Origin of the sequence: Oryzomonas rubra, assembly GCF_008369015.1 — a bacterium.
GTDB classification, from domain to species: Bacteria; Desulfobacterota; Desulfuromonadia; order Geobacterales; family Pseudopelobacteraceae; genus Oryzomonas; species Oryzomonas japonica.
In genome coordinates, this window is sequence record NZ_SRSD01000008.1 from 56644 (window position 1) to 113550 (window position 56907).

General features: G+C 60.0%; 61 protein-coding genes and 2 riboswitches (2 of these 63 cut by a window edge). Of the genes, 50 read left to right on the plus strand and 11 right to left on the minus strand.

Annotated features, from left to right (window positions below):
• The 50 genes from ET418_RS13155 to ET418_RS13400 form a co-directional block, all read left to right on the plus strand.
• On the plus strand, window positions 1–1149 hold the 3' portion of the coding sequence (locus tag ET418_RS13155; protein WP_149308231.1) for a ribonuclease D. Its footprint begins 6 nt before the window's first position; 1149 of the gene's 1155 nt are visible here — the last part of the coding sequence; its start codon lies off the left edge, out of view; the stop codon is at window positions 1147–1149.
• Entirely contained in the window at window positions 1139–2095 is a 957-nt protein-coding gene (locus ET418_RS13160; protein ID WP_149308233.1) for a glycosyltransferase, read from the plus strand. The genes ET418_RS13155 and ET418_RS13160 overlap by 11 nt, the downstream gene beginning before the upstream one ends.
• 161 nt (window positions 2096–2256) lie before the next feature.
• A complete protein-coding gene (locus ET418_RS13165; RefSeq protein ID WP_246153069.1) occupies window positions 2257–3159 on the plus strand; it encodes a formyltransferase in 903 nt (300 codons plus the stop codon).
• Between the two features lie 156 nt (window positions 3160–3315).
• On the plus strand, window positions 3316–4356 hold the full coding sequence (locus tag ET418_RS13170) for a bifunctional UDP-4-keto-pentose/UDP-xylose synthase (protein ID WP_149308237.1): 1041 nt from the start codon (window positions 3316–3318) through the stop codon (window positions 4354–4356).
• A gap of 156 nt (window positions 4357–4512) precedes the next feature.
• Window positions 4513–5016, plus strand: coding sequence for a pilus assembly FimT family protein (locus ET418_RS13175; RefSeq protein WP_188055554.1), 504 nt, complete (start codon window positions 4513–4515; stop codon window positions 5014–5016).
• A complete protein-coding gene (locus ET418_RS13180) occupies window positions 5013–5354 on the plus strand; it encodes a prepilin-type N-terminal cleavage/methylation domain-containing protein (protein WP_149308241.1) in 342 nt (113 codons plus the stop codon). The genes ET418_RS13175 and ET418_RS13180 overlap by 4 nt, the downstream gene beginning before the upstream one ends.
• Window positions 5332–5964 carry a type II secretion system protein GspJ gene (locus ET418_RS13185; protein ID WP_149308243.1) on the plus strand — a complete coding sequence of 211 codons (633 nt, stop codon included), beginning with the start codon at window positions 5332–5334 and terminating at the stop codon, window positions 5962–5964. Before ET418_RS13180 ends, ET418_RS13185 begins: the two co-directional genes overlap by 23 nt.
• On the plus strand, window positions 5961–6878 hold the full coding sequence (gene gspK, locus ET418_RS13190) for a type II secretion system minor pseudopilin GspK (RefSeq protein ID WP_188055556.1): 918 nt from the start codon (window positions 5961–5963) through the stop codon (window positions 6876–6878). Before ET418_RS13185 ends, gspK begins: the two co-directional genes overlap by 4 nt.
• Window positions 6879–7004: 126 nt before the next feature.
• Window positions 7005–9254 carry a flagellar hook-length control protein FliK gene (gene fliK / locus ET418_RS13195; RefSeq protein WP_149308246.1) on the plus strand — a complete coding sequence of 750 codons (2250 nt, stop codon included), beginning with the start codon at window positions 7005–7007 and terminating at the stop codon, window positions 9252–9254.
• Window positions 9241–9513 carry an EscU/YscU/HrcU family type III secretion system export apparatus switch protein gene (locus ET418_RS13200; protein WP_149308248.1) on the plus strand — a complete coding sequence of 91 codons (273 nt, stop codon included), beginning with the start codon at window positions 9241–9243 and terminating at the stop codon, window positions 9511–9513. Before fliK ends, ET418_RS13200 begins: the two co-directional genes overlap by 14 nt.
• Before the next feature lie 165 nt (window positions 9514–9678).
• Window positions 9679–11088, plus strand: coding sequence for a phosphoglucomutase/phosphomannomutase family protein (locus ET418_RS13205; protein WP_149308250.1), 1410 nt, complete (start codon window positions 9679–9681; stop codon window positions 11086–11088).
• A gap of 95 nt (window positions 11089–11183) precedes the next feature.
• Window positions 11184–11264: riboswitch (cyclic di-GMP riboswitch) on the plus strand.
• Between the two features lie 211 nt (window positions 11265–11475).
• Window positions 11476–11841, plus strand: a complete 366-nt coding sequence (locus ET418_RS13210; protein ID WP_149308252.1) for a response regulator — start codon at window positions 11476–11478, stop codon at window positions 11839–11841.
• Window positions 11838–12344, plus strand: a complete 507-nt coding sequence (locus ET418_RS13215; protein ID WP_149308254.1) for a chemotaxis protein CheX — start codon at window positions 11838–11840, stop codon at window positions 12342–12344. The genes ET418_RS13210 and ET418_RS13215 overlap by 4 nt, the downstream gene beginning before the upstream one ends.
• A 70-nt stretch (window positions 12345–12414) precedes the next feature.
• A complete protein-coding gene (locus ET418_RS13220; protein WP_149308256.1) occupies window positions 12415–13512 on the plus strand; it encodes a response regulator in 1098 nt (365 codons plus the stop codon).
• Between the two features lie 71 nt (window positions 13513–13583).
• The gene (locus tag ET418_RS13225) at window positions 13584–15665 is read left to right on the plus strand and encodes a tetratricopeptide repeat protein (RefSeq protein ID WP_188055558.1); all 2082 of its coding nucleotides are present in this window, start codon (window positions 13584–13586) and stop codon (window positions 15663–15665) included.
• Between the two features lie 201 nt (window positions 15666–15866).
• Window positions 15867–16289, plus strand: coding sequence for a flagellar basal body rod protein FlgB (gene flgB, locus ET418_RS13230; RefSeq protein ID WP_149308260.1), 423 nt, complete (start codon window positions 15867–15869; stop codon window positions 16287–16289).
• Window positions 16289–16726 (plus strand): flagellar basal body rod protein FlgC, encoded by a 438-nt coding sequence (flgC, locus tag ET418_RS13235; RefSeq protein WP_149308262.1) that lies wholly within the window; start codon window positions 16289–16291, stop codon window positions 16724–16726. The genes flgB and flgC overlap by 1 nt, the downstream gene beginning before the upstream one ends.
• Window positions 16727–16790: 64 nt before the next feature.
• Entirely contained in the window at window positions 16791–17093 is a 303-nt protein-coding gene (fliE, locus tag ET418_RS13240; protein WP_149308264.1) for a flagellar hook-basal body complex protein FliE, read from the plus strand.
• Window positions 17094–17182: 89 nt separating this feature from the next.
• Entirely contained in the window at window positions 17183–18772 is a 1590-nt protein-coding gene (fliF, locus tag ET418_RS13245) for a flagellar basal-body MS-ring/collar protein FliF (RefSeq protein ID WP_149308266.1), read from the plus strand.
• A gap of 43 nt (window positions 18773–18815) precedes the next feature.
• Window positions 18816–19808 carry a flagellar motor switch protein FliG gene (gene fliG, locus ET418_RS13250; protein ID WP_149308268.1) on the plus strand — a complete coding sequence of 331 codons (993 nt, stop codon included), beginning with the start codon at window positions 18816–18818 and terminating at the stop codon, window positions 19806–19808.
• Complete coding sequence (locus tag ET418_RS13255) at window positions 19795–20535, plus strand: FliH/SctL family protein (RefSeq protein WP_188055560.1); 741 nt, start codon at window positions 19795–19797, stop codon at window positions 20533–20535. The genes fliG and ET418_RS13255 overlap by 14 nt, the downstream gene beginning before the upstream one ends.
• 13 nt (window positions 20536–20548) lie before the next feature.
• On the plus strand, window positions 20549–21862 hold the full coding sequence (locus ET418_RS13260; protein WP_149308271.1) for a FliI/YscN family ATPase: 1314 nt from the start codon (window positions 20549–20551) through the stop codon (window positions 21860–21862).
• A 23-nt stretch (window positions 21863–21885) separates the two neighbouring features.
• Window positions 21886–22329, plus strand: coding sequence for a flagellar export protein FliJ (gene fliJ, locus ET418_RS13265; protein ID WP_246153071.1), 444 nt, complete (start codon window positions 21886–21888; stop codon window positions 22327–22329).
• A 38-nt stretch (window positions 22330–22367) separates the two neighbouring features.
• On the plus strand, window positions 22368–22898 hold the full coding sequence (locus ET418_RS13270) for a hypothetical protein (protein WP_188055562.1): 531 nt from the start codon (window positions 22368–22370) through the stop codon (window positions 22896–22898).
• A gap of 72 nt (window positions 22899–22970) precedes the next feature.
• Window positions 22971–24968 (plus strand): flagellar hook-length control protein FliK, encoded by a 1998-nt coding sequence (locus ET418_RS13275; RefSeq protein ID WP_149308275.1) that lies wholly within the window; start codon window positions 22971–22973, stop codon window positions 24966–24968.
• 17 nt (window positions 24969–24985) lie between these two features.
• On the plus strand, window positions 24986–25648 hold the full coding sequence (locus ET418_RS13280) for a flagellar hook assembly protein FlgD (protein WP_149308278.1): 663 nt from the start codon (window positions 24986–24988) through the stop codon (window positions 25646–25648).
• Window positions 25649–25656: 8 nt separating this feature from the next.
• The gene (locus tag ET418_RS13285) at window positions 25657–26043 is read left to right on the plus strand and encodes a TIGR02530 family flagellar biosynthesis protein (protein ID WP_149308279.1); all 387 of its coding nucleotides are present in this window, start codon (window positions 25657–25659) and stop codon (window positions 26041–26043) included.
• Between the two features lie 95 nt (window positions 26044–26138).
• Complete coding sequence (locus ET418_RS13290; protein WP_149308281.1) at window positions 26139–27023, plus strand: flagellar hook-basal body protein; 885 nt, start codon at window positions 26139–26141, stop codon at window positions 27021–27023.
• 153 nt (window positions 27024–27176) lie between these two features.
• A complete protein-coding gene (locus ET418_RS13295; protein WP_149308283.1) occupies window positions 27177–27719 on the plus strand; it encodes a flagellar basal body-associated FliL family protein in 543 nt (180 codons plus the stop codon).
• 16 nt (window positions 27720–27735) lie between these two features.
• Window positions 27736–28716: a flagellar motor switch protein FliM gene (fliM, locus tag ET418_RS13300; RefSeq protein WP_149308285.1), complete on the plus strand. Its 981-nt coding sequence runs from the start codon at window positions 27736–27738 to the stop codon at window positions 28714–28716.
• Window positions 28709–29008, plus strand: coding sequence for a flagellar motor switch protein FliN (gene fliN / locus ET418_RS13305; RefSeq protein WP_149308287.1), 300 nt, complete (start codon window positions 28709–28711; stop codon window positions 29006–29008). Before fliM ends, fliN begins: the two co-directional genes overlap by 8 nt.
• A complete protein-coding gene (locus ET418_RS13310; RefSeq protein ID WP_149308289.1) occupies window positions 29005–29418 on the plus strand; it encodes a FliO/MopB family protein in 414 nt (137 codons plus the stop codon). Before fliN ends, ET418_RS13310 begins: the two co-directional genes overlap by 4 nt.
• Window positions 29415–30185, plus strand: a complete 771-nt coding sequence (gene fliP, locus ET418_RS13315; protein ID WP_246153073.1) for a flagellar type III secretion system pore protein FliP — start codon at window positions 29415–29417, stop codon at window positions 30183–30185. Before ET418_RS13310 ends, fliP begins: the two co-directional genes overlap by 4 nt.
• Before the next feature lie 72 nt (window positions 30186–30257).
• Window positions 30258–30527: a flagellar biosynthesis protein FliQ gene (gene fliQ, locus ET418_RS13320; protein WP_149308291.1), complete on the plus strand. Its 270-nt coding sequence runs from the start codon at window positions 30258–30260 to the stop codon at window positions 30525–30527.
• A 94-nt stretch (window positions 30528–30621) separates the two neighbouring features.
• The gene (gene fliR / locus ET418_RS13325) at window positions 30622–31416 is read left to right on the plus strand and encodes a flagellar biosynthetic protein FliR (protein ID WP_149308293.1); all 795 of its coding nucleotides are present in this window, start codon (window positions 30622–30624) and stop codon (window positions 31414–31416) included.
• Window positions 31417–31419: 3 nt separating this feature from the next.
• Window positions 31420–32493, plus strand: coding sequence for a flagellar biosynthesis protein FlhB (gene flhB / locus ET418_RS13330; RefSeq protein WP_149308295.1), 1074 nt, complete (start codon window positions 31420–31422; stop codon window positions 32491–32493).
• Window positions 32494–32705: 212 nt separating this feature from the next.
• Window positions 32706–34793 carry a flagellar biosynthesis protein FlhA gene (flhA, locus tag ET418_RS13335; protein ID WP_149308297.1) on the plus strand — a complete coding sequence of 696 codons (2088 nt, stop codon included), beginning with the start codon at window positions 32706–32708 and terminating at the stop codon, window positions 34791–34793.
• Window positions 34794–34812: 19 nt separating this feature from the next.
• Window positions 34813–36120 carry a flagellar biosynthesis GTPase FlhF gene (gene flhF, locus ET418_RS13340; protein WP_338045087.1) on the plus strand — a complete coding sequence of 436 codons (1308 nt, stop codon included), beginning with the start codon at window positions 34813–34815 and terminating at the stop codon, window positions 36118–36120.
• A complete protein-coding gene (locus ET418_RS13345) occupies window positions 36117–37043 on the plus strand; it encodes a MinD/ParA family protein (protein ID WP_149308301.1) in 927 nt (308 codons plus the stop codon). Before flhF ends, ET418_RS13345 begins: the two co-directional genes overlap by 4 nt.
• Window positions 37044–37046: 3 nt before the next feature.
• Entirely contained in the window at window positions 37047–37796 is a 750-nt protein-coding gene (locus ET418_RS13350) for a sigma-70 family RNA polymerase sigma factor (protein WP_149308302.1), read from the plus strand.
• A gap of 12 nt (window positions 37797–37808) precedes the next feature.
• The gene (gene flgF / locus ET418_RS13355; protein ID WP_149308304.1) at window positions 37809–38546 is read left to right on the plus strand and encodes a flagellar basal-body rod protein FlgF; all 738 of its coding nucleotides are present in this window, start codon (window positions 37809–37811) and stop codon (window positions 38544–38546) included.
• A 41-nt stretch (window positions 38547–38587) separates the two neighbouring features.
• Entirely contained in the window at window positions 38588–39376 is a 789-nt protein-coding gene (gene flgG, locus ET418_RS13360; RefSeq protein WP_149308306.1) for a flagellar basal-body rod protein FlgG, read from the plus strand.
• A 70-nt stretch (window positions 39377–39446) separates the two neighbouring features.
• Entirely contained in the window at window positions 39447–40169 is a 723-nt protein-coding gene (gene flgA, locus ET418_RS13365; RefSeq protein WP_149308308.1) for a flagellar basal body P-ring formation chaperone FlgA, read from the plus strand.
• A 24-nt stretch (window positions 40170–40193) separates the two neighbouring features.
• Window positions 40194–40868: a flagellar basal body L-ring protein FlgH gene (locus ET418_RS13370; protein WP_149308310.1), complete on the plus strand. Its 675-nt coding sequence runs from the start codon at window positions 40194–40196 to the stop codon at window positions 40866–40868.
• Window positions 40869–40894: 26 nt separating this feature from the next.
• Window positions 40895–41989: a flagellar basal body P-ring protein FlgI gene (locus ET418_RS13375; protein WP_149308312.1), complete on the plus strand. Its 1095-nt coding sequence runs from the start codon at window positions 40895–40897 to the stop codon at window positions 41987–41989.
• Window positions 41990–42204: 215 nt separating this feature from the next.
• Window positions 42205–42579, plus strand: a complete 375-nt coding sequence (locus ET418_RS13380; RefSeq protein WP_149308314.1) for a rod-binding protein — start codon at window positions 42205–42207, stop codon at window positions 42577–42579.
• Window positions 42580–42603: 24 nt separating this feature from the next.
• Window positions 42604–43083, plus strand: coding sequence for a flagellar export chaperone FlgN (gene flgN, locus ET418_RS13385; RefSeq protein WP_149308316.1), 480 nt, complete (start codon window positions 42604–42606; stop codon window positions 43081–43083).
• Window position 43084: 1 nt separating this feature from the next.
• Window positions 43085–44482 (plus strand): flagellar hook-associated protein FlgK, encoded by a 1398-nt coding sequence (gene flgK, locus ET418_RS13390; protein WP_149308318.1) that lies wholly within the window; start codon window positions 43085–43087, stop codon window positions 44480–44482.
• A gap of 22 nt (window positions 44483–44504) precedes the next feature.
• Window positions 44505–45419: a flagellar hook-associated protein FlgL gene (gene flgL / locus ET418_RS13395; protein WP_149308320.1), complete on the plus strand. Its 915-nt coding sequence runs from the start codon at window positions 44505–44507 to the stop codon at window positions 45417–45419.
• Between the two features lie 104 nt (window positions 45420–45523).
• Window positions 45524–46876 carry an MATE family efflux transporter gene (locus ET418_RS13400; RefSeq protein WP_149308322.1) on the plus strand — a complete coding sequence of 451 codons (1353 nt, stop codon included), beginning with the start codon at window positions 45524–45526 and terminating at the stop codon, window positions 46874–46876.
• A gap of 48 nt (window positions 46877–46924) precedes the next feature.
• On the opposite strand, the gene ET418_RS13405 is transcribed toward ET418_RS13400, so the two are convergent.
• The 11 genes from ET418_RS13405 to ET418_RS13455 form a co-directional block, all read right to left on the minus strand.
• A complete protein-coding gene (locus tag ET418_RS13405; protein ID WP_149308324.1) occupies window positions 46925–47272 on the minus strand; it encodes a DUF190 domain-containing protein in 348 nt (115 codons plus the stop codon).
• Window positions 47272–47661: a fluoride efflux transporter CrcB gene (gene crcB, locus ET418_RS13410; RefSeq protein ID WP_149308326.1), complete on the minus strand. Its 390-nt coding sequence runs from the start codon at window positions 47659–47661 to the stop codon at window positions 47272–47274. Before crcB ends, ET418_RS13405 begins: the two co-directional genes overlap by 1 nt.
• A gap of 115 nt (window positions 47662–47776) precedes the next feature.
• Window positions 47777–47838, minus strand: a riboswitch (Fluoride riboswitch).
• Between the two features lie 65 nt (window positions 47839–47903).
• Window positions 47904–49742, minus strand: a complete 1839-nt coding sequence (locus ET418_RS13415; protein ID WP_149308328.1) for a TIGR04442 family protein — start codon at window positions 49740–49742, stop codon at window positions 47904–47906.
• Window positions 49743–49799: 57 nt separating this feature from the next.
• On the minus strand, window positions 49800–50558 hold the full coding sequence (locus ET418_RS13420) for a GPMC system MBL fold metallohydrolase (protein ID WP_149308330.1): 759 nt from the start codon (window positions 50556–50558) through the stop codon (window positions 49800–49802).
• A gap of 118 nt (window positions 50559–50676) precedes the next feature.
• Complete coding sequence (locus ET418_RS13425) at window positions 50677–51582, minus strand: universal stress protein (RefSeq protein ID WP_149308331.1); 906 nt, start codon at window positions 51580–51582, stop codon at window positions 50677–50679.
• A 4-nt stretch (window positions 51583–51586) separates the two neighbouring features.
• Window positions 51587–52888: an Nramp family divalent metal transporter gene (locus ET418_RS13430; protein WP_149308333.1), complete on the minus strand. Its 1302-nt coding sequence runs from the start codon at window positions 52886–52888 to the stop codon at window positions 51587–51589.
• 22 nt (window positions 52889–52910) lie between these two features.
• Window positions 52911–53834, minus strand: a complete 924-nt coding sequence (rarD, locus tag ET418_RS13435) for an EamA family transporter RarD (RefSeq protein ID WP_149308335.1) — start codon at window positions 53832–53834, stop codon at window positions 52911–52913.
• Between the two features lie 14 nt (window positions 53835–53848).
• Window positions 53849–54331, minus strand: coding sequence for a YbaK/EbsC family protein (locus tag ET418_RS13440; protein ID WP_149308337.1), 483 nt, complete (start codon window positions 54329–54331; stop codon window positions 53849–53851).
• A 28-nt stretch (window positions 54332–54359) separates the two neighbouring features.
• Complete coding sequence (locus tag ET418_RS13445; protein WP_149308339.1) at window positions 54360–55244, minus strand: DMT family transporter; 885 nt, start codon at window positions 55242–55244, stop codon at window positions 54360–54362.
• Entirely contained in the window at window positions 55244–55771 is a 528-nt protein-coding gene (locus ET418_RS13450; RefSeq protein ID WP_149308341.1) for a gamma carbonic anhydrase family protein, read from the minus strand. Before ET418_RS13450 ends, ET418_RS13445 begins: the two co-directional genes overlap by 1 nt.
• Before the next feature lie 100 nt (window positions 55772–55871).
• Window positions 55872–56907: the 3' portion of a sigma 54-interacting transcriptional regulator gene (locus ET418_RS13455; RefSeq protein ID WP_149308343.1), read on the minus strand. Its footprint extends 485 nt past the window's final position; 1036 of the gene's 1521 nt are visible here — the last part of the coding sequence; the start codon falls outside the window, past its right edge; the stop codon is at window positions 55872–55874.

Sequence of the window (56907 nt, forward strand, 5' to 3'; positions counted from 1 at the left end):
CATCTAACCCGGCAGGCCGGAACGTGCGAAATCGTCACTACCGCAGCACGCCTGAAAGAACTGGCAGAGCACCTCTGCCGGCACCATGAATTGGCCGTGGACCTGGAGATGGATTCGCTCCATCACTATCGGGAGAAGGTCTGCCTGATCCAGGTCTCGACCCGCAGCGAAAGCTGGCTGATAGACCCGCTGGCCCTGGAGGACCTGTCACCTTTGGCCGCGCCGTTGGGTAACCCCGCGATCCTGATCGTGATGCATGGCTCGGATTATGATATCCGCTCCCTGCATCGAGACTTCGGCATCGAGGTGAAAAATCTCTTCGACACCATGCTGGCGGCCCGCTTTCTGGGTGTTGCCGAGTTCGGCCTCGCCGCGCTGCTCAGGGCGCGCTTCGGCATCGAACTGGACAAGAAATACCAGAAGGCCGACTGGAGCAAGCGTCCGCTCAGCCCGGAGATGTGCGCCTATGCATCGGCCGACACCTCCGATCTGCTCCCCCTGTATGACCAGTTGCACGGCGAACTGGCCGGGAAAGGCCGCCTTGCCTGGCAGGAGGAGGAGTGCGCTCTGGTGTGCCAGGCGCGGGTGAGCGAAAAGGAGGGGCCGCTGTTTCTCTCCTGCAAGGGGGCGGGTAAACTCAAGGGGCGCAGCCTGGCTGCCCTGGAAGAGTTACTGCGCTACCGCGACCGTCAGGCGCAACAGGTGGATCGGCCTCCCTTCAAGGTCATGTCGGCCGAGACGCTCCTGGAGGCGGCGGAGAAGAAGCCCCGCTCGTTGAGCGAGTTGGCGGGCATCAAGGGGATGACACCCAAGCAGCTCAACCGCCATGGGTCTGCCCTGCTGGCGGCTGTTACAACCGCCCTGGAACTGCCCGAGGAGAGGCTGCCGCGGTTTCCGCGCACCCGGAGGGAAGACCCGTCCGAGGGGGCCAAGGAACGGCTCAAGCGGCTCAAGTCGTGGCGTGAGAAATCGAGTGCGGCCCTGGGGCTGGAGCCGGGTGTGATCGCTCCCAACTGGCTTCTGGAGGCTGCGGCGGATATGAACCCACCCACACGTGCCGGACTGGACGGAATCGCCGGGATGCGGGAGTGGCAAAAAGGGCTCTACGGAACAGAGCTGATCGAGGTGCTTGAAGCTGATGGACAATGATACAATACGCACGGAACAACCCTACCTGAGCATCGTCGTACCGGTCTACAACGAGGAGGGCAACCTCGGCCCCCTGATGGAACGGCTCTATCCGGCCGTGCAGGGCATCGGCAGGCCGTTCGAGATCCTCTTCACCAACGACGGTTCCCGCGACCGCTCCCTGGAGATCCTGCGCCGGATGGTGCAGCAGTATCCGGGGGTCAAGGTGATCGAGTTCAACGGCAACTTCGGCCAGCACATGGCCATCCTTGCGGCCTTCGAGATGTCCCGGGGGGAGATCGTCATCACCCTGGACGCCGACCTGCAGAATCCCCCCGAGGAGATCCCGCGCCTGGTGGCGGAGATCGAAAAGGGGCACGACGTGGTCGGTACCATCCGCCAGAAACGCCAGGACTCCTTCTTCAGAAAGTTCGCTTCGCGTATCGTGAACATCACCACCAACCGGATCACCGGCATGCAGATGCAGGACTACGGCTGCATGCTGCGGGCCTACCACCGGTACGTGGTGGACAATATCAACCGCTGTCGGGAATCCACCACCTTTATCCCGGCCCTGGCCCAGACCTTTGCCTCCAATCCCACGGAGATCCAGGTGGGGCACGCCGAGCGGGTGGAAGGGGAGAGCAAGTATTCGTTCTATAGCCTGATCCGGCTCAATTTCGACCTGATGACCGGCTTTTCGGTGGTGCCGCTGCAGATCTTTGCCCTGTTCGGCATCAGCACCGCCCTCTTTTCCCTGGTCTTCGCCCTGTTCCTGCTGGTGCGGCGCTTCATCGTCGGGGCGGAGGTGGAGGGGGTCTTCACCCTGTTCGCTATCCTGTTTTTCTTCGTCGGCATCATCATCTTCGGCATCGGCATCGTCGGTGAATACGTGGGCAGGATCTACCAGGAGGTGCGCAAACGGCCCCGGTATGTGGTGCGGCAAACCTACGGCTTTGAAGAATAACAGGTTGTTGAAAAACAGCCATCAGGCCTTCATCCTCGAAAGGCCCTTCGTGCGGCGTAGGCCTGCTACGCCTCCTCGGGTCTTCCTGCGGGTGCGACGATCTGACTATTTTTGAACAACCTGAGCGGATAGTTGAAAATAACCATTCCATGGGAATAACCTTGCAATCTGACAAACTGATCGTCTGCGCCTACCATAATGTAGGCTATCGCTGCATAGAGGAACTGCTGCGCCAGGGGGCGGATATCGCCTTGATCTTCACCCACGAGGATTCCCCCACGGAGGAGATCTGGTTCAAATCGGTGCGGGAGCTGGCGGACCGCCACGGCATTCCGTACCTGACCACGGACATCTCCCTCCCGGAGAACGTGGACCGGGTGCGGGCCATTGCGCCGGCTTTCCTCTTCTCCTTCTATTACCGTAACATGATCAAGCCGGCGGTGCTGGAGATCCCGAAACAAGGCGCGTTCAACCTGCACGGCTCGTACCTGCCCAAGTACCGCGGCCGGGTGCCGGTCAACTGGGCGGTGATCAACGGCGAGAGCGAAACCGGGGCGACCCTGCACCACATGGTGGAGAAACCCGACGCCGGGGCCATCGTGGACCAAGAGCGGGTGGATATCGCCTTTACCGACACGGCGTTCGATGTCTTCAACAAGATTACCGATGCGGCGGTGGCGGTCATGGCCCGCGCCTGGCCGCAACTCAGGGAGGGGAGGGCGGCGTGCATCCCCATGAACCTGGCCGAAGGCGCCTACTTTGGCGGCCGCAAGCCCGCCGACGGCAAAATCGACTGGCAGCAAAGCGCCCTACGGATCTATAACCTGGTCCGGGGCGTAACCCACCCCTACCCCGGCGCGTTCAGCCACCTGGATGGCAGAAAGGTCGTCATCTGGTCCGCCTGGCCGGTTGAGGGGAGCGGAGAGCCGGGGCGCATCGTGTCGCACCGTCCGCTTCTGGTCGGTACCGGAGAAGGATTGCTGGAGGTCCGGTCGCTCCAGGCCGAGGGTGGTGACGAGGTCACCGCCGCGGATTTTATGACCATTGACGAGCAGTTTACTTAACAGACTGTTGAAAAACTCAGGTTGTTCAAAAATAGTCAGATCGTCGCACCCGCAGAATGCCCTGAGGAGGCGTAGCAGCGCTACGCCGCACGAAAGGACCTTCGAGGATGGCGGCGAGATGGCTGTTTTTCAACAACCTCTCAAGGAGAAAAAAGCATGAAAGTACTGATCCTCGGCGTTAACGGCTTTATTGGCAACGCACTGACCCACCGCATTCTCACCACCACCGACTGGGAGGTCCATGGCCTGGACATGGCCTGCGACAAGCTTGAACGCTCCCTGGGCGACCCCCGTTTCCATTTCCTGGAGGGGGATATCACCATCAACAAGGAGTGGATCGAGTACAATATCAAGAAATGCGACGTCGTGTTGCCGCTGGTTGCCATCGCCACGCCGGTGACCTACGTCAAGGACCCGCTGCGGGTCTTTGAACTTGATTTCGAAGAAAACCTCAAGATCATCAGGCTGTGCCACAAGTACAAGAAACGGGTCATCTTCCCCTCCACCTCCGAGGTGTACGGCATGTCGCCCGACCGGGAATTCGACGAGGACAACTCGCCCCTCATGCTGGGGCCGATCGCCAAGGAGCGCTGGATCTACTCCTGCGCCAAGCAGATGCTCGACCGGGTGATCTACGCCTACGGCATGCACGAGGGGCTCCGGTTCACCCTGTTCCGCCCCTTCAACTGGATCGGTCCCAAGCTGGACAGCATCCATACCGCCAAAGAGGGGAGCTCCCGGGTCCTGACCCAGTTCCTGTACGACATCCTGGCCGAAGAACCGATCCAGTTGGTGGATGGCGGCAACCAGCGCCGCTCCTTTACCTTTGTCGAAGACGGCATCGACGCCCTGATGCGGATCATCGAGAACCGGGACGGTTGCGCCGACGGCAAGATCTTCAACATCGGCAATCCGGCCAACGATCTGTCCGTCAAGGAATTGGCCCACAAGCTGCGCGACATGGTGGCCGAATTCCCGCTTTACCGGGAAAAGGCCGAGAAATGCCGGATCGTGGAGACCTCCTCCGACCAGTTCTACGGCAAGGGATACCAGGATATGCTGACCCGCGTCCCCTCGATCAAGCGCGCCAAGGAATGCCTGGGATGGGAGCCGGTAACGAGCGCCGACGAAGCCCTGCGCAAGACCCTGGAGTTTTATCTGGTGGACGAGCGGGAGAAACTTTCGGAATTTCTGTAAATCACAGCAGAGCCACAGAGACGCGGAGACAAAACAAAAGTATGTCGGGTCATCTGGAATACAACAGGGAACATCGTGCTTTGCGCATCGTTCATTCTGAAATGAACACCGCGATGTCTCCGTGTCTCTGCGCCGCTGTGGCGGGTGTGCAGCAAGGTGTCTGACCGCCGGGGCTTCACGCTCATAGAGCTGGTGGTGGTGCTGGTGATCATCGGCATGGTGATGACGCTGGTCATCCCCCGCCTGCCCAGCTCCGAGGCTGAGGACCTGAAGACCTCGGCACGGACCCTGGCCTCGACCCTGCGCTACCTGCAGGACCGGGCGGCCACCACCGGGACGGTTTACTACCTGCGCATGGAGCCGGGCACGGACACCGTCAAGGTCTTGCAGGCGGCGGGCGACGGGACCGAAAAGGAGCCGGAAGACCCCTTCCTGCAACAACGGCCGACCAAGGAAGGGGTCCAGGTGGCGGATGTGGTCATCCCCCGCCTGGGCAAGCTGAGCGACGGACAGGTGCGGCTCGACATCGGCGCCGGCGGCCTGCGGGATTTCGTCGCCATCCACCTGCGCTCGGCGGGCGGCGCGTTCTGGACGGTGATGGCGTTCCCGTCCAGCGGCAAGGTCAAGATTTACCAAGGGTATCAGGAAGACGCACTATGAGAGGTTTCAGCCTGCTTGAGGTGATGGTGGCCCTGGCCATCATGGCGAGCGTCATCCTGACGGTGCTGGGGGCGGTCAACTACCACCTGACGATCATCACCAACGAACGGGACAGCACCGCCCTGACGCTTCTGGCACGGGCCAAGATGTCGGAATTGATGCAACTGACGGCGATTCCCGAGAAGAGCGAGGGCACCCTGGCCCCGGCCCACCCGGAACTCTCCTGGCAGGCCGATATTTCCGCCACGGACCTGACCGTTCTCAAGAAACTGGTGGTGCGGGTGTGGCGGACCGGCGACAAACGGGAGGTGGCGCTTGAGCGCTATCTCACGCAATAAGGGGTTTACCCTCCTGGAAGTGCTGATCGCCGTGGTCCTTCTGGCAATCCTGACCGCCGCCCTGTACGGGAGCTACTTCACGGTATTGAAGGCTCGGGAGCGGTCGGCGGAGGGGATGGAGGCGCGGCGCGAACTGGGAACCACCCTCGACCTCCTGCGGCGGGAGATCGGCTCGGCCCTCTATACCCCCACCGACAAACGGCTCAAATTCATCGTCGAGGACCGGGACAGCTTCGGCCGGCCGGCCTCCAACCTGGAACTGACGACCCTGGCGCCGCCGTCTACCCTGAGCGACACCCGTAAGGAGTCCGGCACCATAGACGTCCAGTACCGCATGGTTGAGAAGGAAAAGCAGCAACTGCTCCTGACCCGCACGGAACAGGATCTCCTGTTGGACTCGACCACCGTGCCCGCCTATCCGCAGATGGAGCAGATCAACTCCTTTCTGGTGGAATGCAGCAACGACGGCACGACGTGGGTCAAAACCTGGGATACGGCCCTGAACGGCAACAAACTGCCGAAGCTGGTGCGTATCACGGTGCAGGTGGAGGAGGAGGGGACGCCGGTGACGTTTACCGTCTATGCGGCCCCCAGGGTGATGGGCTCGTGAGAGGCGAAAAGGGCTTTGCCCTGGTCCTGACCCTGGTGGTCACCGCCCTGATGGTGGCGGCAGCGGTGGAGTTAATCCACCAAGTGTACGTGGATATGTCCCTCAACCGCAACTTCCGCGATGGCCAGCAGGCCTCGCTGCTGGCGGAATCGGGGGCCGAAGGGGGTAAAAAACTGCTCCAGACGCTGCTTGCGGCGCAAAGCTACACGTCGCTCTCGGACAAGTGGGCCGCCCCGTTCAAGATGGACGACGAGATCGGGCGCATCGAGATCACGACCACCGAGGAGAGCGGCAAGATCAACCTCAACGCGCTGGTACAGCAAAACGATGAGATAAACACCGATACCCAGGCGATCCTGAAGCGCCTGGGCACGCAATTGCAAATTCCGGAAAGCGTATGGAACGCCCTGGCGGACTGGATCGACACCAACGACCTGCCACTCTCCGGTGGCGCCGAAAACTCCTATTACAAATCCCTGAACCCGCCTTACTCGGCCCGCAACGGCAGACTGACGACGGTGAACGAACTGTCCCTGGTCAAGGGCTTTACGGCGGACATGGTCAACAAGCTCAAGCCGTTCGTGACCGTCTACCCCAACAAGGCCGGTGGCCTCGGCGCCACCGTGGCCGTCAACGTGAACACCGCCCCCAAAGAGGTGCTCATGGCCCTGGACAGCCGGATCAGCGGAAGCATAGCGGACCGGATCATCGAGGAGCGGCGCTTGGCGCCGTTCAAGTCCATCGGTGAACTGGCTCGGGCTGACACGATACTTACCACGATCAAAGGCATGACAATTCAAGGCAAGATCTTCCGGATCACGGCCCGGGGGTTCGTCAAGGAAGCGGCCCGCACCGTCGAGGCGGTGGTCAATATGGACGGCACGGGAGAGTTCCTCTCGTGGCAGGAATTTTGATGGTAGCCCGCCGCCCCGCCATGCCTGTTGTATCCTGCACCCCAGCCCCACACCCGTTGTCGGTGGTGATGCCGTTTTCCCCCAGTATCGTCAACCCGAGTACGGCGATTGCCGCTCCAGGAACCCATGGCCATACCGACTGACATCCAGAGCCAGGTGTACAACCTGCTCTCCCAGGCGTCCAACCTCTCGTTCGTAAGCGCCGAGCAGGAGGCGGGGGCGCGGGTCAGCTTTGTCCCGGGCCAGCAGGTGAGCGCCTCGGTGCTGACGACGCTGCCGAACAACCTGACCCAGGTGCAGATCGGCACGGAGCGCTTCAACCTGGCGTTGCCCATGGCGGTCCGTCCGGGGCAGACCCTGGAAATGACCTTTGTTGCGGGGGAGCCGCGTTCGACCTTCGCCGTAGCCCGCCAGGGCGTCGCCGCCCCGCCGGTCAGCCTCTCGGATGCGTCCCGGCTCCTGAGTCTCCTGGTCGGCAGCGAAGAGATCGTCGACCCGAACCTGCGGACCTCGCTCTTGAGTATCAGCGACATGCTGCGGCGTTCCCCGGGAGAGGCGGGTGTCCTTGCCAACCTGATGGACGAGGCGCTCACCTACGGGGTGCCCGGCGAAGGGGGAACAGCGCCAACCCTGCTGCCGGATGTCCCCCTCCAGCAGGGGCGTGCCGGACAGGAAGGGACGCTACCGGCGGCCGGCCAAGGTGCCGTCCCCGAACAGCCCCGTCTGTCGTCCTTCGAGGCCAATGCGGCGCAGATCCTCCAGAATATCGCCCGTAATTCCCGTTTTGACCTGACCGAGGCGGCCAACCAGCCGGTAACGCCGCTTCCCCTCATGCCGGGGGAAGAGGTTGACGCCGCGGTGCTCGGTACCCTGCCGGGCGGCAAGGTGTTCGTCCAACTTGCGGGGACGTCGTTGGAACTGCTTATCCCCCGGCCGGTCCAGGCCGGGGACATCCTCCGCCTCACCTTCATCACGTCGGACCCCCGGCCGCTGTTTGCGCTGCAACGGGCCGCCGCCGGCGTTCCCAGCTCGCTCAGTGAGGCAGGCCGGTGGCTGAGCGCCTTGGAACACAGTGAAGGGGGGGGATCGACACAACAGACGTACGTGCTGGAGCGTCTGAACACGGTGTTGAAAAGCCTGCCGCCGGACTCGCCGGCCTTTACCGCCATCCAGGACGAGGCCATCACCTACCAGACGGTCATGCGCGGCCGCCAGCCCGTTGATCAACTGCCAGCCCAACCGGGGGTGGCGACGTTCCAGGCGGGCGCGGCCGCCGTGCAGAACCCGCAGGCCACCTTGCAGCCCGGCACCGGCATCGTCCTCAGCGACGATATGGCCAAACTGCTCCAGGCACTGATCAGGGGTAACCGCTTGGCGCTCCTTGAGGCCATCAACCAGGAGGCCTCCGGGGGCGCTTTTTTGCCGGGTCAGCAGGTAAGGGGCGAGATCATGTCCTCCCTGGGCGGGGGGCGCTTCATGGTGCAGGTGGCCGGCCAGGCCATGGAATTCATGCTGCCCAAAGGGATCAAGCGGGGGGACATGGTTACGCTCTTCTTCGTCACCGACGAGCCGCAACCCACCTTCCTGATGACCCGTTTCGGCAAGCCCGGCGATGCGCGGGTCAGCGAAACCGGCCGATGGTTGAGCGGATTTCTCGGCGCTGCCGGTGAGCAGATACCGGCCCGGGAGGCCCTGGGAATCTTGAAGACCCTGCTCTCCGAGCCGCCGACCGATGCCTCCCAGGTAAGCGGGCTTCTGCAGCGGGGGCTGCGGGAAGGCGGCCTGTTTTACGAATCCCACCTGGCGCGCTGGTTTGGCGGCGACTATCCTCTGGAGGATCTTTTGCGGGAGCCCCAGGGACGGTTGTCCCCGCTCCACCGTCCGCCCGGACAGGAGACGGCCAACTTGGCGCAGGACATGGGGGTGGCCGGTTTAAAGGGGGGCGCCATGGAGGCTATGGAGGCTGCTCTCAGGAAGGCCGGTACCGCCATGGCCCATGAGGGGATCGTGGACCAGCAGGCCTTGCCGGTTGTCAAGGAACAATTGGCGGCGTTGCAAAGCGGGCAGGTCCTCTTTCGCGGAGACCTGGTGCCGGGCCAGCACTTGGAGTGGTCGGTGCGGGAGCGAGAAGCGCACCGCAACGAGTCCGGTGAACAGACGCGCTCCTGGGAGACGTCGCTCACCCTGGATATGCCGAAGTTGGGGAATGTCACGGCCAGTCTGAAACTCGACGGCAGCAGGGTGGGCATCGAGCTGAACGCCGCACAGCCTGACTCGGCGGAACTTCTGAAGGCCGGCCTGCCTCGCCTTGCCGAACAGCTTGAGGCGTCCGGGCTGGTGCCGTCGGAGATCGGCGTAACCCATGAAATCCCGTAAGGATGAAGAGCGCCGCGCGGCGGCCCTTACCTACAAACAGGGCTTTTACGCTCCGGTGGTCGTTGCCAGGGGCAAGGGGGTGATGGCCGAGGCGATCATCGCCTGCGCGCGCGAAGCGGGAGTCTATGTCCACGAATCGCCGGAACTGGTCAATCTGCTGATGCAGGTGGATACCGATGCGTTCATCCCGCCGGAATTGTACCGCGCCGTGGCCGAGGTACTGGTCTGGCTGTACGGGATCGAGCAGGAACGGCAGTGAAAGGCGGTTAGAAGGTTGTTGAAAAACAGCCATCTCGCCGCCGTCCTCGAAAGCCCTTTTGTGCGGCGTAGCGCTGCTACGCCTCCGCAGGGCCTTCTGCGGGTGCGACGATCTGACTATTTTTGAACAACCTGAGTTTTTTAGCAGCCTGTTAGAGGAGGATGCATGCAGATCAAATTCGGAACCGATGGCTGGCGGGGGGTCATAGCCCGCGATTTCACCTTCGACAACCTTTCCCTGGTGGCCCAGGCCACGATGGATTACTTGAACCGCGATGGCTCGGGCAACAAAGGGCTGGTGATCGGTTATGACCGGCGTTTCCTGTCCCGCGATTTTGCCCGGCGCGTGGCCGAGGTGGCGGCCGGCAACGGCATACGGGTCCGCCTGACCGACGGCTATGCGCCCACGCCGGCCGTATCGTGGGCGGTTCGCGAGTCGGGAGCCGGGGCGGGGATCATGATCACGGCAAGCCACAACCCGCCGGAATACAATGGATTCAAGGTCAAGGAGGCTTTTGGCGGTTCGGCCCGCCCCTCCACCACAAAGGTGTTGGAGGAGATCGTCGCCTTCAATATGGCCAACGACCGCCGCGTGGTGGCCACCCCCTTCGAGGAGGCCCTGGGGAAGGGGATGATCGAGATCTTCGACCCCTGTGAGGGGTATTTCCGCCAGATCGGCCGCTATGTGGATCTGGAACTGATCGCCAGGGCCGGCATCCCGGTTGTCGTTGACCCGATGTACGGTGCCGGCTCGGGTTTTCTGCCCCGCCTGCTGGCCGGGGTTCACGAGATCCACAACAGTGAGAACCCCTCATTCGGGGGACAGCCACCCGAGCCTATCGGCGAACATCTCGCAGAACTCTCTGCGCTCCTCAAGGGGGGCGCCTACCGGGTAGGGCTGGCTTTGGACGGGGACGCCGACCGGATCGGGGCGGTGGACGAGAATGGCGATTTCTTCTCGTCCCACTGCATCTTCACCGTCATCCTGCGGCACCTTATCGAACACAAGCATCTGCGGGGCGGTGTGGTCAAGACCGTCTCCACGACCCGCATGGTGGACCTGCTGGCCCGGAAATACGACCTGCCGCTGTTCGAGACCCCCATCGGCTTCAAACATATCTGCGAATTGATGCTGACGGAGGATATCCTCATGGGGGGCGAGGAATCGGGGGGGCTGGGTGTCAAGGGGCACATCCCGGAACGGGACGGTATCCTGCTCGGGTTGCTGCTCCTGGAGGCTATGGCGGTCAGCGGGAAAGGCCTCCGCCGGCTCCTCGACGAAACCATGGACGAGATCGGGCATTTCTCCTATCGCCGTATCGACCGGCGTATCGGGGGCGACGCCAAGGAACAACTCATTGCGCGTCTGAAATCGGCCCCTCCGGCAGAGATCGACGGCCGGCGGGTGGCTGCCACCAACTTCAGCGACGGCTTCAAGTTTATCTTCGAGAACGGCGACTGGCTTTTGATCCGCCCCTCGGGCACCGAACCGGTCCTGCGGCTGTACAGCGAGGCTGGAACCCCGGACCAGGTGGACCGTCTGCTGCGCGCTGCGGAAGTCTTGGCAGCACGGTAACGACCCGGACGTGCCGCTAAAAATATGCGGTATGAAATTAATAACTTGACATATCCTCAAATTATTTTTTATATCAATGATCTAAGTGTAATTCGGCCATCAGAGGGCAAAGCATGGGCAACCGTGTGACGCAAAGCCACCTGTCCAATGCTGTTTTGGAAAGAGGGGTTGTAAGATCGGTTCAGGATAAAGCCTACTGCGGTTATCTGGGTAGGCTTTCTTTATGGTGCATGCCCTACCGATGCGGAATACCGCAACCCCATTCCCTGATTGGTAAAAAGATAAAAAGTGGATGAATTTTATTGTTTTTGTGATATTAAGTTCCCACGTGCACATTCACGTAATTACTAAGCCCAATGGCATGTTTGAAAGAGGAGGATTACTGGCATGGCGAATATTCTCATCGTTGACGATTCTTCCACAATGCGCAAGATCATTTCACGCTCACTTCGGCAGGCCGGCCTGGCTGTTGATGAAATATACGAGGCCGGCGACGGCATTGAAGGGCTGAGCGTGCTTGCCTCCGGCAAGCCGGTTACGCTGATCCTCTCCGATATCAACATGCCCAACATGGACGGCCTGGAATTCATCAAACAGGTCAGGGCCAACGGCAATACCGTCCCGATTGTCATGATCACCACAGAGGGTGGTGAAGAGATACTCAAGGAAGCCATCGCGAGCGGGGCCAGCGACAGCATCAAAAAGCCCTTCACGCCCGACCAGTTGCAGGAAAAACTGGGAGGGCTGATATGAGCCTTAACGCTGACATCGCCGGCACTGCCAGGTTTACGGAAGAGCAGCTTGCCCGGTACGTCATTGATGCCACCAAAGATGTTTTCTCCACCATGGTCATGATGGACCCGGCGGACGATTATCCCCTCAAGGACCCGATTCATCGCTTTCAATGCAGCATCACCGGCATGGTGGGATTCGCGGGCATCTATTCGGGAGTGATTTCCATCCACTGTCCGGTTGCCCTGGCCCTTCAGATCACCTCAAGCATGCTGGGCATGGAATGCGAAGAGGTCAACGAGGACTTGAACGACGCCATCGGCGAAATAGCCAATATGCTGGGCGGGAGCGTAAAACAGGTGCTTTCCAAGGGAGGTATGGACGTCAAGCTCTCGATTCCAACGGTTATCTCCGGCGAAGATTATACCGTCAACTCGCTCTCCGACATCGACTGTGTCGTCATCCCGTTCAGCGTCAACGACAACAGGTTTCTCGTCGGACTCACCCTTAAGAAAGAAGACTGACAACGCTCTGTGGACGCGGGCGTAATCGCCGCAGCCCATGGCTTGACCCAGAACCGGAAGACAATCCCTGATGGATGGATATACCACGTTACATGAGATGTTGGCCTCTGCCCTGAAGCAGGCTGGCGAGGAAAGCGGCATGCTTTTGGGGCAGGAGCTCGCCATTGCCCTTTCGGATTCTCTTACCACCAGTAAAACATCCTATTTCGGTGGCCTTGAGGACGCCTGCTTCGTGATCGGCGTCGAGTCACGGGAGGCTTACACCGGCCAGTTTTATCTGGTGTTCTCCCTGCGTGACGCCATCGTCATGAGCAGTATCCTGCTGGGTATCCCCCCGGCCCGCATCCAGGAAAAAAAGCGTCTCAGCATCATCGAAAGCGATGACATCGATGCCTTTGCCGAGATTGCCAATATGATCAACGGGGCATTCAACACCGTTTTTCAGGGCAGCCTCCCCAACAAGGTGCATCTGAAGTTACTTTCGCCCAAAAAGTTTATTCCCGAAGTCGATGAATTGAGCGAAAGCGAGCCGCTTCCCGAAGGCGACTACCTCATGTTCCGCTCGAAACTGGAGATGCCGGACCAGGAGTTGAACTATCTGGACGTGCTCATACCGGTTGGGCTGGGCAACCAGTTTGATCCCCCCAGCGAGGAACCGCCGGAGCCTCCCGCCGAGGACGAGGAGGCCCCCGCGCCTGCCGAGGCCGGGGATGCCGCGGCGCAGCCGCAACCCGAGGCCGACGAAGGGGCCGCGCCCTCCCCTGGGGAGGAAGCCGGTTCGGCAGAGGCCGGGATTGACAGCGTCGTGGTGCTGGAGGACGATAACGAGGAACGCCGCCAGATGGTGACCGTGGCCGCTTTGACCGGTTATCAGGTGGTGGAGGGAACGCTGAATGCCGACATCAAGGAGCTCTTCACCGGCCGCAACGTGCGGTTGGTGCTGGTCGGTTCGCAGGATGCGAGTGACCACGAGTTGGCGGTTTGCATCAAGGTCAATGCCATCCGCCAGAACTCGCCGCCCCCGATTATCATGAGTGCTCAGCGCTGGACCCGGACGGCCGTTTTGAAGGCATTGAAATACGGGGCCCGGGAGATTATCATCAAGCCTTGCAGCGAAGAGGAACTGATTGCCAAGGTGCGCAGGTTCTGCAAACCGCCGGTGCAGTGACGGCCCGTGACGGTCGGGGGGATGTCATTATGTTGTTTTATCGGTGTGGCATAGGTGCGTTGACGCGCAACGTGATACTCGCGAAAGCCATGCTGCTGGTACTGTCGGCCGTTTTTGCCGTTGCAGCGCTCTTCCCGACGCCTGCCCAGGCCTCCATCCCTAACCGGGTCTTTCGGGTCGATATCCGCCCCAAGCAGGGGTATACCCGCATAATCCTCCGTCTCCAGGAAAACCCGCAGTTTACCGTCGCATCGCTGCCCGGCAACCGCTTGCGGCTGACGCTTCAGGATACGGACGGGCCCCTTTTCCACAAATACCGCCGCTATTCGGATGCCAGCATCGGTGGTTTGCTGTTTTCCCGGTGCGGGTCGAATCTTCAGGTCACGTTCCAGGCGGCTTCCGGGACAGGGTGGCGCGACGCCACGGTCGGCGGCACCTGCGCCATTGCCCTCGATGTGGGGACAAAGTTCGCCCCGGCTCCTCCCCGGCTGTACATTGCCGGGCGTGAACGGATTTGGAACGGCGTTGAGAAACTGGTGCGGGATTTTGATCCGCCGTTGAAAACAGATATCCCCTTTGTGCCGACTGATCGGCAGATTTTGAAGAATATCCTTAATGACAGCGATCAACAGGCCTTCATGGCGGCAGAAGCGGCACTCTACAAAGGGTCCCTGACCGAGGCCGAGGAAGCCTTCACCCAGTTTGCCTCACGGCTGAGCGCGGTGAGACCGCTGGCCCTCTACCGGCTTGGCGAAACGTGGTATAAGCTGCAAAAATATCCCCAGGCCCTGGCCGCGTTTCGTGAAGCCGAAAAAATCTGGCCGGCATTTCTTACCTTCAACCCGAGTGTCACGTTTTATTACGGGGACAGTATCGCCCGGAGCGGAGATCTTGCCGGTGCCCGGGTGCTCCTTGCCCGCCTGATTGCCCGGCTTGCCGACAAGAAGTACGCCCCTACCCTGCTGGTGCGCCTGGCCGACATCCTGACGCGCCAGGGACATGACCGGGAGGCCCTGGCCATCTACCGCACGGTAGCCGATAATTTTCCGGACAACAAGGCCAACCAGATGGCGCAATTGCGTCTGGCCGACCGCGATTTTCTTCGCGCCACCCCGTGGGATTACCAGCGCCTGAGCGACCTTTATCTGAATATCTCGCGCCAGAACAGCGATGTGGATATGCGCGAGGAGGCCCTGTTCAAGCATGTCCTGCTCCATGCCATCCATGGCGACGCATCCGACGCCTTGCAGCAGGTCGTTTCGTTTCAGAAGCGGTTTCCGCGCGGGGTCTATGTCACCGTGTGCCGAACCATCCGGGAGGTTCTGGTTGCCCAGGTGTACCATGAAAGTAGCTGGCGCAAGGATGCCCCGGGGCTGATCAGGTTTGTCGAGGAGCATCAGGACTACCTGGCGGCCTGCATGGACGCGCCCGATTTTCTCCCGGATGTTGTCAAGGCCTACGATGAGGCGGGCCGGCCCATCGAACTGATCAAATTTTTCAGCACCCTCCTGGATCACCAATGGGTGGGCACCAATGGGCCCTATCTCTATGAGGAGATCGCTTCCAATGCGGACCTCTTGGGCGATAGCGCACTGGCCGAGAAGACCCTGCGCGCCTTTTTGCGCAAATATCCCACTCACCCCCGGGCGCGGCTCATGCTGGAACGCCTGGGCGGGGTCTATTTCATGGGGGGCAAGTATCAGGAAGCCCGGGATACCCTGCTGTGGCTGCTCAACAAGAAGGAGCGCGCCCAGAGGAGCGAGAGCTACTACTATCTCGGCCGTTCGTTGTGGGAACAGAAGGGGGCCGCCCAAGCCGGCAAGGCCATGGACCTCTATATTGCCACGGCCGGCCGGGATGCGAAGGACACCCATCTCCTGCCCGACGCCTACTACGTGGCCGCCTCGGCGCGCCTGGCGACGGGCGATCGCAAGGGCGCTTTGCGCATACTTGACGCCGGCATAAAGCTGCCCGACAACGAGCGGAATGAAGAGTTCCTCTACAAGGCGGGCGAGATCACCGCCCTCGAGGGCAAGAAGCTGGTCGCCCGGGCCTATTTCGAGCAGGTGATCAAAAAAGGCAAGGACGATGACTGGAAAAAGTTGGCGCAACAGGCCATCGAGTCATTGGACGTGGGGCCAGCCAAGCGGTAGGCCTTGGGGGCTGTCAAGAATCAGACCCAGTCAAAAAACCGACACAAAATGTGACAAAAATGTGCATGGTATGTTTTGCCTGGCGGTGGTATAAATGAGAGCATTCTTCCCAGGCAGGGCGGCCTTTTGCTGTAGGTTGTAAAGCAGGTATGTTTTTTGCAGAACAGTTCCAGTTGTTCTTTATTGTCAGGGAGGTTCAGCATGCCGGTTAATGGAATCTTTGGCACGACGATTGACGTGCTGGGTAAAAGTATCGATCTGCGGACCAAAAGCCAAAACCTGATTTCATCAAACATCGCCAATGCGGAAACCCCCAATTACATTCCCAAATCGCTGGACTTCGAGCAGGAGTTGCAGAGTGCGGTGAAAAGCGGCAGCAAGGGAACGCCGGCAATCACCCATCCGCGGCATCTGCCGTTGAAAGGTAGCGGGGCGGGGTTCCAGTCCGTGACCGGCCAGGTCGTGGAAGCCCCGGCCAAGACCCCCGGCAACGACGGCAATGCGGTGGAGCTGGAGAATGAGATGGGCAAGCTGCTGGAAAATCAGATCATGTTCAACGCCTCGGTCCAGATGCTCTCCAAGAAGTTCAGTGATTTGAGTGTGGCGATCAAGGGAGGTAACTAATGGATTTTTTCAGTTCAATGAATATCAGCTCCTCGGCCCTTACGGCTGAGCGAACCAGGATGAACCTGATCTCCAGCAATCTGGCCAATGCCGGTTCAACCCGGACATCCGAGGGGGGACCCTACAAGCGTAAGGATGCGGTCTTTTCCGCGACCCCCCTGGAGAGCGGCTTCAACCGGGCCTTGAACAGCGCTGTCGGCCAACAGACCCGCCAGGTGGAGGTCACCGAGATCGTAGAGGACCAGAATCCCCCACGCATGCAGTACGATCCCGGCCATCCCGACGCTAACGCCCAGGGGTATGTGGCCATGCCCAATGTCAATGTGGTCGAAGAGATGGCCGACATGATCAGCGCAAGTCGCAGTTATGAAGCCAATGTGACGGCTGTCCAGGCGGCCAAGAGCATGGCCCTGAAAACGCTTGAAATCGGCAAGTAGTTTCCCAGTCTCGCCTCTGCGCGCTTTCGCGTGCGTGGCGGGCTGAACCTTCGGGAGGTTTAGTGTGGATGTAAAAGGTATAGAAAGCGGCCTCGGCCTCGGCGCGGTATTCCCTGGGGTCAGCGAGGCAAAATCCGCGTCTGCGCCCGAGGGTGCCGGCAAGTTTTTCAGCGAACTCGTCTCCAAGGTGAATGACCTGCAGACCCAGTCCGATCAGGCTATCCAAGGCCTTGCCACGGGAGAAAACAAGAATCTCCATGAAGTTATGATCTCCATGGAAAAGGCGAGCATCTCCTTCCAATTCCTGGCCCAGGTGCGCAATAAGGCTGTCGAGGCATATCAGGAAGTGATGCGCATGCAGGTGTAGGACGTGTAGTCCGTAAGCCCCCCTGATTCTCGGCAGTTGCAAAGAAATCCCGTTTTCCACCCGTATCTGAAAGGATGTTAGCGTTCTACATGCCCGAAGGATTCCAAAGAGTTATAGAGCCTTTCATGGCGTTGTCCCCCGGCAAACGCATGCTCATCGCCGGCATCGCGCTGTTGTCGGCGATGGCCTTCGCGGTGCTGATCTTTGTCGTAAATCGTACCGACTATAAGCCGCTTTTTACCAATCTTTCCGCTGAGGATGCGGGGGAAATCGTAAAAAAGCTGAAGGATGCCAAGACCCCTTACCAGATCACGGCAGACGGCAAGGGGATCCTCGTCCCATCCGACAAGGTGTATGAGATGCGGCTCTCCTTGGCTTCGGAGGGGTTGCCCCAGGGCGGCGGCGTCGGTTTCGAGATCTTTGACCGCAAAAATTTCGGCATGACGGAGTTCGTCCAGAAACTCAACTACCAGCGCGCCCTCCAGGGGGAGCTTTCCCGCACCATTTCCCAGATAAATGGCGTCGAGCAGGCGCGCGTTCATCTCGTGATGCCGGAAAAATCGCTCTTCAAGGAGAGTGAAAAGCCTGCCACCGCTTCAATTGTGCTCAAGATGAAATCGAACCGCTCCCTGAGCGATGGCGAGGTCCAGGGTGTGGTGCATCTGGTCGCTTCTTCCATTGAGGGAATGGACCCCGAGCATGTCACCGTCCTGGACAGCCGCGGCAAGATCCTCAGCAAGGGGGGCAGCAGCGACCCGGCGGCCCGCATGACCGCGTCCATGCAGGATACACAGCGCGCCTACGAAAAGAACGTTGAAGAACGCATCCAGTCGCTCCTGGACCGCATTGTCGGTTCGGGTAAATCGGTGGCGCGGGCAACAGCGACCTTTGACTTCAAACAGGTGGAGCGGGTCGACGAGAAGTTCGACCCGGAAACCATCGCCGTCAGAAGCGAGCAGCGCACCGAGGAGAAGGGGGCGTCCACCACCGCGATCGCCGGTGTCCCGGGCGTGCAGACCAACCTGGGCAAGACCGCTCCCAAGCCGAATTCGGCGTCCGGCGGCGGCTCCAAAAACGATGAAACCCTCAATTACGAAGTGAGCCGATCGACCTCCAAGACGGTTGAGCCGGTGGGGACCTTGAGCAAGATCTCCGTGGCCGTCCTTGTGGACGGCAAGTACGAGATGCCGGCAGCCGTCAAGGATGGGCAGGTCGGCAAGGCCAAATATGTTCCCCGCTCCCCCGACGAGTTGCAGAAGATCGACGCCCTCGTCAAGAGCGCCATTGGTTTCGACGCCAATCGGGGGGACCAGTTGAGCGTACAGAACATCCCGTTCCAGGATCTGGGCGATACGGGCACGGACGAGACGCCCTCCTGGTGGAGCAGCCCCTTCTTCATGGCGCTCTACAAAAACCTGCTGATCGGCCTGGGCTTCCTGGCGATGGTCCTCTTCATTATCAGGCCGCTCCTCAAATCGCTCAAGGTGATAAAGCAGCAACCGGTATTTGAAACGTTTGAACCGCTCGGCGAGGCGCCCGAAAAACTCTCTTCCGCCGAAAAGGCTCAAATAGCCGTGCAGGTGGCTGAACAACAGAGTCTTATCGAAACGGCTAAAAAGGACCCCTACCAGGTTGCCCAGATACTTCAGAACTGGTTGGGCGAAGAGAACAACAACTAAAAAATATTCATAGCGATGAACGGGTGTATTCATGACAGGGTCCATGACGGGGTCTGAAAAAGCTGCCATCCTGCTGCTTTACCTTGGCAACGAGGTTACCAGCAAGGTGTTCGAGCATTTGGATGACGACGAGATAAAGAAGATCAGCAAGAGCATGGCCCACTTGGGCCATGTTCCGCGCAGCACCATCATGGAAGTGGTGGAGGATTTCACCGGCGTTATCAACCCCGAGGCGGGAATTTTCTCCCAGGGTGAAGAGTTCGTCCGCAAGATTCTGGAAAAGGCGCTTGGCCCTGCTAAAGCGGATATGCTCATGGAGGAGTTGCAGGCCTCCAGTTACGGCGATCTGGTGGATATCCTGGGCAATATGGATTCCAAGAGTATCGCCAACTTCCTGTCCCAGGAGCATCCTCAGACCGTTGCGGTCATCCTGGCCAAGCTGAAATCCAAGCAGACCAGCGAGATCATCAGCCTTCTCCCCCAGGAACTTCAGGCCGAAGTCGTATTGCGGATTGCCGATGTCGAGCAGGTGTCGCCGGATATCCTCCAGGAAATCGACGACGTCATCCGGCGGGAAATCAAGTCCATGGGTGGCGTCCAGCGCTACAAGGTGGGCGGTGTCGAGAAGGTTGTGGACATGTTCAACCATTTCGACCGCAGCAAGGAAAAGCAGATCCTCGACAAACTGGACGTACTCAGCCCCCCCCTTGCCGAGATCATCCGCAAGCATCTGTTTACCTTCGAAGACATCTTCAAGCTGGATGACCGCAGTATTCAGGCCATCATGCGCGAGGTCTCCAACGACACCCTGACCCTGGCCATGAAGACGTCGCCGGACGAGGTCAAGGACAAGATCTTCAAGAACATCTCCAGCCGTGCGGCGGAAATGATCAAGGAAGACCTGGAGGTCATGGGGCCGGTGCGGCTCTCGGATGTGGACAAGGCCCAGTCGGAAATCATCAAGGTTGTGCGCAAGATGGAAGAGGAAGGCAAGATCGTACTGGCCGGCCGTGGGGGAGACGATGTCCTCGTCTAAGATCTTCAAAGCGGCGCAAACGGAAGGGATCGTCGTCACCGACTACGCCTTCGGCCAGGTCGGCCAGGCGCACGGCGACACCCATGAGACCGGCTTTGTGCCCATGGGGCTTTTCGACTCATCGGAGATCAACGCGGCACCGGTTGCCCCGTCTCCCGAAGCGGCCCCGGAGGTTGTGGAGCCCGCCGGGGTGGCCATGACCGAGGAGGAACTGGACCAACAACTCCGCGATGCCTTCAACAGCGGCCTCCAGGAGGGTAAAAACCTGGCCGAACGCGGCCTGGTGAACGTCTTCAGATCGCTCAGAACCGCGGCCGAAGGGATTCGCGACCTGCGGGAGAAGGTCCTGCGGGAGTCGGAGGAGGAACTCCTCAAGCTCGTCATCATGGTCGCCCGCAAGGTGATTCTGCGGGAAGTCAAGATGGATCGCTCCATCCTCGAGGATGTGGTCCAATCGGCCATTGGGGGGCTCTCTGAACGTGACATGGTAACGGTACGCCTGCACCCTGACGATTATGCGCTGATTACCAGCGGCCATGGGGGCTACTTCCAGCAGGAGTTGAAGAGCGACCGGATGAACTTCAAAGCCGATGCGGCCGTTTTACCGGGTAATTGCCAGATAGACGCCGAGATGGGTACCATTGATGCCAGCGTTGATGGCCAGCTCGACGAGATCTATCGGCGCCTTCTCGAAGAGCGGAGCCGGGCCTCGGCTCCCGACGCCTGAGGCCGGGGAGAGCATGTCGCACCTCAACCTGAAGAAATACCGGACAGCGCTGGAATCAGCCAAGCCGGTAAAATTGCACGGCAAGGTCACCCAGGTCGTCGGGTTGGTGATCGAGGGGTATTGCCCGGATACGTCGGTTGGGGCCATTTGCGAGATCAAACCCCAGACCGGGGACCCGATTCCGGCGGAGGTGGTCGGCTTCCGCAACAACAAGACCCTCCTGATGCCGTTGGGAGAGTTGCGGGGCGTAGGATTGGACAGCCTGATCTCCGTCCGGCGGGAAAACGCCACATTGGGTGTGGGGCCGCTGATGCTGGGCCGGGTGATTGACGGCCTCGGCAACCCCATAGACGATAAGGGACCGATCAGGGTGGAGGAGGAGTACCCGATCTACGCAACGCCGGTCAACCCCATGACACGGCCTCCCATCAGAAAGCCGCTCGACCTGGGTATCCGCAGTATCAACGGGCTTCTGACCTGCGGCCAGGGGCAGCGGGTCGGCATTATGGCCGGTTCCGGCGTCGGAAAATCGACACTCCTGGGGATGATCGCCCGCTATACCGAGGCGGACGTCAACGTGATCGCCCTGATCGGTGAGCGGGGGCGCGAACTGCGGGAGTTCATCGAGAAGGACCTCCAGGAGCAGGGGCTCAAGAAAACGGTGGTGGTTGTCGCCACCTCGGACCAGCCGCCGCTTGTCCGTATGCGGGGCGCCTATATCGCCACCACCATTGCCGAATATTTTCAGAAACAGGGCAAGAAGGTGCTGCTGATGATGGACTCGGCCACCCGTTTTGCCATGGCCATGCGCGAAGTCGGTTTGGCTATCGGGGAGCCGCCGACCACCAAGGGATACACGCCATCGGTCTTTGCCGCCCTGCCCAAGCTGCTGGAGCGCACCGGCAATTTCCCCCACGGGAGCATCACCGGCCTGTACACCGTGCTGGTCGAAGGGGACGATTTCAACGAACCGATATCGGACGCCATGCGCAGCATCCTGGACGGTCATATCGTCCTCTCCCGAAGCCTGGCGGCGCGCAACATCTATCCGCCCATCGATGTGCTGGCCAGCGCCAGCAGGGTCATGGCGGATGTGGCCACCCGCGAGCACCTGGACCTGGCCGGCAAATTCAAGGAAGCACTGGCAACGCACCGCCAGTCCGAGGATCTTATCAATATCGGGGCCTACAAGGCGGGCAGCAATCCCGGTATAGATTATGCTGTAGCACGCTATGACGGCATGGTGACCTATCTCAAGCAGGCCGTCCAGGACCCGGTGTCCATGTTCGATGCCGTCCAGGGCCTCAAGAAGCTCTTTGAGGCCTGAGCAGCAGACCGAGGTGAGCGTTCGTGAAAGGCAATGGTTTCAAACTGGAGCAGGTGCTCAACTACCGCTGCGAGATCGAAAAGATGCGCAAGCTGGAGTTTGCCTCGGCCAAGCGTGATTTCGAGCATGCGGGTGACCGGCTCAAACGGGAAAAAGAGCGCGTGGCAAATCTTGCCGAGGAGTTCAGCCACCGCCAGGGCGAACTGGAAAGCATCCAGGAGATGCGCATGTATGCCGACTTTTTTGCCCGCAAGCGTGAAGATATCAAGCAGCAAAAGGAACGGCTCGATCAACTCGGTACCATCATGAATGATCGGCGAGATTTTTTACTGGATGCGTCCAAGGACAAAAAAGTGTTGGAATCGCTTAAAGAACAGAAGGCGAAAGAGTTCAAACGGATGATGGACCATAAGGAACAGGCGTTTTTGGACGAAATATCCATCCAGAAAAAGGGTAACAAACCGTGATGTTCCGTCCAGCCAGATTATTGACAAGGGTTTCGGTAATGACCGGTTTGGTTATGGGGATGGTGGCCCTGGTGGCCCCCCGGACCGGGGCCGAGAGCGGGAGTCCCGCCAGGAAGGGAACAGGGGGGGGGAAAGATGCTGCGCAAGATCAGACGTTCAGCGCCTCCCGTGCCGCCCGCGAGGAAAAAGCCATCCAGGATGCGCGCCGCCAGCAACTGGTGACGAAAGAAGCCGCGCTGGCCGCCAAGGAGCAGGAGCTGAAAAAACTCAGCGCCAAGCTCGAAGCCCAGGTCAAGGCCCTGGAGGAGAGCAAAAAGAGGGTCGATGAGAGCATGAAGGTGCGCTCCACGGCCCAGAAAAAAACGCAGGACGAAAAGATGCAAAAGATGGTCAAACTGTTCAAGACCCTGCGTGGCGAACAGGCTGGCCAATTCATTGACAGCTTGCACGAAGACCTGGCCCTGGCGTTGCTGAGTCGGCTGGACACGAAAACGGTGGCGAAACTGGCCCCCTTCATCAACCAGCCGCGGGTCGTCAAGTGGATAAGTGAAAATCTTCGGGGAAGATAAGGAATCGGCTTTTATGGGCACGTAACTGTCCCTGCCTATAAAAAATCTCATGGGAAGGGAGGTGAAACGAAAATGGATACAGGACAGATGAGTATGATGCCGGCGAGTGCCGGCGTGGCAACGCTGGCAGCTACGCAGCTAGCTTCTCCCCCAGCCGGGTTAGCGGAGGCGGGAGAACAAGCCGGCGGCAATTTCGTCGGGGTGCTGCAAGGGATGACGGCCCAGAAGGTGCCCCAGGGGGCGGGGGCCGTTTCCGCCGGCAAAGGCGCTCCGGCGTCGGCGCCGCCGGAGAAGGACGGCGGGACCGATGCAGCGATGGTCGTGCAGGATGGTATGACCGGGCTGATGGCGGGATTGCTCAATGCGCTCGATATGAGCGCCAAACCGCTTGCAACAACGGACGCGGAGCCCACTACCGATGTGCCGCCGGCGGGCACTTCGGCCGCAAAGCCACAGGATGTGGCGCTGAATGCAGACGGGATACAGTCGGCCCTGCTGGTTCAGATGAATGGCAGCAGAATGCTGCAAGCCGATGGCACGGTTATTCAGCAGAATGCTGCGGCGCCGGCGTCGGAGGTGAGCACAACAACAGGCGGGACCCAGCCGGCCCTGCCGATTCGGACGAACGGCAGCAGAATGCTGCGGGCCGATGGCACGGCTGCCCAGCCGAATACTGCAGCGCTGGTGCCGGAAACTGCCGTTGCAACCGATGACGGCGCCATGGCTACCCCGGCGGCGTTGGCCGCAGGAATTGACGGCGGGCAGAAGCCGGCCGGAGATGCGGGCTTGCCAACGGCCGCCCAGACGGCTCCGGCGAAGGAGAGCCCGTTGCCGGGTGCATCTCAGGGGCCGGCGGCAGCACAGCCGGTTATGGCCGCAGCAGAGCAGAACGCTCTGATGACGAACGTTGGCAACCTTTCCACAGAACGTGGCACGGCGTCGAACGGCCGGACAGGAAGTGCCGGTGACGCGACACTCTCCCGTGCCGACTCGAACATGCCGGGCTCTGCAGGGGGCAAAACGGCACCACCAGCACAAGTGAATGTGGAACAGCAACAGGCAGTGATCCTGCCACGTTCAGCCGCCCTTGAGGCTGCGCTGGCGGGAGGCCCCACCCAGAAGGACGGCAGCACGACGGAGCCGGCCAAAACAGTTCCATCGGCACCAACGGCGCAGAATGCGCAGGCACCGGAAACTCTCCTGGCTACCGCAGGAAAGGTGTCACCGGATGCGCAGCTGCCGAACCAAGCGGCGGCAACCGCCGATACCCGTACCAGCAGCACGGGTGACGGAACACGGGCGGCCTCTACTGGCGTTGTGCCCGAGGCCGGGAAAAAGGGTGCGGAGCTTGGAGGAGAGACCGCCCAGACGCGTGTCGAGCGCGGGGCGGTGGCAAAGGCCGTGGCAAGCGCCTCGGTTGACGTGGCACAATCCCCCGGCGATGCGCCAACCGGCGGTGAGTTCAGCAGTGGCGGCGAGAAAGGTGCGGCGGACCAGTTTACAAACGGTCAGTTTCAGACCACCGCGGTGCACCAGCAGGGGAAGATCGAAGGCGCAAGCGTAGCGAGCAACATTGCTGCTCCGGTCCAAAACAGCGGGCAGCGGCCCGAGCTTTCCGAGCAGATCATGCAGCAGGTCAAGGACCGTCTCGTGAACCACGAGGTCAAAACGGGCACCGACCAGATCGTGCTGAAGCTTTCGCCGGAAAACCTCGGCGACTTGCGGGTGAACATGAGTATGGACGGGCAACGCCTGAAGGTTGAGATCGTGGCGGAAAACCGTATGGTGCGTGACGCCCTGCTGCAAAATACCGACTCGCTCAAGGAGTCGCTGGCGCGGCAGAACATCAGCATGGAGTCCTTTGACGTGACGACCGCCGGTCGCGGCGGAGCGGGCAACCCCGGCCAGGGGCAACAGCAGAATGCCTGGCGCGAGTTTGCCGAGCAGAAACAGCAAAGCGCCTGGCTGTCGTCGGGTGGTTACCGTCTGCCGGATACAGCAACGGCGGTTTCAAGCCAACTGGCATATCAAACGCCATCCCAGCACACGATGGTCGATCTTCATTTTTGAAAGAGAGGTGATTTCCAATGGTAAGTAGCGTCACTTCAACAACCAATACATCGTCGGCCTCGGTCCAAATGCAAAAAGACCTGGGTTTTACCGGCCAGGACTTCCTGAAACTTTTCGTCGCCCAGCTGCAGAACCAGGACCCCTTGTCCCCCCAGGATTCCTCGGCATTTTTGGGACAACTGGCCCAGATGTCCCAAGTGGAACAGGCCTATAATACGAACACGAATTTGACGAGTCTGCTAACGGCCCAGAATAACGCCACCAGCATGAATAGCGTGTCGTTTATCGGCAAAACGGTCAAGGCGAACGGCAACAGCGTAGCGTTCGACGGCACATCGGCGGCAACACTCCAGTACAACCTCGCCGGCGCTTCGACATCCTCCACCGTCACGATCACCGATGCATCGGGGAAAACGGTCAGGACCGCCACCGTCGCGGCACAGTCCGCGGGGGATAACACCTTTACCTGGGATGGGCGTGACAGCAGCGGGACCCTGCTCCCGGCCGGGGCCTACACCTTTGCCGTATCGAGCACGTCGGCCAGCGGTTCTGCCGTAACGGCAACCCCCTACACCACCGGGACGGTTAACGGCGTGGCATTTGTCAACGGTGTCCCGACCCTCACCATCGGCTCCGTGTCCGTGGCGTTGTCCGATGTCCTCAGCGTGAAGGGGGTGTAACCAGAAAAATGGTAGACCAGATTTTTTTCCCAAACCCCGTCCAGCCGGGAAGGCAAGAACGCCCCCAGCCGCAGAAACCGACGAGCGGACAGGTTTCGGATTCTTCGTTTGCCCGCGTACTGGATGAAAAACTCCCGAGCCAGGGGGTAAAGTTCTCGCAACACGCCCAGGAGAGGCTCAGATCGCGTAACATCGTCCTCTCCGCCAACGACATCGCCAACCTTGAAGGGGCCGTCAACAGTGTAGCCCAGAAGGGTGGCAAGGAATCTCTGGTCATGATGAAGGATGCGGCACTGGTGGTGAGCATCACGAACCGCACCGTGGTAACCGCACTGGACAGAAGCCAGATGCAGGGGAATGTTTTCACGAATATCGATTCAGCAGTCATCATCTAACAACACAACAGGGCTGGACCTCCTTGAGGAAGCCCCCGAAGCGCCGACCGATTGACGCGCTTCACCCAAACTCAAAAGGATTAGGAGGCATCATCATGGGCATTACATCCGCAATGTTTACCGGCGTCAGCGGCCTTTTGGCCAACGCCGACGCCATCAACGTCATAGGCAACAACCTGTCGAACGTCAACACCGTCGGGTACAAAGACTCCCGCACCCTCTTTTCCGACATGCTCTCCCAGAACGTCGGGAATAATTCGCAGATCGGTACCGGCGTGAAGGTGCAGAAGATCGATAACCTGTTCTCGGCCGGGTCGTACGAGAGCAGCACGAACGTCACCGACGTGGCCGTACAGGGTGACGGCTTTTTCGTGCTGGCCAGCCCGAATGCCGCCACGGCTACCGCCTCGACGGCATATTACACCAGGGCCGGTTCCTTCCGGCTCGACAGCACCGGCCTCGGCCTGGTGAACCCTGATGGTTACAAGGTGGTCGATACGGCCGGCAACGCCATTGTGTTCAGTCAGACAGCAACGGATGCCGCCGGCAACACCCTTCAGTTCCAGAAGGTTTCCGCCATAGACTCGACCGGTACCCTCTCGCTGCTGTATGCGGACGCCAACGGCAATACGGCCACCCTCCCCTATGCCGGGGCGGGCGTTGCCCCTACACCGGCCTCGACGGCGGTCAAGATGGCCGAGACCAAGATTCCCAACCCCCAGGGCATGCTTAAGCAGGGGGGGACGCTCTTCACGCTGACCGCCGCCTCGGGTGCCCCGACGGCCCCGGCGACCGGCGTCTTCGCCAGTGCCAACGGCACCAGCGAGAAGCTTCTCTCCAACGACCTTGAGTACAGCAACGTGGACATGGCGACGGAGTTCGTGAACATGATCACCACCCAGCGGGCCTATTCCGCCAACTCCAAGACCATCACCACGGCGGACCAGATGACCCAGGAAGTGTTGAGCCTCAAACAGTAAGCAGACATCGGCGAGGGCATCAAGGCGCGTCCCGCAAGAGCGGGACGCGCCTTGATGCCGGTTTAATTGGTTGCATTGGCATGCAATAAGTTTTAATAAAGATACTACTTTCAACTTTACTGGAATCAGCATTGATGCGCACGGAGGAAGAAGATGGCCAAGGACGATCAGGCTGCTGTTGAAACGGAAGGCGGAGGCGGCAACAATAAGCTGTTTATCATCATCGGGGCTGCCGTTGCAGTAGCGGTTATCCTGGGTGCCGTTGTCTTCATGTTGGGTGGTAAGGGCGACAAGAAGGATAAGAGCAAGGATGAGGCCAAGGTCGAAGGCAAGGCCGACACCAAGGCCGAGGGGGCCAAAGGTGGCGAAGCGGGCGGCAAGGATGGTGCGGCCGCCAGCAACATCTATCCCTTGGAACCGTTCATTGTCAATATCTACGACGGCCAGGAACTGCGCTACCTCAAGGTCAAGGTAGAGATGGAGATGGTCGGGGTCGGGGTCAAGGCGGAGATCGATGCGCGCCTGGCGCCCATCAGGGATGCGATCCTCGTGTTGCTGAGCGCCAAAACCCTCCAGGACATCCAGGACGTGCAGGGGAAAAATCAACTCAAGGATGAGATCCTGGGAGCGATAAACAAGGTCCTCCCCCCCGGCAAGATCGCCAAGATCTATTTTACCGATTTCGTCGTCCAGTAGGGCAGCGCCGCCGATTATGGAAAAAATCCTCACAAAAGCGGAAATCGAGGCGCTCCTTAACGCCGTCTTCGACGGCAGGATAGAGCCGGAGAAGGAACTGGCTAAAACCGAAGGGACTGCCGTCAGTTACGACCTCTTTAACACGGAGGCCCACAAGGGGTTCGTCCCCAACCTGGATATCGTCTACGACAGCCTGATCCGCTATAATCGCGTCACCCTTTCCAACCGGCTGAGGAAGGTCGTTGAGATCAAGAAGGTCGGCGCCCGCTCGTACAAGTTCGACGACTTTCTCCAGACCCTGCCGTCACCCGCGTGCATGGCCATCTTCAAGATCGAGCCGCTCAAGGGGGCGGCGCTGATCGCCTTTGACAGCCCGCTGGTGTTGGCCCTGGTTGACAGCCTGCTGGGCGGGACCGGTAATTCAAAAGGGCCTGTCGTCAACCGGCTTTTTACCTCCATCGAGGTGCGGCTGATCGAAAGGATCGCCAAGGACATCCTGCAGGATTTCGAGAAGGCCTGGGCGCCGCTCTACGCGACCCATATGAACCTGCTGCGCATGGAAATGAACCCGCGCCTGGTCAACATCGTCCCGCCCGAGTATCAGATCGTGGCGATGTCGCTCAAGATTCAGATCGAAGAAACAGTGGGGAATGTCGTGTTTGCCGTCCCCTACATGACCATCGATCCGATACGGGAAAAGCTCAAGGCGGGGATGCAGTTCGACCTGATGGCCATCGACCCGCAATGGTCGTACCGGCTCTCGTCCGAAATCCTCGAGGCCCCGCTTGAGGTCTCCGTGGAGATGGGTAATGCCAATATTTCCCTGCGGGAACTTCTGGACCTTACGGCGGGTGATACGATCATGTTGGACAAACCCTGTTCAAGCGAACTGCTGGTCAAGGTTGAAGGGATGCCGAAATATGATTGCGTTCCCGGCATCCGCCATGGCAACAAAGCAATACAGATCACCAAGATAAAAGGGGGCAGCAGTGAGTGACAAGCCTGAAGAGAACGAGCCGGAACAAGATAGGAAGAACCTCGACTTCATCCTTGACATCCCCTTGCAGGTGACCGTGGAACTGGGCCGTACCAAGCTGCTGGTCAAGGATGTTCTCCAGCTTAACCAGGGGGCGGTGGTGGAGTTGACCAAACTGGCGGGAGAACCTTTGGATATTTTTGTCAACTCCAAGCTGGTGGCCCGGGGCGAGGCGGTCGTCATCAACGACAAGTTCGGCGTGCGCCTGGTTGATATCGTCAGCCCCAACGAGCGCGTGGAGAAAATTTTGTGAGAGGTGCGGTTGCCGCACTGCTCCTCTGCCTGCCATCCTTCGCCTGCGCCGAAAGCACCACCGGACAGGAATTCAGTTTTTTCTCCAGCTTTCTTCAGATGATCGCCGCCCTGGCCGTCGTTATCGGCCTGATCCTCGTTACGTGGCATTTTTTCAACAAGTTCACCCGGGGCGTTACGGTTGGCCGGTCCGCTACAAAGCATATCCGCCTGGTGGAAAGCCGCTACATCGCCCCCAAAAAGGCGCTCATACTTGTTGAGGTGAGCGGGGAGTATCTGCTCCTGTCGTGTACCGACGACAGTCTCAGCCTTATCAAGCAAATCGATATGCTCGAGGAAATAGAGGTCATACCCGAGGGTAAAGGCTCCGAAAAGGGCTTTGCGGGGATTTTGGACAGGTTGCGATCATGAAAATGAACAGTATGACGAAAAGGATATGTTTCCTGGCGGTCCCCGCCCTGGTGGTGCTCCTCTCCGCTACGGCCCTGGCGGCCGAGCCGTTGCCGTTCCCCTCGCTGAATATCGGCGTCGGTACGGCGAGCAAGCCGGGCGACGTTGCCATGACCATCCAGATATTCCTGCTGTTGACGGTTCTCTCACTGGCTCCGGGCCTCTTGATCATGACGACCTCGTTCACCCGCATCTCGGTCGTGCTTTCCTTCGTGCGCACCGCCCTGGGGACCCAGCAGGCGCCATCCAACCAGGTCATTCTGGCGCTCTCCATGTTCCTGACCTTCTTTATCATGAGCCCGGTCTGGCAGCAGATCAACAAGGAGGCCTACCAGCCCTGGAAGGCCCAGCAGATCACCCAGGACCAGGCAATGGAGCGGGCCGTCAAGCCGGTGCGCAAATTCATGCTTTCCCAGGTCAGGGAAAAGGATTTGGGGCTGTTCGTCAGTCTCTCCAAGCTGCCGCGTCCCAAGAATGCGGACGACATTCCGACCCTGACCATTATTCCGGCCTTCATGATTTCCGAGTTGCGGACCGCCTTCCAGATCGGCTTTCTGATCTATATCCCTTTTATCGTGGTTGACATGGTGGTGGCCTCGGTCTTGATGTCCATGGGCATGATGATGTTGCCGCCGGTCATGATCTCGCTCCCTTTCAAGATTCTCCTGTTTGTGCTGGTTGACGGTTGGGGCTTGGTAATAGGATCATTGGTGAAGAGTTTTGGATAATAAACAGGCTCGGGCCACGGTTGTGGCCGCTTTCGACCTTCGCCTTCTCCCGGGCCCCCCGCAGAGGTTTCTATGACACCAGAATTTGTCGTTCAGCTCGCACGCCGCAGCTTCGAGGCGACGCTCCTCCTGGCTGCGCCACTCCTGATTGGCAGCTTGGTGGTGGGCTTGCTCATAAGCATCTTCCAGGCGGTGACTTCCATCAACGAGGCTACCCTGACCTTTGCCCCGAAGATCATCGCCGTGATGGTTGCCATGATAATCTTTTTCCCCTGGATGATGAGCTATATGAGCGATTTTACCCGCGAGGTGTACTCCTTCATCGCCACAATGCGGCACTGACGTGGCGACGCATCGCTACCATGGAGAGTTGCCCGTGGTGAGCCCGGGGCAGCCGGGTCCCGGGGCACGCCGGCTGCAGGCGAGGGATTAGGGCATGTTGCCGCTGTTCCCCTTCCCCTCACTGCGTGACGTGATCATCTTTGCCCTGGTGTTGAGCCGGGTTGCCGGCATCTTTGCCGCGCTGCCGCTCTTCGGCGGAAGCCGTCTGCCGATGAACGTCAAGGCGCTTTTGGTCTTCATGATCACGCTGGTGTGCTTTCCCGTCCTGAAGATAACACCGCCGCCCATGCCCACGGACGTTTTTACCCTGGGATTTCTTGCCCTGAGCGAGGTCATGGTCGGGCTCACGCTGGCGTTTATCGCCCAGATTGTCTTTGTGGCCGTGGAGTTCAGCGGGCAGATCATCGGCATGCAGATGGGGCTGACGATCTCCTCGATTATTGATCCCGCCATGGGAACCCAGGTCCAGATCATGTCCGTCCTGCAGAGCCTGTTTGCAACGCTGCTCTTTCTGGCTCTGGACGTTCACCATGTCTTCATTCGGGCCGTCGTCGACAGTTTCAGTGTCATCCCCATAGGGGGCTGGCATCTTACCGGCGGGGTGATCACCTTTCTGGTCCAGCGGACCTCGGACATTTTCGTGATCGGCATCCGCTTGGCGGCGCCTGTCATGGTTGCCCTGCTGCTGGCCAGCGTGGCCTTGGGCATCATGGCGAGGGCCTTCCCGCAGATGAATATCTTCATCGTCAGCATGCCTTTGAACATCGGGCTCGGTTTTCTCATTATGGGGGGGACGCTGCTGATTTTTTTCCACGTTCTGGAGGTGTCATTCGGCAACCTGAAGGGGCAGATCGATACCCTGTTCAGGTTGATGGCAAAGGGGGGATGACGCCTGGCGGAAGATTCCGACAAGCATTCCAAAACAGAACAACCGACGGCAAAAAAGCTTAGCGAAGCACGGAAAAAAGGGGCGCCGCCCAAAAGCCAGGTGCTCACCTCCTCGCTCACACTGCTGTCCGGGATTATCAGTCTCTACATCTTCGGCAGCTACATGATGGACGGCCTGAAAAAGCACATGGTTTCAATCCTGAGTACCATGGGCACCTTCAATCTGACCGAGTCCAACATGTACACGCTTTCGCTCAAGCTCTTCGCGCTGGTGCTCATGTTGCTCGCCCCCCTGGTGGTCACCATCATCGTTACGGCGATACTGGCGAATATCATCCAGGACAACGGGCAGTTTGAGTTTCAAACCGAGCGTCTTGCGTTCGACATCACCCGGCTCAACCCGATGAATGGCTTCGGCAGGCTCTTCAACAAGGATGCGCTGATGGAGATGGTGAAGTCGCTCCTCAAGCTCCTGGTGGTGGGCTACGTCACCTATCGGGTCATGAAGGACGAAAGTCAGAACATCGCGTTTCTGGCCGAGGCCGACATAGAGACGATCATCACCTATGTCGGCCATATAGCGTTCCAGATCATCACCCACGCCTGCGGCGTTTTGATCGTTCTTGGTGTTTTGGACCTGATGTATGTCAAGTGGCGGTACATCGACAATCTCAAGATGACCAAGCAGGAGGTCAAGGAAGAGACGAAAGAGCAGGACATCTCGCCGGAGATCAAGGGCCAGATCAAAAAGATGCAGTACCAGATGGCGCGGCGCAGGATGATCAAGATCGTCCCGACCGCCGACGTTGTCATAACCAACCCGACCCACTATGCCGTGGCCCTCAAGTACGACCGGGAGCGGATGCTGGCCCCGGTTGTCATCGCCAAGGGTGCTGACGTCATGGCCCAGGCCATCAAGAAGATCGCCAAGGAGCATAAGGTCACCTTGGTGGAAAACAGGTTCCTGGCCCGGGAACTCTATGATCAGGTCGATGAAAACGCGCCGATACCCGAGTCGCTGTATGCAGCGGTTGCCGAGGTGCTGGCGTATGTGTACCGCCTGAAGGGGAAGATGTGATGCCAGGTGGTGGGCCAGCGATGCCGGTCAAAATTATGACAATTTCAAGAAATTGACACGCGGCGGGTGTGCCCCGCATACCCGCAAAAGGCGTTCCTGCGGGCTCTGGCAGCTCTGGGATGCCGGAGCGAGTGGTTTGATGACGGCATAATAAATGCATGAAACAAATGATTTTTGGGTACGTTACGTAACAACAGACAACGGAAGCGGAAATGGCAAACGGAACAACTGAAACGGTAGAATTACGGGGCTTCCGCAAAAATTCGGATATCTATGTGGCGATTGCCCTGATCGGCGTGCTCTCGCTGATGGTCATCCCGTTGCCGGCGTTTTTCCTGGATCTGTTTCTGGCGACCAATATCACCATCGCTCTTTCCATTCTGCTGGTCTGCCTTTATACGCAGCACCCCCTCGATTTTTCCGTGTTCCCATCCGTGCTGCTCGTTACCACGCTCTTCCGCCTGGCCTTGAATATCGCATCGACCCGTCTGATCCTTCTGCACGGCAGCGAGGGGGTTGAAGCGGCCGGCGCGGTCATCAAGGCCTTCGGCCAGTTTGTGGTCGGGGGGAATTATATCGTTGGGGCCGTTATCTTCCTGATCCTGGTCATCATCAATTTCGTGGTCATAACCAAGGGCGCCGGGCGCGTGGCCGAGGTTACGGCCCGCTTTACCCTGGATGCCATGCCGGGCAAGCAGATGGCCATCGATGCCGATCTCTCGGCCGGCATGATCACCGAAAAAGAGGCCAAGGCACGGCGCATCAAGATCTCCCGCGAAGCCGATTTCTACGGCTCCATGGACGGCGCCAGCAAGTTCGTCCGCGGCGATGCCGTGGCCGGCATCCTGATCGTAATGGTCAATATCTTCGGCGGTTTGGTCATCGGCGTCTGGCAGCAGGGAATGCCGCTCCAGGCCGCGCTGACCAACTATACCCTCCTGACGATCGGCGAGGGCCTGGTGGCCCAGATCCCGGCCCTGATCATCTCGACCGCGGCCGGCATCATCGTGACGCGGTCGGCCGACGAAAACAACTTCGGGGTCGAGATCACCGGCCAGTTCATGAACTATCCCAAGGCGTTTTACGTCTCGTCGGGGGTGCTGTTCCTGTTCGCCATGATCCCGGGCCTGCCCCACTTCGCATTCCTGCTGCTCTCGGGTGCGACCTTTCTGGTCGGCAAGATGGCGCGGGAAAAGGCGCAGGTTGTGGATGAAGAGGTCGGTGCGCCCGAAGCGGCCTCCGGGGAAGACGCCATCGACCAGGCTTCGACCATCCGGCCGCTGGATGTGCTTGAACTGGAGGTCGGCTACGGCCTCGTCCCGATGGTGGACGCCTCCCAGGATGGGGAGCTGCTGGAGCGCATCCGTTCGATCCGGCGCCAGTACGCCCAGAAGATGGGTTTTGTCGTCCCCCCCATCCATATCCACGACAACCTGCAACTCAGGCCGTACGAGTACAACCTGCTTATCAGGGGGGCCCGTGTCGGCGGCAGCGAGTTGACCGGCCAGTACCTGGCTATGGACTCGGGTGCGGTGACCTCGGCCCTGCCGGGAAACGCCACCAAGGAGCCGGTATTCGGGTTGCCGGCGGTCTGGATCCGCTCCGATGACCGGGACCAGGCCCAGGTCAACGGCTATACCGTTGTGGACAGCACCACGGTGGTGGCGACGCATATCAGCGAGATCATCAAGCGCTATGCTCACGAACTGGTGGGGCGCCAGGAACTCCAGCAACTGCTGGATAACGTTGCGGTCAGCGCCCCCAAGGTGGTGGAAGAACTGATCCCCAACCAGCTCAACCTGGGCACGGTCCTGCGGGTGGTCAAGGGCCTGCTCAAGGAAGGGGTTTCGATTCGGGACATGCGCACCATCCTGGAGACGCTGGCGGATTATGCCGGCCTTACCAAGGACCCGGATGTGCTGACTGAATTTGTGCGTCAGGGGCTTGGCCGTTTTATCGTCGATCAATACAAGCTGGACGACGACACCCTGTTCCTGATCGCCTTGGACCGCGAGGTGGAGGATGTGATCGCCGAAGCCATCCAGCCGTCGGACCAGGGAAGTTTCCTGGCAATCGAACCCAACGTCGCCCAGCAGATCATTACCACCATCCGTTCCATGGCGGATCGTTTCGGTTCGAGCGGCGCCCAGCCGGTGCTGTTGGCGTCGCCCACCATCCGCCGGCATGTCAGGAAGCTGATCGAACGTTTCATTCCGCATATGGCGGTGCTTTCCCACAATGAAATCCCGCAGAACATCAAAATCCAGTCGCTAGGGGTGGTAAGCGTCAATGCTGGTTAAGACCTTTCAAGCAGCAAGTATGGCGGAAGCGCTCCGCATGGTTAAAGCCGAACTCGGCCCGGATGCCATGATCCTGTCCACCAAGAAGGAGAACACCGGCGGGATTCTCGGTTTTTTCAGCAAGTCGGTGTATCGCGTGACCGCCGCCATAGAGCCGGTACCGAGGCAGGCCCCGGCGCCGCCACCGGCGTATGCACCCCCGCGCCCCCGGCCGGAACGGGAACGAACGGCGAAAGAGGAGCTGGAAAGTTCCATGTTTGCGCCCCTGGCGCGGGAGCTCAAGGAACTGCGGGAGAAGGTCGATGCGCTCGCCCGGCGGGAAGACGACGCAAGGAAACCGGCGGCCAAGGGGGAAAATCAAAGCCAGGAAGAGCCGCCGCCGGTTGGTTTCAACCTCAAGAACGTGCCCCGCGAGGATCTGGAGGAAATCAAGAAACTCCTGCTCAATACCCTGGCCAAGAGTCAGGAGGGGGGCGTCAAGGCGGTGCAGTGGCCCAATGCGGCGGAAACGCCCGCTACGGAGCCCCAGACCGGCCTGGAACTGTTGCCCGAGGATTCGCCCCTGGCGCGGGAATTGGCCCAATCCGGCATCTCCACGGATCTTATCAGGAGGATTCTCGACACCCTCAGCGCCTTGCCGGCCGAGGACGGCAGCCAGAGCCAGAAAAGCCGCCTGGTGGCCACGTTCTCGAAGCTGATCAAATTTGCCGGCACCCTCAAGATGCGCAAAAACTCCCCCCGCATCATCGCCCTGGTGGGGCCGACCGGCGTGGGCAAGACCACCACCACCGCCAAGTTGGCCGCCATGTACGCCCTTAACCGGGGCAACAAGGTGGCGCTTATCACCATGGATATTTTCCGTGTCGGTGCGGTGGAACAGCTCAAGACCTACTCCCGTATCATGGGGATTCCCCTGGAGGTGGCTTCCACCCCCAAGGAGCTGGAAAAGGCCGTGGAGAAACATTCCGCCTGCGACCTGATCTTCATCGATACGGCGGGCCGTAGCCACAAGGACAAAGAGAAGCTGGACGAGATGAAAAACTTTCTCGACAACAAGATCCCTATCGAGGTCTACCTGTGCCTTTCCGCCACCACCAAGGATCGGGAGCTTGAAGAGATCCTCAACCGGTTTAAAATTTTTCAGATCAGCAAGGTCGTGTTTACCAAGATCGACGAGAGCGAGAGCTTTGGGAATATGGTCAACCTGTTGATGAAGGACAATCTCCAGATAGCCTACTTTACCACCGGGCAGCGGGTGCCGGAGGATATCGAGGTCGCAACCTCCGCCAAACTGGCCGACATGATCCTGCGGGAGGCGGCCGAATGAGCACGGTAACCGGAACAGGCGACCAGGCCGATACCTTGCGCCAGATGGCTCGCCAGAGCCGAAAAAACGCCTCTGCGGAGCAATCCGGGCCGGGTGCGGTTGACGAAGAGCACGGCATTCGCGTCATCTCGGTAACGAGCGGCAAAGGGGGCGTGGGCAAGAGCAACGTGGTTTCCAACCTAGCCATGGCCCTGTCCGCCCAAGGCAAGAAGGTGCTGATCGTCGATGCGGACCTGGGGCTGGGGAACCTGGATGTGCTCCTGGGGCTCTCTCCCGCCTATAACCTGAACCATGTGCTCAACGGCGAGAAGAGCATCAGCGAGATCATCATCGACGGTCCTGCCGGCATCAAGGTGATCCCGGCAGGGTCCGGCGTCCAGGAGGTTACCAGCTTGAGCCAGCACGACAAGCTCAGGCTCCTGGACGAGCTCGACATCCTGGAAGAACAGTTCGACATCATGATCGTGGATACCGAGGCCGGTATCTCCGAGAATGTGACCTATTTCACCGTGGCAGCGCAGGAAATCATTGTCGTGGTCTCTCCCGAGCCGACTTCCATAACCGATGTGTATGCCCTGATCAAGCTCCTGGCGACGCGGTATTCGGAACACCATTTCAAGGTGCTGGTCAACATGGCCAAGGACAGCGAGGACGCCCTGGAGGTGTTCCGCAAGCTGGCTAACGTCGCCGGCCGTTTTCTCGACATCTCCCTGGATTATCTGGGATGCGTCGTCAAGGATGAAAAGGTGGTGGAGGCGGTCAAGCGGCAAAAGGCGGTCTACGACCTCTTCCCCGATTCCGAGGCGGCCACCTGTTTCACCACCCTGGCGCGGAGGGTCATCGAGAACACGTGTCAAACAAGGCTCAAGGGGAATATCCAGTTCTTTTTCCGGCGGTTCCTCGACAATCCTGCGGGCGCTTAAGCCGTGGCCGCCGGCAAGCAAAACTGTCCCTACGCCGAGGCTGAACCGGCGCTACGCGACACCTTGATCATGGAAAACATGCCCATGGTCAAGTACCTGGTGGGGCGTATCGTCTCCCAGCTTCCGCCCCACCTGGACCCCCAGGATCTGACGAGTGCGGCGGTGATTGGCCTGATAAATGCGGCCGATAGGTTTGACCCGGCACGGGGCGTGCTGTTCAGGACCTTTGCCGAACAGCATGTGCGCGGGGCCATTATCGACGAATTGCGCTCCTACGATATTCTGAGCCGTTCCATGCGCGAGAAGTACAAACGTCTGGAGCGGGAGGTGACGACCCTCGAGCACGCCCTGGGCAGGAACCCCACCAGCGAAGAGGTGGCCAAGGCCCTTTCCATAAGTCTCGACGAATACTTCGACTTATTGGACGATGTGCATGTGCTCACCTTTCTCAGCTTGGACGACAGCTGGGAAGACGAGGACGGTAACTCGCTCTGCCTGGCGGATGTGCTGAGCGAGCAGGAAGAAAAGAGCCCGCAGCAACAGGTTATGCGGATGCAACTGGCCCAGGCGTTGGGAAATGCCATCGAGGCCTTGCCGGACAAGGAACGGCTGGCAGTGACGCTCTATTACCACGAGGGGATGAACCTCAAGGAAATCGGCGCCATCGTGAGTTTGACCGAGTCGCGCATATCGCAACTCCTCAGCCAGGCCATGATCCGGTTGAAAAGCAAGCTGAAGCTGTACCGGGACTAAAGGAGGCTTTACATGAACAGTGGCATGTATTCCGCGCTTTCGGGCAATATCGCGGCCATGAAGCGGATGGACACCATCAGCAACAACCTGGCTAATGTGAATACCCCGGGCTTTAAAAAAGACAAGATGACCTTCGAGGGGTTGATCACCAGCGCCACCACGCCGCCGGCGTACCCCCAGGCCAAGACGGCCGACCCGATCATGCAGAAGGAGACCGTTTACATCGACTACGCCAGTGGCCCGGTCAGCCAGACCGGCAATACCCTGGACGTGGCGATTGACGGCGACGGTTTTTTCGCCGTCTCGACCCCCAGCGGGACTGCATACACCCGCCAGGGCAATTTCCGGCTGACCGCGGACGGAACGCTGGTCACGACGGACGGCTACCCGGTTCTGGGGCAGGGAGGCCAGATCAGCATAAAAGGCAGCAAGGTCGACATAAACGCAAAGGGTGAGATCAGTGTCGACGGCACCGCCGCAGGGGCCTTGAACCTGGTGGATTTCCCCAAGCCCTATAAACTGACGAAGGCGGGCAGCGCACTGTTCGTGCCATCCGGCGCACCGGCTGCTACGCCCCAGCCCGCCAAGGCGGAGGTTCGCCAGGGGCACCTGGAGGGTTCCAACGTGGATACGGTCAGCGAGATGGTGCAAATGATCGAAAACAACCGCTACTTTGAAGCATGCCAGCGGGTGATACTGAGCTACGACAATATGGCCACCAAGGCCGCCAATGATCTGGGCAAATTGTAAGGAATCCTAATAGGCACTAAACGAAAAGAGGAGTTGAGACCATGTTACGAGCGCTTTGGACCGCCGCGTCAGGTATGCAGAGCCAGCAAACGAATATCGACGTCATTGCCAACAACCTGGCCAACGTCAATACCACCGGCTTCAAGAAAAGCCGGGCCGATTTCCAGGATTTGATCTACCAGAGCCTGAAGACGACCGGTTCCCCGTCCACCAACACCACCCAAGTGCCGACCGGCATCCAGATCGGCCTCGGGACGCGACTTGCCGCCGTTACCAAGATCTTTACCTCCGGCGATCTCACCCAGACCGGCAACGATCTGGACATGGCCATCGAGGGCGACGGCTTTTTCCAGATCCAGATGCCCGACGGCACAACGGCATACTCCCGGGCCGGCGCCTTCAAGAAGGACAGCACGGGGCGGATCGTCACCTCCGACGGTTACCCTCTGCTGCCGGAGATCGTTATCCCGACCAACGCCACCAAGATCAGCGTCGGCAATGACGGGACCGTATCCGTAAACCAGGCCGGCCAGACCGCCCCCACAAACGTGGGAAATATCCAGTTGGCCCAGTTTGCCAATCCTGCGGGGCTGGCGGCCCAGGGGAAAAACCTGTTCCTCCCGACGGATTCTTCCGGCAACGCCACCACCGGCACCCCTGGCCAGACCGGCCTTGGGACCATCTCCCAGGGGTTCCTGGAGATGAGCAACGTCAACGTGGCGAGCGAGATGGTCAACATGATTGTCGGCCAGCGGGCATACGAGATCAATTCCAAGGCGGTACAGACGGGCGACGAGATGCTGCAGACCGCCAACAATATGAAGAGGTAAGCGGATCTCTTTGTGATGGCTGTTCGCACCTGCAAACAGCCATACCGCAGAGTAGGACCCAAGCGAACATATGATACAGCGATTTATCGGCATACTCCTTTTTTGCCTTCTCCTGGCGCCGTCCCTGGTCGTGGCTGCCCCGGCACAACAGGGCGCTTCACCGGGGCAGGCCAGGGTCCATGAGGCCGTGTCCGGGTATATCCAGCAGAAGACCGCCCATCTCGGGCTGGAGATCCGCATCAAACGGATAAGCATCAACGGCAACCCGGCCCTGCCGGAAGGGCCGCTGGATTTCGAGGTGGTGGCCCCGCAGCAGTGGGAGGGGTGGGGCAACGCCAATCTGGGGGTGGTTGTCCGGCAGCGTGACCGCGTGGTGCTGAACACCTCGGTTCAGGTGGAGGTGGAGGCGCTGTCCGATATGGTTGTCGCCCTGCGGCAGCTGGACTACGGTGCGGTTATCTCCGAGGGGGACGTTACCCTGCAGAAGCGGGATGTGGCCGCTGTGGCGGGTAAGTATAGCCGCAGTCTGGACGCCATCGTGGGCAGACGGACACGGACGTCCATCAAGGCCAATGCCGCGATCCGGACCGACCAGGTGGAAAAGGTCCCCCTGATCAAATCCGGCCAGATGGTGACCATTGTGGCTGAAAACGAGGTTATGAGGATTACCGTCACCGGCCGGGCCAGGAGCGCCGGCGCAGAAGGGGACACCATCATGGTTCAGAACCTGAGTTCGCTCAAGGAGATTCCGGCCAGGGTGGTCAACGCCACGACGGTACAGGTGGGGTTCTAGATGCACGAGGGAAAAGGACGTGGTATGAAACGGAGCATATGCCTTCTTCTGATACTGTTGTGCGCAGGCTGTGCACAGCAGAAAACGGAAATCAGGACGGTCGGCCTCGACGAGCAGATTCCGAAAACGCCTTTGGATTATTCCAGCGGTTCCATCTGGCAGGCGGCCTCCTCGGGCGGCATCACCGAGGATGTCAAAGCGCATCGGCGGGGAGACATCATCACCATCGTTATCTCGGAGACGGCCAGCGCGTCCAAGAAGGCCAGCACGGATACGGGGCGGAGTTCGTCGGTCAGTGCGGGCATGCCGAATTTCCTGGGCCTGGAGAAGGCCGGCATACTGAAGAACAACATGGATCTGAGCCAACTGATCAATGCCAACGTCGATTCGAAATTTTCCGGTTCCGGCTCCACATCGCGCCAGGAAAATCTGACGGCTACCATTTCCGCCAAGGTGATCGATGTGCTTTCCAATGGCAATCTGCTGATCGAAGGGCGAAGAAACATCAAGGTTAACAACGAAGACCAGGAAATTGTCCTGACCGGCACCGTGCGGCAGCGGGATATCAGTCCGGACAATGTGGTCAATTCCATTTATGTCTCCGACGCAAAGATCAGCTACTCCGGGAGGGGCATCATCTCCGACCGTCAAAGCCCGGGATGGCTGATGAATATTGTCGACAAGATCTGGCCTTTCTAAGGTTCGTTCCGCAAAGGTGATGTGAAATGAGAAGAATAGTCGTCTTTACCATGCTCGCCCTGTTTCTGGCTTCCTCTGCCCATGCCATCAGGATCAAGGACATTGCCGCCTTCGAAGGGGTGCGCGAGAACCAGTTGGTCGGATACGGCCTGGTTGTCGGCCTCAACGGCACCGGCGACAGCGATCAGGCCTCGATTCATATCCAGTCCGTCGTCAATATGCTGGAACGGATGGGGATTACCACCAACGTCGGTTCCATCAAGCTGAAAAACGTGGCCGCGGTCATGGTCACGGCAACGCTGCCCGCCTTCACCAAGCAGGGAAACCAGTTGGATGTCCTGGTGTCATCCATGGGCGATGCAAAAAGCATCGCCGGAGGCACCCTTATCATGACGCCCCTCCGGGGTGGTGACAGCCAGGTGTATGCCGTTGCCCAGGGGTCGGTCCTGACCAACTCCTTTGCCTTTGGCGGCCAAGCGGCCAGCGCCCAGAAAAACCACCCCACCGCCGGCAGCATTCCCAGCGGCGCGCTTGTGGAGCGGGAGATCCCCAACGTGCTGGCGGGTAAAACAACCCTGCGCCTCAATCTGCACAAGGCGGATTTCACCACCGCATCCCGCATAGAGACGGCCATTAACGCCAAGTTCAACTCGGCCGTCGCGACCACCACCGATCCCGGTTCGGTGATCCTGAAGATCCCGGAGGCGTACGCCAACCGCCCGGTCGAGTTTGTGGCCGCCCTGGAAACCCTTGAGGTTCGGCCGGATAACCAGGCCAAGGTGGTGCTCAACGAACGGACCGGCACCATCGTCATGGGAGAGAATGTGCGCATCTCCACGGTGGCGGTGTCCCACGGCAATCTTTCCCTCGTGATCAGGGAGACGCCGCAGGTGTCCCAGCCGACTGCGCTCAGCACGGGCGGCCAAACGGTGACCGTGCCCCGCACCGAATTGAAGGTGACGGAAGAGTCGCGGCGCCTGATGGTCCTGCCGGAGGGCGCCAGCATCGGGGATGTCGTGCGGGCCTTGAACCAACTGGGTGTGACCCCCCGCGACCTGATCGGCATTTTCCAGGCGATCAAGGCCTCCGGGGCATTGCAGGCGGACCTTTCCATCATCTAGGAGGTTGTTGAAAAACAGTCATCTCGCCGCCGTCCTCAAAAGCCCTTTCGTGCGGCGTAGCGCTGCTACGCCTCCTCAGGGCTTTCTGCGGGGGCGACGATCTGACTATTTTTGAACAACCTGAGTTTTTCAACAGCCTGCTAGTTTTCTGATGGAAATAATTTAGTCCTCGGGACTCAAGAACCCGGCCCATGTGGCGATAAGAAAGAATGGCTATGGATATCGGCATTTCCCCAATAATAACCGATACCGACAATGCTGCCGCCGAAAAGGCGCGGCAACTGCAACGGCAGACAAAGGGCACTTCGACCGGCCTGAGCCAACAGCAGCTCAAAGAGGCCCACAAGGTGTCCCAGGATTTTGAAGCCCTTTTCGTGGGCATGATGCTGCAATCCATGCGGGCGACGGTCGGCAAGGATAAGCTGACCGGGGGCGGCCACGGCGAAGAGATTTATCGCTCCATGCTGGACCAGGAGTATGCCGCAGCCGCAGCCAAGCGGGGCAGCCTGGGGCTGGCACCCCTCATCGAGAAGGATATTATTCGCCAGGAAAGCCGAACTTCCGTCAAAAAAACGGATCATCAGGAATGAGCGCCATGTCCGGGAGCCGCAACCATGAATAAAGCAATGATCGAGACACTCACGTTCCAGTTGCACCTGCTCGAAGAGTTGCGCAGCCTCCTCGAACGGGAGACGCATGAACTGGGGGGGATGAACCTGGATGCCATGGCTGAGGTAAACCGGATGAAGGAAGAGCTGACGGAGCGCATAGAGGCCCATACCGAGCCGCTTCGCCAAGCGATCTCCGCGGCCGCCTCCGCCATGGGGCTCGGTCCCGATGCCACATTGGGCGACGTTGCGGCCAAAACCGTCCAGAAGGATATTCAGCGGTTGTACCGCGAGCTCAACGTTACGGCCCGGCAGGTGCAGGAACGGGCCGCCATGAACCGGGAGATCGCGGAGCGTTTTGTGGCGGCAGCCAGCACCACCTTGAGCTTGTTGACCCGCGTCATCAACCAGTCCAGTGTGTACGGCGCATCGGGCGGGTATCAGCAACGGGCAACAGGGTCGGTCATGATCAACAGGGAGGCATGAGATGAGCCTTAATTCAATAATGCAGATCGGCAAGAGCGGCCTCAGCGGATATCAGATCGCTACCGAGGTCACCAGCGAAAATATCGCCAACGTCAACACCCCCGGCTATTCGCGTCAAAGGGTCATTCTGGAGACTGCACCGCAGACCACCGCGAACGGTTTCTCCATCGGCACCGGCGTCAGCGTCAACGGCGTGGAGCGTTACTATGACGGCTTGATACAACAACAGATGGTGACTGCCCAGACCACCCTCGGCTACGACACGGCCAAATCCACCGTGCTGCAGCAGATCGAGCCCACGTTCAACGAGGTCGCCAATAACGGCCTGGGCGCCTCCATTTCCAATTTTTTCGGGGCGTGGCAGGATCTTACCCTCAATCCGTCTGGCACGTCTGAACGCCAGACGGTTTTGACCCAGGCCCAGATCATGGTGGACAACTTCCATGCCACCAGCAAGACCCTAAGCGATACCATCGCTACCCAGAATACGTCGCTCGTCGCTACGACGGACAGCATCAATGCAACCCTGAAAAACATCGCCCAACTCAACGGCCAGATCAGAACGACTCAGTTGGTGACCGGTAACGCCAATGAGCTGAAGGACCAGCGGGATCAATTGGTGCAGAATCTCTCGAAGCAGGTCGGCATCACCTACACGGAGAACAGCGACGGCACGACGGACATCAAGTTCGCGGACGGCGGCGGCGCCCTGGTGACCGGTTCCCAGGCCGGCGCATTCTCGCTGACGCCCAATGCCACGACACCCACCCTCTATGATGTCAATCTGACGCCGGCCGGCGGAGCGGCCGCGGCGGTGGTAACGCCGACCACAGGGACGTTGGGAGCAACCCTGGCGTTGCGCGATACGATCATTCCCGGCTACCAGAGCCAGGTGGATGCATTGGCCAAATCGATTGCAGACACCGTGAACAGCCTGCATACCGCGGGGTTCAGCCCGACCGGCGGGACCGGCCAGAATTTCTTCACCCCTCCGGCCGCCGCCAGTGGCGCCGCGGCCGGCCTTCAGCTTGCAACCGGGTTGACAACGGCCACGATAGCCGCATCGGGAAGCGCCACGCTCCCCGGGGATAACACCAACGCCTCGGCGATTGCCGTGTTGCAACACGACACCACAACCATGTCCGGGGCAACCTTCAACAGCTACTATGACACCCTGGTCAGCAAGGTCGGCCTGGACGTCAAGTCGAGCGGGGATACCGTGACCCAGGATACGGCATTCAGCAATCAGTTAAGCACGCTCCGCGATTCCAACTCCGGCGTGTCGTTGGATGAGGAACTGACCAAACTTGTGCAATACCAGCGTTCCTACCAGGCTTCGTCTAAATTGATCACCACGGCGACCGATATGATGGATACCGTAATTGGACTTATCAGATAAGAGAGAATAGGAGAATCTGGCTATGCGCATTACCTCAAACATGACCTCCGATCTGGCCCTCTATAATCTCCAGCAGGAGCAGGTCAAACTGAACAAGCTGCAGGAACAGGCGTCGTCCCAGGTGCAGATCAACCGCCCCAGCGACGATCCGATCGGCGCCAGGCTCCTGACCGACATCGGCGATAAAATCAAGGCCGGCGACCAGTATGCCAGCAACATCACCAAAACGAGCACCTGGCTGCAGACGACCAGTACGGCGCTGGACGGCATGGCCGGTTTCATGGAACAAGCAAAAAAACTGGCCGCTTCGATAACAGCCGGCAGTACCGACCCGAGCGTCGGCCAGACGGTAATCTCCCAGTTGCAATCGTTGAAACAGCAGCTGGTGGACATGGGCAATACCCAGTACGGCGATCAGTATGTGTTCGGGGGGACCAATAACCAGAAACCCTTCAGCTATACGAGCAATAGCTATCAGGGAAATGAAAACACCCTCTCGGTGGAGATCGGTCAGGGGGCGACCCAGCAAATGAATATCACGGGGAACCAGCTGCTTACGGGGAGTTCTACGGCAACGCCGGCGAACCCGACCCCCTATGGCACCACCAATATCCTGCAGACCATCGACAATCTGATCACGGATATCGGCGCCAACAACGTGAGCGGCATCAAGGCCGATTCCCAGGCTATTGAGGCCGGCGCCACCCAGATCACCAATGCCCAGACCGACGTGGCGGCACGCCTGTTGCGGCTCAATAATGCGACCACGTTGAACACAAATACCAAGAATACCCTGGAGACGATTGCCGGGAATGTCCAGTACGTGGATTTGGCGCAGGTGGGTGTGGAATTGACCCAACAGCAAACCTCTTACCAGGCATCCCTGTCGGCCACCGCCAAGATTTCACAGATGTCGCTTCTGGATTACCTGAAGTGATCCCTCCGCGGCTGGTATGAATACTGCCAAGGCGGGGCCCTGCGGCCCCGCCTTTTTTGCGTGAAAAGCATTGACCTCCCCAGGAGCGCACCCTATAAAGGACCATGCTCAACAGCCCTGCCAGAATCGTTTTGCACCGTCATAGGCCGGTCTCCATCCGGCGTAACGTTTTCCGCCTCTCCATGCCGGTGCTCCTCTCCTCATTGTTCCAACGCCTGGTATCCATCGTCGATATCTTTCTGACCGGCGGTCTGGGAGCTGCGGCCATTGCCGCCACCGGACTGGGCCAATTGTTGATGTTCGTCACCATGACCGTGTTCTGGGGATTGGCCACCGGGGCAACGGTGGTGATCGCCCATCTGTGGGGTGCCGGCAGGCGCGAGGAGGCCCGCCGGGCGGCCTACGTGAGCTGCCTCGTCTGCCTGGCCATGACGGCGGCCTGTACGGCGGCGGGCACCGCCTGGGGAGGCGATATCGCCCGCATGATGGGTACCGCACCCGACGTCCAGGCCTTGGCCGCCGACTACATCCGCCTGGTGTTCCTCGGGCTGGTCTGGACAACCGGCCTCAACATCCTTTCCGCCATCATGCAGGGCGCCGGGGATACCCGCACGCCCATGGAGGCGATCATCCTGGTCAACATCCTGCATGTCGCCCTGGCCTGGCCGCTGATCTACGGTACGCTCGGCTTTCCGGCGCTAGGGGTCAAAGGCGCTGCCATTGCCATCAACAGCTCGGAATTCGTCGGCTTTTCCTACCTGCTGATCCAGGCGGTGCGCAAGCGGTATCTTGCCTTCGGCCGGCCGGATGGCTGGCTTTTCGGCATGGTATGGCGGGTGGGGTGGCCGGTGGCTCTGGAGCGGGTCGCCCAGCAGAGCGGCCAGTTGTTCTATTCGAGCTTCATCATCGGTTACGGCACCGGCGCCTACGCCGCCCACCAGATCGGCATTTCCATCGAATCCCTCTCCTTCATGCCCGGCGCCGGCATGGGAATCGCCGCCGCCACGCTCATGGGGCAGGCCCTGGGGGCCAGGAAGCTCCGCCGCGCCCGCATCAGCCACAACGAGGCGCTGCGGCTGGCCGTGGTGGTCATGACCCTCATGGCGCTCGTCTTCTTCTGCGCACCCCACTACCTGATCGGGCTGTTCACCCATGACGGCGACGTCATTGCCAAGGGGAGCGTTTTCCTGCGGCTGGTGGCCTTCGCCCAGGTGCCCCTGGCGCTTTCGTTCGTCTATGCCGGCAGCCTGCGGGGGGCGGGCGATACCTTCTACGTCTTCATCGTCACGTTGGTGGCCATGTGGGGGATACGGGTGGCGTTGTCGTGGGTAGCGGCCGAATGGCTGCACCTCTCCCTGTACGCCGTATGGGGGGTCTTCCTGATCGACTGGTATTTCCGCGGGGCGGCCTTTGCCTGGAGATACCACAAACGCGACCTGCACGGCATCGCGGTGTAGGAGCGCATGGTGAGCTGCCGCCGGTGATTGCTGCTGCCGTTTCCCCTCTCACGGTTCCTTGTTCTTGTAGCTGTAGCGGATGACCGTCGCCTTCTCCAGCGTGATCATGCCGCCATCCATCATCTCGTCGATGCGGGGCATGATGGCGTTGATCCGCTCCTGACTGTCCACCACCTCGACGATCAGCGGCAGGTCGGCGGACAGGTCCAGGAGTTTTTGGGTATGGAATACGCTATGGGCGCCGAAGCCGCAGACCCCGCGCAGGACCGTGGCACCGGCAAAGCCCTCCTTGCGCAACAGTTCCACGAGCGCCTCGTACAGCGGCTTGCGGCCATAGCGGTCGCTCTCTCCGATGAATATCCGCATCAACACCTTTTCACCGATCAGTTTTGTCATCACACCCCTCCTTGGAGTATCGTTCGGACGGTGATAATACCCAGCCAGGTGAACAGCAGGCAGACCGCTACGCTTGCCAGTACATTGGCAAAAGCGACGAGGAACTGGCCATCCTCCAGCAGCTTGAAGGTCTCGTAGCTGAAGGTGGAGAAGGTCGTCAGTCCCCCTAGGAAACCAACGGTCAGCCCCAGACGCAACGTATCGGGGATGACGGTGCTGCGCAGGCCCAGTTCCATGACCAGGCCGATGAGGTAGGCCCCGATGATGTTGACGGCAAAGGTGCCGTAGGGGAATATCCGGCCGAACTGGCTGTAGACCCAGCCCGAGAGGTAGTAGCGGGTAAGCCCACCCCCGGCGCAGAAGATGGCAATCGTGGCAGCGGTCTTCATCTGAAACCTCCTCCGTGCATGGAAAGTATAGCGGCCTTTCGGGCGATGTCACCACTGTTTTGCCAAGGCTCGTGTGAACGGAATCCGCGGGATAAAAAAACTCCTACCTCGCATGTGAAAGGTAGGAGTCATCAGCTTTTGCAAGCGGTTGTGGCGAACTCCATCGCCGGGAAAAGTATGATGCGGAACTATAGCCGACGAGGGCCGCCCCGGTCAAGCGATAGCTCACCCGGAGCGGAAAACTAACTCAAGCCCTTCCTGATCTGGTACAGCCCCTCGAGACTCAATCCGTTCTTCTCGTAATATTCCCGCTCCAACTCTTCAACATAGAAACGGTCGAGACCGGAGTTTTCCAGGAAATCCTCCCGCAACCCCACATTGCGTTCGGCGATGATCTGGGGCAACAGGGAGTGGAGATACATGGCCTCCTTCTTGATGGTGAAGATGGTTTCATGGAAGATGTGGTCGGGGATATCGGCCTTGATGAGCCGTTTGTTCTTCAATTCCTCGATTACCTCGCGGCGCAGCGCCTCCTGGTCGGCCCTGGTGGTGAACCGGGAATAGAAGTTGCGGATCCGGTCGCGTACATGCTCCAGCAGTACCGATGAAATGCGTTCTTCCTGGTCGATTTTCTGGAGGTGCTGATTCAATTCTTCCGTGCTACCCGTACGTTTTTCCACGGCCCTGAGCCCTGCCAAGAGGGCGGTTACCTTGCGCCGTCCGAAACGGCCCAGGTAGGCGTTATGGAACAGTTCGTGGATGAACAGCTCCTCGAAGCACCCCTCCCTGAGATTGTCAAAGGCGGCCTTGTGCTCCAGGAGTCCCTGGAGCATCTCCTCGTTGACCCGCACGTTTTCCATGAAGGCCAGTTGGCTGATCAGGTTCGAGACGCTGTCGAAACGGTCCAGGTAGGTGATGACGTAGGAAAACCCATCCATCAGCCCCGGGTCGGCGCCGTCGCGGATCTTTTCGTCGCACTCCTTGCTCGCGTCCAGCATGAGTTGGTCGAAGGAATGGTCGCGGTTTTCCACGGCCTTTTTCTTGGCCTGGATCAGGTTGAGCATGTCCTCGCGGTTGATCGGGCTTTCGATCTCCTTTTCCCTGAGGAAGATCCCCTGCAGCACCTCGCGGGTGGCGGCGATGTAGTCTTGTTCCTCGTGGTGGACCAGGTTGCGCCCTCGCTTGAGCATCTCGTCCAGGGTATAGAACAGGGCGCCGGGGATCTTGTTACGCACCGACAAGGTCTTGAGCCGGGTCAGCCGGGCATTGTCCAGATGGCTGATCTCTCCCTTGCTGTTGCAGGCCAGGAGGATATTGCGGTATTCGTCCACAATACGTTTGTTGGACGGATGGCGGTACATGGCGTCGATGCGCATGCGTTCCTGCTGGTAGCGGTCGATCCGATAGGTGGTCGCAAGTTTGACCAGGCGGGCGAAATCGTCATCGGCGATCTTCTTGTTACGGTAGTAAAGGCTTTTGAAGAGGTCGCGGTATTCCCGGTGGTGGCGGTTGATCAGCTTGATGATGAAGAGTTGGGCCGAATCGTCCCTGAGCAGCGGAAAGATGTTGGAGATAAGGGCGTCGTCACGCTCGTCGCCCACCGATTCGGAGCGCTTGATGATCTTTCCGAGGTTTTTGACCAACTCCTCCTGCTGGTATTTCAGTTTGCGGGAGAGTTGGTTGGAGTGGACGAAAAAATAGTAGTTGCAGACGGCGTTCCCCTCGAAAAAAATATTTTCGAAGCTCTCCTCTCCCTGGGTGCGGTCGCTGAAACGGATCGAGCCCGTGTCGTTGGAACGTGCCCCGTACATGACCAGGCGGTTGATGATGTCCGGTTTGGAGAGATCGGAGGAGGGTTGGTCGACGCCGAACATGTATTCGCAAAAATAGCCGCCGTTCCCCTGGTAGCCGATCCCTTCGGGGGAGATGATGAGCTCGTTGCCCGGAGAGAAGATGCGGAGGTGTTCCTCCTCCTGGACGATGTTGAAGAAGTAACGCTGATAGGCATCGTTGCCCACCACCATGACGAAATACTCGACATGGCTGCCGACCTGCCCATGTAGCCGTATGTCCTTGTGCATACTCCCCCTCTCCTATCGCAATTGCATTAGTTCCCATCCGGAAACCCCGCATGAAAACTACAGTACATCGAACGCCATGCCGTCGTAGGCGAATTCGAAACCGGGCGGCAGTTTGGCTTGCTCGCTGTGGAGCACTTCATGGGTCAGATGGGTGAGGACGACGCGGCCCGGCTTGATCGGTTCCACGGCGGCAATGGCCGCTTCGATGTTGAAGTGGAACGGATGGGGCGTCCAGCGCAGCCCGTCCATGACCAGCACGTCGAGCCCCTCCAGAAGCGGCAGGGAGCTGGCGGGAATGGCGCTGCAATCCGTCAGATAGGCGAATGTCCCGATGCGGAAGCCCGTGGCGGTGCTCTTGCCGTGCTCAAGGGGGATCGGGATGGCCGTCAGCCCGAACAGATCGAACGGGGCGGAGACCTCGTGGGCCGACAAAAGCGGCGTATAGCCCGATCCGCCGGATTCGACGAAGATGTATCTGAAGCCCGTCAGCAATGTCTCGAAGGTCGCGGGGGAGGCATAGCAGGGAACGACCTCCTTGTGCAGAAAGTGGAAGCCGCGCAGGTCATCGATGCCGTTCACATGGTCGGCATGGGGGTGGGTGAAGAGAACGGCGTCTACCCTATCCAGCCCCTCCCGCAGGGCTTGCCGCCGCAGGTCGGTGGAGGTGTCCACCAGGATGTTCCGCCCCCCGTGCCGAATCAGCAGGGAGGCACGGGTTCTCCGGTCCTTCGGGTCGTCCGACGTGCATACCCGGCACCTGCACCCCACCATGGGAACCCCGGTCGATGTCCCGCTCCCCAGGATGGTTACCTTCATTCAACGTCCTTTCCGTAATATGCCTGGAAAATAACAGAAATCCTCGATGCAGGCAAGGCGGATTTCTTGAAAGCCGTTACTGCTGCTGGCGTTTGCGGGCCATGATGAACCGGTCCGGCTATGCCTTGGGGAGGGGGATCAAGAGCAGCGAGATCTTGCTCAGAGTACAGATCCGGTGGGTGACGCTCCCCGCCCAGAAGGCCTCCATACCGGTTTTCCCATGGGTGGCCAGCACAATGAGGTCCACCCGGGCATGGCTGGCGGCCTTTGCAATCGTCTGTGCCGGATCTCCCCGCAATACGTGGGCGCTTGCCGTAAACCCCTGTCTCTGCAAGGTTTCCAGTTGTTCCCGAAAGGTCTCCCGGGCATCCTGGGAGGCCATTTCGAGTATTCGGGACGTGGTGGCGGGAAGCATCCTGCTGGAAACCTTTGCCGCCCCCGACAGGGAGGCGAAACGGGGAATAACCATCATGAGGTGCAGTGTCGCGCCGCAGGCCCGGGCGATCTCCTCCGAAACCGGCAGGGCCTGGGCATGATCCGCGTCGCCGTCCAGGGGGACGAGGATGTTGTTGCAGGCGAACGCCGGCGCGCCGCCCTGGTCGTCGGGGTGGGTGATGAGGACCGGACGGGAGCCCAGGGCAATGACCTTCTGGGCGATGCTCCCCAAAAACAGGTGAAGGGCCTGCCCGCGGCCGTGGGAGCACATGATCACCAGATCGTGCTCCAGTTCGTCCGCATGGGCGACGATGCTGTCGGCCACATCGTCCGCTTCTGCGGCATGCACGTGGCAGTCGACCACGATTCCGGGGGGAAAGGCGCGTTGCGACAGGCGGCGCAGATAGGCCGCCGCATCCTCCGCATTCCTCAGGTGGGACTGGCCATGGACCTCGCTGGGGGCGTTTTTCTCCACGACATGGAAGAGCGTGACCCGGGCGCCGAGCCTGGTGGCCAGGAAGGCGGCGGCCGGCAGGGCCGCCTCGGCCAGGCGTGAGCCGTCTAAAGGGACAAGGAAATGTTTGAACATGGGATCACCCCGTTACCAGTGTCTTATAGAGGAGGTAGGCGTTGAGCGCGAGGATGGTTCCCGCGATCATTGCAGCTACGGCCGTCGTGATGCGTTTATTGACCAAATCCCCCATGATGTCGGGGCTGCGGGTGAACATGACCAGGGGGATGATCGCGAAGGGGAGCCCGAAGCTGAGTACCACCTGGCTGACCACCAGGGTGCGGGTCGGATCCAGCCCCATGCCGATAACGATCAGCGAGGGAGCCATGGTCACCAGGCGCCGCAGCCAGATCGGGATGTGCCGCTGCATGAAACCCTGCATGATCACCTGCCCCGCGCTGGTGCCTACGGTGGATGACGATAGCCCCGAGAGCAGCAGGGAGAGGCCGAAGATCCATTTGGCCGATGATCCCAGGAGCGGTTCCAGAGTCCGGTAGGCCTCCTCGATGGTGCCGACGGCGGAGTGCCCCGTGGTGTGGAAGGTGGCTGCCGCCATGACCAGCATGGCGATATTGACGAAACTGGCCATGCCCATGGCGATGACCACATCGGCGATCTCGAAACGGTACAGGCTTTGGAGCCGTTTTTGGTCCCGTACGACGATGCGCCCCTGGGTCAGGGCGGAATGGAGGAAGATGGCATGGGGCATGACGGTGGCCCCCAGGATCCCCGAGGCCAAAAGAACGCTTTCGGCCCCCGAAAAATGCGGGACCACGGCATGATAGGCGACCAGCCCCCAATCGGGCTTGACGATGATGGTCTCCAGCAGGTAGCAGAGGGCGATCATCCCGACCATGGATGAGATGATCGCCTCCAGGGGGCGGAACCCGTAGCGTTCCATTCCCAAGATCAGCATGGTCGCCAGGGCGGTGAGCAGGGCGCCGACAAACAGCGGGATGCCCATGAGGAGTTGGAAGCCCAGGGCGGCGCCGAGGAATTCGGCCAGATCCGTTGCCATGGCCACGATCTCCATCAACAGCCACATGGCGACGACCACCGGCCGGGGGAAGCGTGCCCGGCACTGCTCCGCCAGGTTCATGCCCGTGGCAATGCCGAGTTTGGCCGAAAGGGTCTGGATGAGCATGGCCATGAGGTTGCTGGCCACGATCACCCAGACCAGCAGGTAGCCGAATTGGGCGCCCCCCTGGATATTGGTGGCAAAGTTGCCCGGGTCCACGTAGGCCACGCTGGCGATAAAGGCCGGCCCCAGAAACGGCATCAGGCGCGTCAGCCGGTTTGGGCGCGACTGGCCGTCCAGGATGTCCAGGGCGGTTTGGACGGTCCGGGAATCGGGAGAAACAGGTGGAGGGGTTTCTTCTTCCATAATGGGTGCCGTTCCCCCGCGGTCAGGTGCGCTCTGCGTCGCGGCTTGCCGCCGGATTACGGAAGGTGCGGACCGCGTCGGCAGTATAGAGCGCCAAGCCGCTCCAGATCAAGATGAATGTCACCATGTGGGTGGGGGTGAACTGCTCCCCGTAGGCAAACACGGCCAGGGCAAACTGCAGGCTGGGGGTCAGGTATTGCAGGAAGCCGATGGTGGCCAGCCGCAGCCTGCGGGCCGCCGCGGCGAAGAGCAAAAGCGGCGTGGCGGTCAGGACACCTGCCAGGGGGAGCCACAGGGCGCCCTGGTCCACGGCCGCCGGGAAGGCCCCCTGACCGTGTGTGCCCAGCCAGATCAGGTACGCCAGGGCCAGCGGCCCGGTCAGGATGGTTTCCACCAGCAGGCCTGCCAGGGATTCAACGTGAGCCGTCTTGCGCAGCAAGCCGTAGAGGCCGAAGGATGCGGCCAGGCCCAGGGAGATCCAGGGCACCGCCCCGACCCGGGCCGTCAGCAGGCCGACCCCGGTAACCGCCAGGAGCAGGCTGATCATCTGCAGCGGCCGCAGCCGTTCCCGCAGAAAGATCATGCCCAGCAGCACATTGACCAGGGGGGTAATGAAATATCCCAGGCTCGACTGGAGTACCTGACCCTGCTCCACGGCATAGATGAACACCAGCCAGTTGATGGTGATCAGGGTAGTGGAACCGATCAGGGTCAGCAGCACCCGACGGGATGCAAAGGCGGTCCTGACCTCGCCCCAGCAGCCCGTGGCGGCAACCAGCACCAGCAAAAAGAGGACCGACCAGACGATGCGGTGGGCAACCACCTCCAAGGGGGGAATGCCGTGCAGCGCCTTGAAGTAGACCGGGAAAAAGCCCCAGACCAGATAGGCCAGAAAGCCGTAGGTCAGGCCTTGGCGGAGCGGTTCCTGCCGGGCGGGGGAGGACATGGGCCGACCCCGGTTCAGGAGAGGTCCGCCGGCCGGCCGCCGGTTACGGCCAGCAGGTCGGCCGGGGTGATGCGGAACAGGGCGTGGGGGGTGCCGGCCGCGGCCCAGACCTCGGGGTATTCCAAAAGGTCCCGGTCGATGACCGGACAAAGCTGCTCCAGGTGCCCCAGGGGCGGGATGCCGCCAATGGCGAAGCCGGTACGCTCCCGGACAAAGGCCGCATCGGCCTTGCCGACCGGTTCGCCGCAGGCCGCTGCCAAAAGCGCCTCGTTGACGCGGTTTTTGCCGCTGACCAGGGCCAGCACCGGGTTCCCCGAATGGGCGCCCTTGAATACCAGCGATTTGACGATCTGGGCCACATCGCACCCCACCGTTTCGGCCGCTTCGGCGGCGGTGCGGGAACTGGCGGCCAATTCCTGTACGCGGCAGGGGACTCCGGCCGCCTCCAGGGCCTCCTGCACCTTGCGGGCGCTGGGGCTGAGTTCATTATCGTGCATGGGTGGGTTCCTTCCATCTTTGGATGTGTCAGGCAGGCTGCGGGGGACGCGCCGCCACCCGGGTAAAGAGATACAGGCCGCCGAAGATAAACGCCCCGCCCGCCATCTGTCGCAGGGTTGGCGGCTCACCGAGGAAAACGGCGGCCCACAGTATGGCCCCCAGGGGTTCGCCCAGGATGCTGACCGAAACCACCGAGGCCTGGACGTATTTCAGTGCCCAATTGAAGACCGTATGTCCCATGACCGTACAGACCAGGGCCAGGGCCAGAAACAGCAGCCAATCCCGGGGAGGGTAGCCGCCAAAGGGGGTTCGGGTGATCAGCGTTGCCGCCACCAGGGCCAGGGAGCTGGTCCCGTAGGTGACGAAGGTATACCCCTCCAGGGGGATGCCCCTGCGCAGCCTGCGGCCGATCAGCAGGTAGCCGGAGATCATGACGGCCGCCAGGAGCGCCAGCAGGTCGCCGATCAGCGCCCGCATGCCGACCTGGAAATCGGCGGCCCCGATGATGATGCTCCCCGTAAGGGCCAAGAGCCCCCCCATGACGGCCAGGCGCGAGATGCGCTCCTTGAAGAAGAGCAGCGACCCGAGTACCACGAAGACCGGCTGGAGGGTCACCAACACCGTGGAACTGGCCACGCTGGTGTAGCCCAGGGAGGTGAACCAGGTCACGAAGTGCAAGGCCAGGAAGAGGCCGCTCAAGGCGGAGAACGCCACTTGGCGTCGGTCGAGGGTGGCCAGTATCCCCCGTTTCATCAGGGTAAAGGGGGCCAGGGCCAGAAAGGTGAACAGCAGGCGGTAGGTGGCGATGATCAGGGGGGGCGCTGTGGCGAGGCGCACGAACAGGGCAGAGAAGGAAACCGCGACCACGGCGGCCATCACGGCCAGGTAGGGGTTGAGGGGCGGCTTTGGCATCAGTCGTTGATATACTGCAAGGCGTAGTTCACGTAGTTGCCGGCGGATTTCCCCAGCCAGGCCACCTCGTCCGGGGTCAGGTCGCGTTTGTACTTGGCCGGCGCGCCGATCCACAGGGTGTGGGGAGGGATAACCGTCCCCTCGGTGACCAGGGCCCGGGCGCCTACCAGGGCGCCTTCGCCCACCACGGCCCGGTCCATCACCATGGCCTGCATGCCGATGAAGCAGCCGTTGTGCAGGGTGCAGCCGTGCAGGGTCACGCTGTGGCCGATGGTGACGTCGTCGCCGATGATGAGCGGCGCGCCGGGATCGTCGGCATGTTTTTTGTGGGTGACGTGCAGCATGGTCAGGTCCTGCACATTGCTGCGGGCACCGATGCGGATACGGTTCACGTCGCCGCGGGCCACGCAGTTGTACCAGATGCTGCTCTGGGGGCCCATCTCCACATCGCCGATGATCACGGCGGTCTCCGCCACGAAGGCGGTCGGGTCGATCTTCGGCTGGATGCCCTGGAACGGTCGAATCATTACTCGCCCTCCGGTAACGGTGAATGAAGGGATGAAGTATACGCATTCCGTCCGTTTTTGGCAACTAATGTCCTGTGGTTTTCAAATAGCCTGCCGGGGATTATGCTTCTTGCTTTACCTGCATTAAACCCAGCTTACGCATGCGCCCCCTCAAGGTGTTGTAATTGATGCCGAGCAATTCTGCTGCTCCATGTGGGCCGAATATCTTGCCCTTGGTCATTTTAAGAACCTTGCTGATATGCATGCTCATTACTTCGTCGAGATTCAAAGGGCCGTCAGCCGGCTGCCATTCACGGGTGGGAGTTGCTTTACAAGCATGTTCTGCCGACATCGAATCGAATCTCAGTTGTTCTCCCCATCGGCAGATAAGTTCTCTTTCGACCAGATTTTCCAGTTCCCGGACATTACCGGGCCAATGGTAATTCACAAGCCGCCCAATTGTCCCCGGTGCAATGGCCGGGGGGGTAACGATCCCCAGTTCCCGGCTTTTCATCATAATGAAGTGACGGATCAAGGTGGGAATGTCCTCTTTTCTTTGGCGAAGCGGGGGGACATTGATGGGGAAGACATTCAGCCGGAACCAGAGGTCTTCCCGGAACCGGTGCTGAGATACCATCTGTTCCAAGTCGCAATTGGTTGCAGTTATTACTCGGACATCAACGTCAATCAGCTTATCGCCACCCACCCGGCAGACCTTTCTGCTCTGGAGAACCCGCAGAAGCCTCACTTGGCTCTGGAGAGCCATCTCGCCGATCTCGTCAAGAAAAATGGTGCCGCCGTTGGCCTGTTCAAACTTTCCATGCTTTTCTGCCACCGCTCCGGTGAACGCCCCCTTCTCATGGCCGAACAACTCGCTGTCAATGAGGTTTTCAGGGATGGCGCCGCAGTTGACCTTGATAAAAGGGCCAGCCTTACGGGAAGAGGATGAATGGATGGCGTTGGCAATCAACTCCTTTCCTGTCCCGGTCTCCCCCGTTATGAGCACGGTGCTGTTAAGCGGAGCCACCCTTCTTGCCATCTCCATAACGTTGCGCAACCCCGAATCGCCCCCGACAATCTCTTCCCGTTCTTGGAAGAAGGGCAGAGAGCAATTGTCGTCGCGGAGGGAACTCCGGTTGTGCGACAGGTTTTCGCGG

Bases quoted from the DNA above. Each gene is read 5' to 3' on its own strand.
- flgF (WP_149308304.1), top strand. From the start codon at position 37,809: ATGAACAGTGGCATGTATTCCGCGCTTTCGGGCAATATCGCGGCCATG.
- fliQ (WP_149308291.1), top strand. From the start codon at position 30,258: ATGACACCAGAATTTGTCGTTCAGCTCGCACGCCGCAGCTTCGAGGCG.
- ET418_RS13270 (WP_188055562.1), top strand. From the start codon at position 22,368: ATGACCGGTTTGGTTATGGGGATGGTGGCCCTGGTGGCCCCCCGGACC.
- flgN (WP_149308316.1), top strand. From the start codon at position 42,604: ATGAATAAAGCAATGATCGAGACACTCACGTTCCAGTTGCACCTGCTC.
- ET418_RS13370 (WP_149308310.1), top strand. From the start codon at position 40,194: ATGAAACGGAGCATATGCCTTCTTCTGATACTGTTGTGCGCAGGCTGT.
- flgC (WP_149308262.1), top strand. From the start codon at position 16,289: ATGGATTTTTTCAGTTCAATGAATATCAGCTCCTCGGCCCTTACGGCT.
- ET418_RS13220 (WP_149308256.1), top strand. From the start codon at position 12,415: ATGGATGGATATACCACGTTACATGAGATGTTGGCCTCTGCCCTGAAG.
- ET418_RS13405 (WP_149308324.1), bottom strand. From the start codon at position 47,272: ATGACAAAACTGATCGGTGAAAAGGTGTTGATGCGGATATTCATCGGA.
- ET418_RS13290 (WP_149308281.1), top strand. From the start codon at position 26,139: ATGGGCATTACATCCGCAATGTTTACCGGCGTCAGCGGCCTTTTGGCC.
- ET418_RS13280 (WP_149308278.1), top strand. From the start codon at position 24,986: ATGGTAAGTAGCGTCACTTCAACAACCAATACATCGTCGGCCTCGGTC.
- ET418_RS13200 (WP_149308248.1), top strand. From the start codon at position 9,241: ATGAAATCCCGTAAGGATGAAGAGCGCCGCGCGGCGGCCCTTACCTAC.
- ET418_RS13380 (WP_149308314.1), top strand. From the start codon at position 42,205: ATGGATATCGGCATTTCCCCAATAATAACCGATACCGACAATGCTGCC.
- fliR (WP_149308293.1), top strand. From the start codon at position 30,622: ATGTTGCCGCTGTTCCCCTTCCCCTCACTGCGTGACGTGATCATCTTT.
- flgA (WP_149308308.1), top strand. From the start codon at position 39,447: ATGATACAGCGATTTATCGGCATACTCCTTTTTTGCCTTCTCCTGGCG.
- fliF (WP_149308266.1), top strand. From the start codon at position 17,183: ATGCCCGAAGGATTCCAAAGAGTTATAGAGCCTTTCATGGCGTTGTCC.
- ET418_RS13430 (WP_149308333.1), bottom strand. From the start codon at position 52,888: ATGGAAGAAGAAACCCCTCCACCTGTTTCTCCCGATTCCCGGACCGTC.
- fliP (WP_246153073.1), top strand. From the start codon at position 29,415: ATGAAAATGAACAGTATGACGAAAAGGATATGTTTCCTGGCGGTCCCC.
- ET418_RS13400 (WP_149308322.1), top strand. From the start codon at position 45,524: ATGCTCAACAGCCCTGCCAGAATCGTTTTGCACCGTCATAGGCCGGTC.
- ET418_RS13445 (WP_149308339.1), bottom strand. From the start codon at position 55,244: ATGCCAAAGCCGCCCCTCAACCCCTACCTGGCCGTGATGGCCGCCGTG.
- fliM (WP_149308285.1), top strand. From the start codon at position 27,736: ATGGAAAAAATCCTCACAAAAGCGGAAATCGAGGCGCTCCTTAACGCC.
- fliK (WP_149308246.1), top strand. From the start codon at position 7,005: ATGGCCATACCGACTGACATCCAGAGCCAGGTGTACAACCTGCTCTCC.
- flgB (WP_149308260.1), top strand. From the start codon at position 15,867: ATGCCGGTTAATGGAATCTTTGGCACGACGATTGACGTGCTGGGTAAA.
- flgL (WP_149308320.1), top strand. From the start codon at position 44,505: ATGCGCATTACCTCAAACATGACCTCCGATCTGGCCCTCTATAATCTC.
- crcB (WP_149308326.1), bottom strand. From the start codon at position 47,661: ATGAAGACCGCTGCCACGATTGCCATCTTCTGCGCCGGGGGTGGGCTT.
- ET418_RS13450 (WP_149308341.1), bottom strand. From the start codon at position 55,771: ATGATTCGACCGTTCCAGGGCATCCAGCCGAAGATCGACCCGACCGCC.
- ET418_RS13260 (WP_149308271.1), top strand. From the start codon at position 20,549: ATGTCGCACCTCAACCTGAAGAAATACCGGACAGCGCTGGAATCAGCC.
- rarD (WP_149308335.1), bottom strand. From the start codon at position 53,834: ATGTCCTCCCCCGCCCGGCAGGAACCGCTCCGCCAAGGCCTGACCTAC.
- ET418_RS13205 (WP_149308250.1), top strand. From the start codon at position 9,679: ATGCAGATCAAATTCGGAACCGATGGCTGGCGGGGGGTCATAGCCCGC.
- flgK (WP_149308318.1), top strand. From the start codon at position 43,085: ATGAGCCTTAATTCAATAATGCAGATCGGCAAGAGCGGCCTCAGCGGA.
- fliG (WP_149308268.1), top strand. From the start codon at position 18,816: ATGACGGGGTCTGAAAAAGCTGCCATCCTGCTGCTTTACCTTGGCAAC.
- ET418_RS13415 (WP_149308328.1), bottom strand. From the start codon at position 49,742: ATGCACAAGGACATACGGCTACATGGGCAGGTCGGCAGCCATGTCGAG.
- flhA (WP_149308297.1), top strand. From the start codon at position 32,706: ATGGCAAACGGAACAACTGAAACGGTAGAATTACGGGGCTTCCGCAAA.
- ET418_RS13345 (WP_149308301.1), top strand. From the start codon at position 36,117: ATGAGCACGGTAACCGGAACAGGCGACCAGGCCGATACCTTGCGCCAG.
- ET418_RS13275 (WP_149308275.1), top strand. From the start codon at position 22,971: ATGGATACAGGACAGATGAGTATGATGCCGGCGAGTGCCGGCGTGGCA.
- ET418_RS13285 (WP_149308279.1), top strand. From the start codon at position 25,657: ATGGTAGACCAGATTTTTTTCCCAAACCCCGTCCAGCCGGGAAGGCAA.
- ET418_RS13160 (WP_149308233.1), top strand. From the start codon at position 1,139: ATGGACAATGATACAATACGCACGGAACAACCCTACCTGAGCATCGTC.
- ET418_RS13420 (WP_149308330.1), bottom strand. From the start codon at position 50,558: ATGAAGGTAACCATCCTGGGGAGCGGGACATCGACCGGGGTTCCCATG.
- ET418_RS13210 (WP_149308252.1), top strand. From the start codon at position 11,476: ATGGCGAATATTCTCATCGTTGACGATTCTTCCACAATGCGCAAGATC.
- ET418_RS13215 (WP_149308254.1), top strand. From the start codon at position 11,838: ATGAGCCTTAACGCTGACATCGCCGGCACTGCCAGGTTTACGGAAGAG.
- ET418_RS13440 (WP_149308337.1), bottom strand. From the start codon at position 54,331: ATGCACGATAATGAACTCAGCCCCAGCGCCCGCAAGGTGCAGGAGGCC.
- ET418_RS13255 (WP_188055560.1), top strand. From the start codon at position 19,795: ATGTCCTCGTCTAAGATCTTCAAAGCGGCGCAAACGGAAGGGATCGTC.
- ET418_RS13295 (WP_149308283.1), top strand. From the start codon at position 27,177: ATGGCCAAGGACGATCAGGCTGCTGTTGAAACGGAAGGCGGAGGCGGC.
- ET418_RS13375 (WP_149308312.1), top strand. From the start codon at position 40,895: ATGAGAAGAATAGTCGTCTTTACCATGCTCGCCCTGTTTCTGGCTTCC.
- flhF (WP_338045087.1), top strand. From the start codon at position 34,813: ATGGCGGAAGCGCTCCGCATGGTTAAAGCCGAACTCGGCCCGGATGCC.
- ET418_RS13170 (WP_149308237.1), top strand. From the start codon at position 3,316: ATGAAAGTACTGATCCTCGGCGTTAACGGCTTTATTGGCAACGCACTG.
- flgG (WP_149308306.1), top strand. From the start codon at position 38,588: ATGTTACGAGCGCTTTGGACCGCCGCGTCAGGTATGCAGAGCCAGCAA.
- ET418_RS13180 (WP_149308241.1), top strand. From the start codon at position 5,013: ATGAGAGGTTTCAGCCTGCTTGAGGTGATGGTGGCCCTGGCCATCATG.
- ET418_RS13425 (WP_149308331.1), bottom strand. From the start codon at position 51,582: ATGTTCAAACATTTCCTTGTCCCTTTAGACGGCTCACGCCTGGCCGAG.